This is a genomic window from Texcoconibacillus texcoconensis (assembly GCF_014202575.1).
GTDB classification, from domain to species: Bacteria; Bacillota; Bacilli; order Bacillales; family Salisediminibacteriaceae; genus Texcoconibacillus; species Texcoconibacillus texcoconensis.
On the sequence record NZ_JACHHB010000003.1, the window covers coordinates 193445 to 251115 of the forward strand.

Here is a 57671-nt window from a genome sequence, read left to right on the forward strand (position 1 = left end):
CCTATCCATCGCCACTCGTCCAGATTGCCTTCCTGATGATGTCGTCGAGTATTTAGCCGAACTCAATGAGCGCACGTACCTCTGGATCGAACTCGGTTTACAAACAGCGCATGATGAGACAGGTGATTTGATTAATCGCGCCCATGATTTCCAATGTTACGTTGAAGGTGTTGAAAAACTAAGAAAACACAACATCCGTGTCTGCTCACACATTATTAACGGACTTCCAGGCGAAACACCTGCGATGATGCTCGAGACAGCAAAAGAGGTCGCTAAGTTAGATGTGCAAGGAATCAAAATTCATTTACTCCACCTATTAAAACGCACACCAATGGTCAAACAATATGAAAAAGGATTACTTGAATTTCTTAGCTTCGATAACTACGTTCAACTCGTTTGCGATCAACTTGAAGTCATACCAAACGACATCGTCATCCATCGACTCACGGGGGATGGACCTGCTGACTTGATGATCGGTCCGATGTGGAGTTTAAACAAATGGGAAGTATTAAATGCCATCGATGCGGAAATGAAACGACGAAATAGCTGGCAAGGCAAATACGCAAATGTTGAAAAGGTGAATCAGTCATGAGTTTAGAAGGCATTCTTCCATTTGCAAGAACATTACTTGATCAATCTGTAAACAATGGCGGGGTTGCCGTTGATGCTACCGCTGGAAATGGTCACGACACGGCATATTTAGCTAACCTCGTCGGCGAAACTGGACGCGTGTTTAGTTTTGATGTGCAACAGCAAGCGATTGATGCGACAAAACAAAAGTTGCTTGATCATAGCTTAAATGAACGTGTCCAACTAATAAACGATGGACACGAAAAAGCTGCTGATTATATTCGTGAAGCTGGATTCGACGGTATCGATACAGCTGTATTCAATTTAGGTTACTTACCCGGAAGTGATAAAACCATCGTCACGAAACCTCATTCAACGATCACAGCTGTCGAACAGCTTTTCCAACTTCTTCGCCCAGGTGGAATGATCGTGCTCGTCGTCTACCATGGCCATGAAGAAGGAAAAAACGAAAAACAATCATTAGAAACGTATGTTCAATCATTTGATCAATCACAAGCCAGTGTATTAGAGTATAAGTATGTGAACCAGAAAAATCACCCACCCTTTATTTGGGTGATTGAAAAGAGAAAGTAGATAGGGAGGGAGGGGAGAAAAGGTGACTCAACTACATGACATTTTGAAGCATAATGAAGCATTTGTGAACGATGAAAAATATGCGTCATACAAAACGACAAAATTTCCCGACAAAAAAATCGTCCTATTAACGTGTATGGACACGCGCTTAACAGATTTGTTGCCCCAAGCAATGAACATCCATCACGGTGAAGCTAAGGTGATCAAAAATGCTGGCGCCACGATTGATCACCGATACGGTAGTGTCATGCGTAGCATCCTTGTTGCCATTTATGAACTTGGTGCCGACGAAGTTTTTATCGTTGGCCACCACGGATGCGGCATGTCCGGTTTATCATCTGAATCTGTTTTATCAAAGGCGAAAGATCGCGGCATTCTAAATGAAACAATTTCTGAACTGTCTTCTGATAAGAATATTGATATGCAAACATGGTTGTCTGGCTTTGAATCTGTTGAGGAAAACGTTAAGCAAAGTGTCGAAATGGTGTGTGAACACCCGCTACTACCACAAGGAACAACCGTTCACGGCCTTGTTATTTGTCCTGAAACTGGACGTCTAGACGTCATTGTAAGTGGGGGAGAAAGCCTCCAGCAACCATCTATTTAATTAAGAAACACACTTTTTCATAGCGGGATGCCATCGGATAAGGTCCTTCCTTTTGATCGACATCCCCTCTTTTTTTAAGTTTTACTTTTTCTCCGATACATCCAACCATTAACATAGAAGAATATAGATGGTGCCCCGCCATTACGAAGTAACGCCTTCCCCTGCTTTTCAAGTGTTGGATTACGTTTGACTTTCTCATCAGCTAAGTAAATCGCAAGTAAACCTTTATTAATCAGTCTATGAAAAGATGCATCAGGTAAACGAGCAATACTTTTTTCTGCATTCTCAGCAAATATTTGCATTCGTGCAATCATGTCCTCATCATCTTCATAGTAAAAACAAAAATTCAAGTCCCCGCCTGCCTTGTCTTCTTCTTGATCAATAAAGTAATCCATGAGAATATGCAAACCTTGCACCCACGGAAAGTAGCCGTTTTTTATTACATCGACTGAAGAAGGGGAAAAATCTTCGTTTGCAGCATAAGCTGTCAAACAAAATATCCCTAACGTAGACCCTGTACACGCACCAAACTCGTACCAACGCATCGGTGAAATATGCTCTTTGTTTGACTCAAACCATGCTTTCAATTTCGAGACACGCTTATCAGGGTGAATATGCTTATAAACTTGTAAGTCAGCATAGTAGCTCGCTAATTCAAGGTTCGCTTTGCGAACAGACTCATAGTTCGGCAGTGCACTCACTGTATTTTGACACGTTTGAACAAGAGATTGTAAATATCCACCATCCTCTTGTTCTGCACGAAAGCGATAATAATCTTCAGTAGGAGCCCCTGGTGTTAACGCATGTGTCATTGATTCATGAAGAGCTCGAAAATCATACGGATCCATCGATGTACTCCTGTCACACAAATTGTCCAGATAGTCGCTAATCGTTTGATATGCGACGATAAAACGAATCACATCATCGATTTTTTCTCCTGCCAACAGTCCGTAGACGGCGCCTCCTTCACAATGAAAGGTTTTTGTTTCAATACTTAATAACGCTTGTTTTCTTAATTCCTCATCAGGAATGCGTAACGCAAAAGCCTTCCACTCTTCTAAATATGCATGAACGCGTGGAATAACTTGTTTATAAATTCGATACATGAGCGTCCAAGATTTCGTTGGTACCTTCACAGTGAAACCAGCCTCCAATATGATCTAATCGTTCAAGTTTTCATTCATGGTGTATGTAAATCAACAAATGTTTGCATATACCGAAAGACATCTTCTTTTTCTGGCTCATTCAACACTTCATGATACAGTCCGTCCCACTCCTTGTACCATTTATCTTTCAAGTGTAAAGAATCAAACCATTTATTCACATCATGTTTATTAACAATTCGGTCGTCTCCTGCTTGTAAAACGAGCAGCGGTAGATCTGGAAAGGTCGTAACACGTTCTTTGGCTTGTTTCATCGCTCTCTCTAACTCACGGTACCAACGAACACTCACTTTTTTGACAAGTAACGTATCAGCTTCATCTCGCTTTCGCATATTCTCATCTCTCGTACCACTACCTGCATCCAAGCCCGAACTGAACCGTACACTTGGTGCAATACGATTAAAAACGTTCCCTGCCGCTTTCTTTGCAAGTGATGGTGGATTCAACAAACCTAAACATGGAGAAGACAAAATGATACCATCCACGTCAGGATGATGAGCCTCTAAATAATGAATCGTAATGAGCCCGCCCATGCTATGCCCAAAAAGAAAAGTAGGTAACGCAAACGGTCGAGCTGCGTCTAACCATTTACTTATTTGCGCAGTATACTGGTCAAACGAATCAATGTGTCCACGCTTCCCCTTCGTTGTACCTTGACCAGGTAAATCACCCATAACAACATGAAATCCTTGTTCATTCAGGCGCTCTATGACCCAGTTATAACGACGGTGATATTCACCTGCACCATGGACAAGAACAAAAACACCTTTTGGTTTTTCTGTACTTGTTTTCCAAATCCACATAACGTTCGTCTCCCTTCTTAAACAAAGCATCCATTCTTTTCCTTTTGCAAGTCGCAATCCCTTCCATCCGATGTAAATGATTGTTTACTCAAAGATAACTATTTCCTTTGTTTTCCTATTTTGTTACACTTTAAAAAACACGTAATGAAGGAGGATAACATGGCCAATATTTATCCATACCAAAATCAGTGGCCCGCTATCTCAGAGCAGAGTTTTGTCGCTGACCATGTCGTCATTACAGGAAACGTCTCTATCGCAGAAGATGCGAACATATGGTTCAATACTGTCATTCGCGGCGATGTCTCTCCTACAATCATTGAAAAAAAAGTGAATATTCAAGACCAATGCACTTTACACCAAAGTCCAAACCTCCCCCTTCATCTTGAAGAAGGCGTTTCGGTTGGTCATCAATGCTTATTACATAGTTGCACTGTCAAAAAGAACGCGCTTATTGGCATGGGGTCTATCGTTTTAGACGGTGCCGAAATTGGTGAAGGAGCACTCATTGGTGCTGGTAGCCTTATACCTAAAGGTAAAAAAATCCCTCCAAAAACGTTAGCATTTGGACGCCCAGCCAAAGTGATTCGTGATTTAAATGAAGCAGACTTAGATGAGATGAAAAGAATTCGTGAGCAATATGTCATGCGAGGAAAAGAATATAAAGAAACGATGAAACAACAATCGCATAAATAAAACACATAAAACCTATAAAGAAAAGGGTCACTCCCACACCTACATACACAGTTTACCATCGACCGTGATGTTGTTGCGGGAAGTAGACCCTCTCTTTCTTTAATTGATTATATTCTATTCGCTGCCTCTTCTTTCAATACAGAAGCACGATCTGTTCTCTCCCAAGGTAATTCAATATCAGTACGTCCGAAGTGACCGTAAGCAGCTGTCTGACGATAAATCGGTCGACGAAGATCCAACATTTTAATGATTCCCGCTGGACGCAAGTCAAAATGCGTACGAACGAGGTCAATTAAAATGTCTTCAGAAACTTGGCCTGTACCAAATGTATCGATTGAAATCGAGACTGGTTGTGCAACACCAATCGCATAGGCAAGTTGTACTTCACAACGATCAGCTAGTTCAGCAGCGACAATATTTTTCGCTACGTAACGAGCAGCGTACGCTGCAGAACGGTCCACTTTTGTGGCATCTTTACCGGAAAATGCACCACCACCGTGACGAGCATAACCACCATACGTATCTACGATAATTTTACGCCCTGTTAACCCTGCATCTCCTTGTGGACCACCGATGACAAAACGACCTGTTGGATTAATGAAGAACTTCGTGTCCTCATCAATTAAATTTTCAGGCACGATCGGATAAATCACATGCTCTTGAATGTCCTTTTTAATTTTCTCCAAACCAACATCTGGATGGTGTTGCGTAGAAAGGACAATCGTATCGATTCGTTTCGGTCCACCATGTTCATCATATTCTACAGTTACTTGTGTTTTTCCGTCTGGACGCAAATAACTAAGCGTTTCGTTTTTGCGAACTTCACTAAGTCTACGAGCCATCTGATGAGAAAGAGAAATCGGTAACGGCATTAACTCTGGTGTTTGATTGTCTGCATAACCAAACATCAACCCTTGGTCACCCGCGCCAATCGCTTCAATTTCCTCATCTGTCATTTGGCCTTCTCTAGCTTCTAATGCTTTGTCTACGCCTTGGGCAATGTCTGGCGACTGTTCATCAATCGAAGTAAGAACAGCACACATCTCATAGTCGAAACCGTACTTCGCTCGTGTATAACCAATATCCTTTACCGTATCACGAACAATTTTTTGTATATCAACATACGTAGTCGTGCTAATTTCACCAGCGACAAGAACAAGGCCAGTATTGACGGAGGTTTCGCAAGCAACTCGAGCATTGGGGTCATTTTTCATAATTTCATCGAGAATCGCATCAGAGATTTGATCGCACATCTTATCAGGATGGCCTTCAGTTACTGATTCAGAAGTAAAAAGACGACGTTTTTCTGTCACAACATGTGACCTCCTTTTTCATATAAAGAAACGTGACTTGATTCCCTAGCTACATGGGCAAACGATGTTCAAAACTCATTCAAAAATGGTATCCATATATGGCGGAAATTCTCATTTATGAAAATCACCAAATAAATGATATTTAAAAGAATAAAGAAAACTTGCCAAGTGGCAAGCCTCATTATATTTCATAACTAAGGCTAAGTAGCACATATCATAGGGATGGCCGAAATATAGACATACACGACACGCTTCTCTTTTTTTCGCTCTGTCATTCATGAAAAAACCTTTTCCAAGAGAGGAAAAGGTTCGCATTGTTCGCCTTTAGCCTCTTATCTTCAAGGCATTGAGCCTTGCAGGTTAGCACCGTTCACCTATATCTTTCCTAGTGATGGTTGCTGGGCTTCATTGGGCCTGTCCCTCCACCAGCTCAGGATAAGAGTATCCATTCGATAAAATCATAACTCATGAACTAAAACATGTCAACCTAACCCAAGTAAATGATTGTGTCAACCATTTGTGGGAGCTTTCTAACGAAGAACCCTCTTTTATCTTTTTTACTGTTTTCTAAAAGGTTGTTAATTTTAAATAAGGTACTATGCGAATCCGTTACAGGCGGACGCTTTCCGCGGGCAACGCTTCAGCTTCCTCGGGAAACCCACCCTGCGGGATCTTCAGCTGTTGCTTTTCCCGCTGGAGTCGCCGCCTTTCACTCCTTCGCATGACGAAAAAAACAAGGAATACGAATAAATGAATCCATTTTTAACGCTTGGTGATAGCGTTTTCTTTCATTCATAGTAGGTTTCCTTTCTAGTCAACACATTTTTTAAAATCCTTTTAGTCCTTTTAATGCTCCTATTACTGGTTTTCCAATGGCATGTTGTAAATAACCGATATTGTTACGGATAGCTTCTGGGGCACTGTCTTTAAGCTTTTCGACAAAGTATTTTGGGGGCTTTGCCTCTTTTTCTTTATTCCTTTCTTCTTGGTGATCCTGTGACTGTTTTAATTTCCCTTGAAGCGTTTTAATCTCCAAATGATCTTTTAAAGCCACCATGACATCAATAAATTTATCAAGGCCTCTTGTACTCCAACTGCGGCCATTCTTCAAACGTTTTGCAAAGACACTCATTGTGCCTTCGGCACTTCCCATAGGGCGGAAGCCCTCTGTATTCATCCCTTTTTCTTTTAGCTTCTCACGGTAATCATCAAGTGCTTCGGGGTATTGAGAGAGTTGATTGATTAGCTCTTCTAACCGCTCTTCTTTCTTTTCATTGTCGATGGTTCCTACCGCACTGTTTAACTCCACCATAAAGCCTTCCACGTCATAATTTGCGAGTTTCTTTCTGATCGAACGGTATCTTGAGTGGTTACGAAAAATCCTCTGTACTTCTCGAGCAATATGGAAACGGTCAATGACAAATGTCGCATTATGCTGAAAGTATTCTCGACAAGCCGTGATCCACTTAGCACCATCACCATTAATAACTAAGTGGTGTTTTGTTGGATCATATTCGTAGGTGTCCATAAGAAAGTCCTCAAAGGACTCCCAGAATGGACGGTTATCCTTATGAATATAATGGCGCTTTTTAACTAGATTTGTCCGTTTACCATTCACTTCCCAACCTTGGTGTACGCTTGCGATCTTAATTTCTTTCCCTTTTTTGTTTTTCTCCTGACTTTTCGTGTATAAGCCATCTACCTCAACGAAGAGAACATCTTGTTCAAGTGGCTCTGGATCTTTCGGGACAACCTCTGTATTTAACAATTGTTGTCGAATAGCTTCATGACTAATAACTGGATATCCAAGAAGTTTCTCTAACGCATGGCTCGCTTGACGATATGATACACCGGTGACAGACAATTCTATAGCCATATCTTGAACCACTGGACTCATTCCTTTGTTTCCATCAAACGCCAAATAACGATCAAGAAGGTAAACGTACTCTCCAGTTTCACGATCCTTATAATAATTCCGTTTTAACTCTACACAGCCATACACAGATTCAAACCGTAGGTTTCTTTTATCTTTTAACTGAAAGCGATTCTTGTCCCTTGATTCTGCAATTAATTCATCATACTCAATTAAAATTTGAGCCATTAACTGAGCAAAACTTTCCCTTAAAGTTTGAAAGGTAATTTGTTCTAACTCTTTCATTGTGATGTTAGGTATGATATCTTTCATTTGAGGGCCCTTCCTTTTCTTAGTTAGTGTTTTAGGCGACTTTAACTATACAAAAGAGGGTCCTCTTTTTCATGAAATTTGCTTATAACCTACCGCGCTTCCGCTTGGTGGCCTTGATAATAACTGAGGAAGGAATACCTCAGTTATTATCAAGGTTTACAATTTTCACCTTATTGTCCACTTTTTTCTCCCACAAACATTTTACTCATACCAAGTAAATAGATGGGTTTTATGAATTTCTTCATTAAACTATTTAAATATGTTAATTTGATTACAAAAAGTGCTAATTCATTCACACAAAATACATAATCATGTACGATAAAGTTAATGAAACTTAACAGAATGAGACAAGTGTCCACTGAATATGTTTAGCTTTTGCAATGCAACAACAAACCCACTTAATAAATATTATATCTCCTCTTAAAAATTACTTTAAAAGAACTCACAAAATCACCCTCTACATTGAAGCTATGAACCAATACCTGTATTCAATTTTTGACGATAAGACGACGAAAAAAATTGCGTTATTAAAGTGTAATCAGTGTCTTGAAAAACACTTCCACCGCTGTCTTCTCAGGTTTTTTCGTGTGTTTGTGTGGACCTACAATCGGAGATCGATAAAAAAACAAAAGAATCACAAATTTTAGGTAAATTAATAGTATGATATATTATATAAATGTGTTATACTATTCAACGTAAATCATTATTACGTAATCACATGGTCCTTTATCTTTATTTTATATCGGTCAACTACATTTACAGTAGTCATAAAATCATTTGAAGGGATGAATGTTCATGAGTATGGTCCATTTTGAATCGGAAATCGAACATCTCATTAGTAAAAAGGGTGTTCACGAAGATTTACCCGTTTCATTACTCGTCGAAAAATCACTGGAAAGAAAAGAAGGGATGTTAACAGAAACGGGGGCTTTACAAGTAACCACCGGTGCTTATACAGGTCGATCTCCTAAGGACCGATTTATTGTAGATGAGCCACCAAAGAATCACGAAATCGATTGGGGGCCGATTAACCAGCCCATTGATGCTGACATATTCGAACGCCTCTACTTTAAGGTGATCGAATATTTAAAAACAAAAGACGACCTTTTTGTTCGACATGCATATGCAGGAGCTGATTCAGCTTACCGACTCCCGATTCGCGTTATTAATGAATACGCTTGGCATAACCTTTTTGCAGGTCAATTATTCATTCAACCTAAAGAGGAAGAATTAGAGAACATTCTACCTGAATTTACTGTGATTCAAGCTCCTGGATTTAAAGCTGACCCTGAAATAGACGGTACACGTTCTGAAGCATTTGTGATGATCTCATTTGCCAAACGTACCATTCTTATTGGCGGCACAGAATATGCTGGTGAAATGAAAAAAGGGATTTTTTCTGTCATGAACGGACGGCTCCCTGATGAAAATGTTTTACCTATGCATTGCTCAGCTAATGTTGGTGAAGAAGGAGATGTCGCTTTATTCTTCGGATTATCAGGTACTGGAAAAACAACCCTCTCTGCAGATGAACAGCGACAATTAATCGGAGATGATGAGCACGCTTGGTCTGCTAATGGTGTTTTTAATATTGAAGGCGGGTGCTACGCAAAGTGCATTGGTCTCTCTAAAGAAAAAGAGCCACAAATTTATGATGCGATTAAATTCGGTGCTGTATTAGAAAATGTTGTTCTTGATCAACAGACGAGAATGCCTAACTATAATGATAACACGTTAACTGAAAATACGCGGGCTGCATACCCACTTACATCAATTTCAAATACAATCACGCCAAGTATTGCAGGCCACCCAACAACGATCATCTTTCTTACTGCTGATGCTTTCGGTGTGTTACCTCCGATTAGTGAATTAACAAGAGAACAAGCGATGTATCATTTCTTATCTGGATATACGAGTAAACTTGCAGGAACAGAGCGCGGGGTCACCAAACCCGAAGCGACATTTTCAACGTGTTTCGGTTCACCATTTCTCCCGCTCCATGCGAATCGTTATGCCGAAATGCTTGGAGAAAAAATCGTTCAACATGATGCCAAAGTATTCCTTGTGAACACCGGTTGGTCTGGTGGTCCTTATGGTGAAGGTGAACGGATCAAACTTCGTTACACCCGTGCCATGATTCAAGCAGCATTATTAGGTGAACTAAATGATATGGAAACGAATATTGATCCTACGTTCAATGTGTCCGTTCCTCTTCATTGCCCAGGTGTTCCAGATGAAGTTCTTTGGCCTAGACTTACTTGGACAGATACAAACGCATATGATCAGAAAGCCAAAGAATTAGCCAATAAATTCAATGAAAACTTCAAAAAGTTTACAAGTATCTCTCCAGCAATCCAAGGGGCCGGCCCTAACGTATAACTCACGGTCGAGTCGCTTTAATTAACACCCTTTCTTTGTAAATATGCACACCTTTTTCGAAAGTGCATATAACAAAGGAGGGGTGTTTTTTTATAGCGAGTATGGTAAATGGATGATCTGCAATTCTTTCACACATTTAGGTACTTAATCATAAACTAGGTTAGTAACTAAATCTAAGAAACAGGGGGAAAAACAATGGTCTATAGCATCAAAAGGTCGATGTTTCTTTTGATCGCTCTGTTTATAACAACTGCTACATTTTTAAGCGGTTGTAATTTTGGTGAATCCGAAGATGAGATTGAACTGGCTGAAGTTACACGGTCAGTTTTTTATGCCCCTCAATATGTAGCGATTTCAGAAGGATTTTTTGAAGATGAAGGACTGGACGTCGAACTAACAACAACTTGGGGCGGCGATAATACAATGACCACTTTATTATCAGATGGGGCTGATATTGCTTTAGTTGGCGCTGAAACATCCATTTATGTGTATGGCCAAGAAGCCGTTGATCCGGCTATCAATTTTGCGCAACTTACTGAAACCGATGGCACTTTTCTCGTTGGAAGAGAAGAACATGAAAACTTTGAGTGGGGCGATTTAGAAGGAGCGTCATTTCTCGGTCAACGTGAAGGCGGGATGCCACAAATGGTTGGGGAGTATGTTTTACGAGAACACGGTATTGATCCACACGAAGATTTAGATTTAAATCAAGGCGTCGATTTTGAAAATATCCCTAGTGCATTCGCTTCTGGTGACGAAGATTACGTCCAACTTTTTGAGCCTCAAGCAACACAATTTGAAGAAGAAGAAATCGGCCATGTGCTTGGTTCATTCGGTACTGAGTCAGGTAATGTGCCTTATACTGTCTATATGAGTAAACAATCTTTCCTCGAAGAAAATGATGAGCAAATAGAAAAATTCACTCGTGCCATCCACCGAGCTCAACAATGGGTTCACGAACAATCAGCTGAAGAAGTGGCTGAATCGATTCAAGAATTCTTTGATGAGACGGACAAAGACACGATTGCACAATCTGTTGAAAGGTATCGCGACCAAGGATCTTATGCAGAATCACCTCTGTTAGATGAAGACGGTTGGTATTTGTTACAAGAAATTATGGAGGATGCTGGAGAGCTTCCAGAACATGTGGAGTATGACACGTTAGTTGAAACGGACTTTGCAGAACGTGTCGAGTAAAGCGGAGGTGGTCCGAATGACGTTTTTGAATGTCAGTAACCTTCAAAAAGTCTTTTTTCAAAAATCATCTGTAATCACAGCTTTGGAAGACATAGACCTAACAGTGAATGAAGGAGAATTTATATCCATTATTGGACCGAGCGGATGTGGAAAATCAACCCTTCTATCGATCATCGCTGGACTCCTCCCCCCGACAAGGGGAACTGTACAAATAAATGGTGAAACGGTTGATCAACCTTCCCCTTCGACCGGTTATATGCTGCAACAAGATTATTTATATCCATGGCTTTCAATTAAAGAAAATGTCATGATCGGATTGAAAACAATGGGCATCTACAACGAAAAAAATGAACAGGCTACGTTACATTTACTAGACGAAGTCGGACTTTTCGACCGAGCTGATGATTACCCTGCAGAACTTTCAGGTGGGATGAGACAACGCGTGGCCCTTGTTAGAATGCTGGCAACACAGCCAAAATTACTTCTTCTAGACGAACCATTTTCTGCACTCGACTATCAAACAAAATTGAAAATGGAAGACTTAGTATTTGAAATGATTCGAAGCCGTAATAAATCCGCTCTACTTGTCACACACGATATCGGCGAAGCGATTGCCATGTCTGATCGCATTTATTTATTAACAAAACAACCCGCTCATATTCAACGAACTTTTGTCATAGACCGATCGCTACGTGAGTCTGTTCCATTTGAAGCACGCCAACATGAAACATTCAATGACTATTTCCAAGACATTTGGCAAGAGATGGAGGGAGTCAACCATGGATCAGGATCTCAATAAACAACATCAGCTTTACCTGCAAAAATTAAAAAAAGAAAATCGACTTGTTCGTTTATCACAGGCGCTGATCCTCATTAGTTTTTTTGCCCTCTGGGAAATCGCATCTTATTTCCATTGGATCGATCCTTTAATCTTCAGCTCTCCCTCAAATGTCTTTGACATGTTTATAAGCCAAGTTCAAGATGGAAGTTTATTTTTACATTCATCAGTCACATTGTTTGAAACGATATTAGGGTTTATTATCGGAACTTTTGGTGGTATAGCCATCGCATCTTTATTATGGTGGTCGCCATTTCTTTCACGTGTACTCGACCCTTACCTCGTTGTATTTAACGCAATGCCAAAGGTCGCGTTAGGTCCAATTTTAATCGTAAGCTTCGGACCTGGTTTTTCATCGATTATTGCAATGGGTGTACTCATTTCGATTATTGTAACTACACTTGTCATCTATAACGCTTTCCAACAAGTTGATGAAAATTATCTAAATGTCATTCGTTCATTCGGGGCAACGAAACGACAAACATTCCAAAAAGTCATTATCCCAGCAACATTTCCAACCATGATATCTGCTTTAAAAGTCAATGTTGGCTTGTCTTGGGTTGGTGTAATCGTCGGTGAGTATCTCGTTTCAAACCAAGGGCTCGGTTATATGATTATTTACGGATTCCAAGTATTTAACTTTACGATGGTTATGTTAAGTCTTGTCATCATCGCTATTCTTGCAACACTTATGTATCAAGCCGTTGAGAAATTAGAGAAGAAATTACTTTCTAACAGATATGATTGACACTTCAAGGTCGACGACATGTCGACCTTTTTACAATTCAAATTGAACTTCATCGGTTAATCTTTCAATGCTTTTGTTTAATACGTCATCTTTCATAATAAAACTAAACGCCCGATTGTTTTTCACATCTTTCGGGATTCCCTGTAGTAACCTCGGCCCTTTTGTTTCATAATAATGGTTTTTATCGATCAGCTCGCCAATGTTTGCGAAATAAATATTTTTAACGACGCATTCTGATTTTCCGTACACTTGATATTGTCCGATATAAACAAGTTGTTCAACGATTCCGCCCGTTTCTTCAAACACTTCACGTTCCGCTGCTTCTATCGGCTTTTCTCCCTCTTCTACTTTGCCACCAGGAAACTCCAACCCTCTTGATAAATGCTCAGTTAACAACCAGTTGTTTTTAAAGCGACATATAACCCAAACATGTTTGGGGTGACTGGAAAACGGATGGTCGTCAAAAGAGAGGCGTACGAGATTGCCATAATAATCTTTAAATGTATATAGATCTTTCATTTCTACCTCCCTTTTCTACTTATTACCTCAACGATCCCATTTTATATTTTATTGACCTGAGTTGTCCAATGCCTTGTACTGTTTTTCATTAGGGCGAATCCATATTAAGACAATCAACATCGCAATAAACGATAAACTTGCGACGACACTAAACAAAATGACATGGGACGCTTTCATTAATAGCGCAACAAGCGGTGGCGCGGCAGCAATTCCCACAAAACGCATACTGTTATATATTGATGTTATTGTACCGCGCTCTTCTTTTGCGATCCCTTCGGTTACGAGTGCATCTAAACAAGGTAGCGCAACACCAATGCCCATACCAATAATAAACATGGCCGTAAGTAGTACATATATATCCTTTGTAAAAGCAACCGAAACATTAGCGCCTGTCAAAACGAGTAACCCTGAAAATATCACCCATTTCATCACGTTTTTTTCTTTACCGATTTTTTTCCCCGTCAGATAAGATGAAATACATAATGATGCTAACGGAATCGCTAAGACGACACCTTTGGATACCCCCTCAATTTGATGCTCATCTTCGAGCATCGTTGATAAATAAAACAAGACACCAAACACGACGAACATACATAAAGCACCTGTAATAAATACAGAAATAAGCCAGCGACTTTCGCGTCGGATAATTTTACGTATTTCTTTCCAAAAATCTTTCAACCTTAATGGTTTATCCGATTTTTTTGGTGTTTTTACTAGAAAAATGATTCCGATTAAAGAGATGAAACAAAAAACGGGGAATGCAAAGAAAGGAAGGAACCAAGTAAATGTCGCTAGCCAAGCACCTAATATTGGACTTAATACTTTACCAAACGTATTCGATGTTTCTACGACACCTAAACCATGACTTACATCTTTTTCCTCTTGAAAGATGTCGCCTACTAAAGGCATGACAATTGGCGTTGTTCCAGCTGCTCCAACCCCTTGTAAAAACCGTCCAAATAAAATGATGCTATATGAGTCTTCTAACTGCCACGCTGCCCAACCTGAAATGCTCCCACCTATCGCTGCGATAATTAGACTAGGAATGATCATTCTTTTTCTACCGTAAAAATCTGATAAAAAGCCAGCTACAGGAATGAGAACGATCGCAACAAGTGAATAAATTGTAATAATCATACTAATTTGAAAAGAACTGACTGAAAGCTTTTCTTCCATTGTTGGTAAAACGGGAATTAACATTGAGTTCCCTAAGGTCATAACAAGCGGAATCGAGGCAACTGACGCTAAATCCCACATGTGTTTGTCTTTCATCCATACGCCCCCATTTTTTCATTCCTTAGGTTAGTATGGATATTTGCTCGTTCTTTTTATACGCTCTAATAAAGCAAAGGGTCTGCCCTCACTGGAGAGGACAGACCCTTTATCTACTACACGTTAAGATTTTGAAGTTTCTTGTGCTTTTTCAGAAGTATCTTCAAATTTTGTCGCTTCTTCTACGTCTTGTTTTACTTCTTCAATCGGTTCGGTAACATCTTTTGTTAAGTCTTTCGTTGAATTTTTAAATTCTTTTAAAGTTTGACCTGCAGCCTTCCCAATTTCCGGTAGCTTTTTCGGGCCAAAAATAATCAATGCAATTACTAAAATTAAGATTAACCCTGGAATACCAATGTTACTAATCATGATATTCTCCCCTTTCAATAATTTAATTTATGATCGGTAAAAACGTGGTTCGCGGTCTTCAGATAATCGATAACCATCAAATTGATTAACTTGCTGTCGAAATGATTCGCTTTCAATCGTATTTATCAATTCTTGTCCAGACTCACTCTCATAAAATGCGCGGGTCATTAACAAGTCATAATTTTCTTCTGCAACCGGAATAAAGTCCAGTCCCATAGCATCCGCTGCGGCACGGATTCCTAATCCAACATTATGCTGATCACTTCTTACTTCAGCCGCAACACTTAAATGCGTAAACATTTCTCGTTCATAACCATTGACTTCTTCTACGTCTATTTTCTCATATTTCAACAGATGATCCAAGAGAATTCTCGTTCCTGCACCACGTTGGCGATTAATATATTGAACAGAAGCGTTCGTTAAGTCATGAATTGTTTCTACACCTAAAGGATTGCCGGCATTTACAATCAACCCTTGCTCTCGTTTGAGAAACGGTAAAAGAACGACATCTTGATCTGGAAGCATTTGCTTAACGTACGTTTCATTATAAATACCTGTCGCTGGATCTAATAAATGAACACCGCTAATATGTGCTTCTTCGTTTTTGATGGCTAAAATACCCGACATACTTCCAGTATGCGAAATCGACAAGTCTCGTTGATGCTCTTTTCGTAAGCACGATCGTAAAATATCGATCATTAGATCATGGCTACCAGAAAACATGAAAGTCGATTCAATCTCAGGAAGAGGTCGTAGAAGCTCGACATCAACTTCTTCACCTTGTTCATAGCCAAGTTGTTCTGGCGGTATCACGAGCAACCCATCAGCACGTACGAGAGACATTGTCACCCCCGCTGCACGCGTTAATGGATTAGCAATAAATTGACCATTAACATAACCAATGTTCATACGTACGAAATCTTCCGCACCCATTGTCGAAACAATTCTTCTACCGAGCTTCACACGAACAGTATTTCGTTTCGGCTCTTTTTTTCCATAATATTGACAAAGTAAAGGACGAACAAACCATTCCATCGCTAAATATGCCGATACGGGGTAACCCGGAACACCAATAATCGGTGTTGAATCAATCTCACCAATAACAACCGGCTTCCCTGGTCTTGTCGCAACCCCATGAGTATAGACCGTCCCTAACTCATTGATAACTTGTGCAGTATAGTCTTTGGAACCTGCAGAAGACCCAGCATTAATGATCACGACATCCGATTCTCTCGAGGCTTTCATTAATGACTCACTAATTGCCTCCCAATCATCTACTGCGATATCTTGTAGCTTGGCACAGCCACCCCATTCTTCTACTTGACTGGCAAATACCGTACCATTAAATTCTATAATATCCCCAGGTGAAACATCTAATGTCGGATAAACAAGCTCATTGCCTGTTGGGATAATTGACACCGTCGGGCGTTTTAAAACAGGGATCTCAATAATTCCTGCTGCGAGCAACGCACCTAAGTCTATCGAACGAAGTTCATGATCTTGAGGAAACAACATTTCACCATACGTAACATCTTCACCAACAGGACGAATATGTTGCCATGGTGTTGCAGGTTCAATGATTTGCATTGTATCGGTGTCGACTTCGTTGACATGTTCGATCATGATCACCGCATTAAACCCATCAGGAATTGGGTCACCTGTATCAACAAAGACAAAATCGTCCCCTTTTTTCAATAACAAAGGTTGTTGCTCATGAGCAGACTTCGTTTGATCAGCTCGTACAGCAATACCATCCATAGCCGATGCATGATAATGAGGCATCGATAGGCTTGCGTATATCGGAAAGGCTGTGACGCGTCCCACTGCCTTTTGCGAGGCGATATATTCAACATTTCTTTCGATTGAACATTGCTCAAGCAATTCTTGTTGTGCTTGTTGACGCGGTTTGTCTTCTAAATAAATAGTACGCTTATTTTTCCGACCGTTCACACTTACACAGCCTCCTCTTTCATCGGGGTAAAAAATCGATCGGTAATGAAAAGAAAAAATATAAATAAATGCAATATTATGTTTTACCGTCTCATTTTAAAATAAGGTGACTTGTACTTGGTCGCCTTTTAGGACCCCTTCTTTTTTCGAATCAATTTCCAATAGACCATCACTTTTTACGAGCGTCTTCATGAGCCCTGATTTTCCTAATATCGGTTTGGCGAAAAGTTCACCTTCATCTTCAACAAGCTGAACACGAATATAATCTGTTCGACCAGGTGTAGAAGGAATATTTTCCGATACTTTCGCTACCTTCGATGGGCGAATTGGCTCGACACGTTGTCCTGATAACCGGCGTAACAAAGGTTGTACAAACATTTGGTAAATGACCATTGCTGAAGCAGGGTGTCCTGGTAAACCAACGATTGTTTTTTCATCTGCTCGTCCAAAAATTGTTGGTTTCCCTGGCTTAACAGAGATGCCGTGAATGTCTATCGATGCTTCACCATCTCCTAATGACTCAATTACTCGTGTCGTAAAGTCCTTCTCACCAACGGAACTACCACCTGATAATAAAAGAATATCAACATGATCAAGAAGTTGTTTTGCTTTTTCGTAGTAATGTGAAAAATCATCTGGAGCAACGCCGCCATAGATACAATCAAATCCGGCTTGTTTAGCCAATTGGGGAATCGTCAAACCATTTACATCACGAATTTCTCCCGCATTAAGAGTGACCTGATCGTATGGGACAATTTCATCGCCAGAGGATAAATAACCAATTTTGGGTGTTTCATAAACGGGTACTTCTCTGACCCCTAAAGAAGCGAGCGCCCCCAATTCCTGTGTACGTAATTTATGTCCTTTTTGTAACAGTACTTCCCCATCTTCGACATCTTCACCTCGAAAGATGATATTTTCCCTAGGGGCTGCCGAGCGCATGACTTGAAGCATGTCTCCCGTTTGTTCGCAATATTCAATCATCACGACAGCATCGCTACCTTCTGGAATCATCGCACCTGTTGGAACGTAAATCGCTTCTCCTGCAGACAAAGAAATGGTTGCCTCTTCGCCCATCTTCACTTCTCCAGTAACGGATAAAAAGCCTGGCATCATTTCACTTGCGCCATACGTATCTTTAGCACGAACTGCATAGCCATCGACAGTGGAACGAGAAAATGATGGTACTGCTTCTTTAGCAACGATATCATTTGATAGGGTGCGATGGAGTGCTTCATCAATTGGAAGATTCGTCGTCCGAGAAATTGGTTTGATTTGTTCTGAAATATATGACCACGTTTCTTCAGCCGTTTTCACTCGATAAAACTTCATGAGGAATGCTCCTTCTTTCTACTTTTGATCGGCAAGCCATTGCTTGGCTTTCTCAAAGTCTTCAGGGTGATTCATATTAAAAAAAGATCGTAATACGTCTTCTTCTGTCCAACCGCTTTTAATAAAAGATGATTCATCCACTTCTACGACTGAAACATCTTTTAATACATCGAACATACGACGTTCACCCTGCTCCAGACAATTTCTTACTTTCGGTAGAATCCTTTGATGGTACAAGGCGAATAAAGGGTGATGTTTTCCTGATATGACAGGTAAAACAACATCTACATCCCTTTTACTCGTGAATGAATACATGGTTTCAGCAAGTCGAGTAGAAACAAGCGGCATATCACAAGCAGCAACAAATGCCCATTGTGTCTCAAGCGATGATAACCCTGCTTCTAACCCTGCTAAAGGGCCTTGTTTAACATAATGATCTGATACGACCTTACGCCCTAGAAACTGATACTTCTCTTTTTCATTTGCAACGATGTTTACGCGAGAAGCAACAGGTGATACAGCTCGGTCGATACGCTCTATGATTGATTCTGAGCCAATCTGTAAAAAAGCTTTGTTCGTTCCCATCCGACTCGAAGCGCCTCCAGCAAGAATCAGAGCCGTTAAGTCATAGGCTGGAAAGTCGTTGGTCTTCATGACACGCCCTCATCATCATCACGTGCTTCTTTATACCCTTCTTCTTGGACGATAAAGTCTAAGTGAATCGTTTCTAAATCTAGTAACGCCGTTGATTTTTTAACGAAGGTTTTTCTTTTATCAATCACTTTCAAATATTTGTGACAGTGGCTACAAACCTCAGCATGGGCAATTTCATCTTCTTCTACTGTAATGTAGGATAAAGAATCATGATTATCGTACTGACAATGTATACAGACGAGTCTTTTTTGTTGCCATGTCATTTCGCAGCGCGGACATGCTAACCATTTTTCACCGCTCTTTTCTAATGTTGCAAGACGTGCAGGTTCTCCACAGCATGGGCATTGTTTCTCACCGTTAAGTGGCAATTTTTTAGCAGCTAAATGTTCTGCGACTACTTGTAAAAATGGACGCAAAGCTTGTTCTGCAATATAGTGAGGCATCCACGGGGACACATCGTGCTTCTCAGCTTCAGATAAGAAATATTCCGTATCAAATTCTAGTGCACGTTTCATACATTCTTTTATTGGAGCCTCTTTCACCCACGTTTGTAGCTGATTAAGGGATTCCTCAAGACCTGTTGTTGTTTCTTTTAAATAATCGATCATATCGTTTACGACTTCTTGATACTGATCTGAATTAAACGGAATTGATGATTGTGGAACAACCGGAAGTGTCAACACCTCATCATCCCATTGTTTGATCTCCTCAAGTACCTGCTGTTGAATTCGGGATTTTGCTTCTTGTTGGCGTTCAATCACCCCGCGTTGCAACGCTAAATACTCATCGGTGACGACGTTTTGTTTCATTTATGCCACCCCTTTTCTCAAGATTGTATACAAATGAATGATTTCACTTTCATTTATTATATCTTCCAATGACTTCTAAAAAAAGAGGCCGACCCGTAAAATTGCTGTGTCCAGCTATAGAGGGCCGGCCTCTCCTTTAATGATCAATGTGTAATGATCTCATCGATTAAATAGACATCATTATGCCCCTTTAGAATCTTCCTCCACAACTTCCCCTTTTTCTACGAGCTCATCATACCATTCACCGTGGTGGTGCTTAGCATAGTCAACCGAAATCTCCCCTTTTGTGATCCCTTCCATTGAGGGTTTCGAGTTCGGATGGAAAGCACTCAAGAAAATGTGTCCGATCACAACTGTTGTTGCCATAATAAACGCTACAACATGAATGAGGTTCGACCATTGGACAACTGAAACAGGGAATGCTTCCGGGAACCATAATACGAGTCCAGAAAACACGAGCGCAAAAAACGAAACGATTTGCATACAAGAATTCAACTTTTCCCCAGGATTGTAGAAACCTTGTTTTGGCATATCTGGATTCCCGACTAAAAATTCTTTTGGAAACATAAAGAAAAATTTGATATCTTTCGGCTTCCAAGTGAGCACTTCTTTTAACCAATGAAATAGACTTTTTCTATCAAAGAGAAGAAGCATGATTGGCGGGATCACAAAAATGACAGCAAATATTCGATGGAAAATCTGTGTCATGTCTGGACCACCAAATACAGCGTACACCCAATGGAATGAATTCGCGAATAAAGGAAGCCCTGTAAGCAATAATAAGAAGAAGGCTGCTGCGTAAATCCAGTGAGCATAGATAAACATTTTCGTGAACCGTTTGACTTTACCTTTACTAGCCGTGTTTTGATTCATCGACCTCGCCCCCTTCTTCATGATGCTCTCCTTTGTTAAAGAGCTTGTTCGTTACATACCCAGTTAGAACACCCATCATCGTTACACCTAAAAGTGCTTTTCCTGCAGGTTGAGCGATATCTTTCCATAAAACAGCTGATGTTGGTACTTCTGGGTTCTCTGGTAAACCATAGACGCTCGGCTTATCAGCTAATACATAAAACATTTTCGTACCACCGACACCTGGTGGATTATATATTTGCGCATTCGGGAAGAATTGCTTCGCTTTTTCTAGCCTTTCTTCAGCTAGTTTTAACATCTCTTCTCTTTCACCAAATACAATCGCATCTAGCGGGCAAGTATCTACACAGGATGGTTGTAACCCTTCTTGGAGTCGGTCTTCACATAGTGTACATTTTTGTGCCCTTTGTCTTACATCACCGTCTTCAGTGACATAATCAGCAAGTTCAACAATGTCAAATGGACAATTATATACACAGTAGCTACATCCAACACATGCTTCCTGGTCAATATCTACAGAACCAAATTCACCGTACGTGATCGCACCTTCAGGACAAACCTTCTCACAAGCTGCGTCTGCACAATGATAGCAGGCACTGTGGCGGTATAACCATTCAAATCCACCATTTGCGGTTTCATGTTCTTTCATTTGCAAAACATTCCACGTTTTTCCTGTCGGCTTTTCATGTGATTGATAACCGCCAGAATAAGCTTGGGTTTCAACCGGAAGATCGTTCCAATTTTTACAAGCTACCATGCACGCGCGACAACCTGTACAAACTGTTACGTCTACGAGCTTACTGTATGTCGTCATGAGTTCGCCCTCCTAACGTCACAAAGAAACGCTTTGTATTCTGGAATCATCGTGTTCGCATCACCGATATGCGGTGTTAACACATTCGCAATTTCACCCGTTGCAATCCCTTGATAGCCATAATGCCAAGGCATTCCAATTTGGTGTACTTTTTTGCCTTTTACTTTAAATGGTTTAAAGCGCTTTGTGACCATTGCATATGCTTCAATACTGCCACGAGCTGACTCAACAACGACTTTATCTCGTTCAGAAATTCCTTTTTCCTCTGCTAATTCTTCACTCATTTCAATGAACATGTACGGCATCAATTCAGAAACCCATTCTTGGTTTCGCGTCATTGAACCAGATTGCCAGTGCTCAGTGAGACGATAGTTTGTTGCAACAATTGGGTATTCACTTACACTTCCACGATCATTCATTTTTCCATCCCAAATTTTCACTGCTGGATTAAGATCTACTTTGGAAAATGGATTATCACTAATTGGGCTTTCATAAGGCTCATAGTGTTCTGGGAATGGGCCATCTGTCATTCCATCCGCAGAATACAAGCTCGCCTTGCCATATCCGCGCATGATAAAGGCATCTGTTCCACCTTCACTATTCGGGTCCACATCAGCACCAAAGTCGGGAACATCGTGCCCTACCCATGATGACTGTGAAGCATCCCACCAAATGGCTTCTTTGTCACTCGCCCAAGGATTTCCTTGCGGATCCGCTGAAGCTCGGTTGTAAAGCACGCGGCGGTTTAACGGCCATGCATACGACCAATTTAAATAGTTATCCATTCCTGTATCTTCATCGTCTCGTCGCTTCGATAAGTTTTTCTCTTCACCTGGTCCTGCATCAGGATAAAAACCAGAATAAATCCAGTTTCCACACGACGTCGATCCATCATCTTTCAAAACAGCAAAGCTCTCAACAGTCCGACCTGTCTTTAAGTCATACCCATTAATTTCTCGAGCGATCAGATCAATTTCTGGATAGTCACCTTGACCGAAGTCCCAACTAAGGGCTTGAATTGGTTCGGCAACAGGATTGTTTTCACCTTCATATAGTTTTTTAATGCGATTCGCTAAATTGTGAACAATCCATGCGTCTGAACGAGCATCGTTTTTCGGCTCAATTGCTTGATAACGATATTGCATCCAACGACCACTGTTGGAAACCGTTCCTTCTTTTTCGTATGGACCACATGCTGGCAGCATAAATACTTCTGTATCAATATTTGTCGGATCAGCACCAGATTGTTCTGTCCAGAATGCTGCTGTCTCTGTTTCCCATAAATCAATAGATACGAACCAATCCAGATTTTCCATCGCTTTTTTCTCTTTTCGAGAGTTTGGACCGCCGACAACCGGGTTTTGTCCCCAAGTAAACATTCCTTTAATTTCACCATCGAACATGGCTTCAAACAATGAAATGTGCGAATAGTTACGGCGACCTTTCGGGAAGTAGTCGTAACCGAAATCGTTTTCACTTGTTGCTTTATCTCCGTAATATGCTTTCAATAAGCTAACAAGGAAATTCGGTGTGTTTTCCCAATACCCACCAGACGGTGTTTCAGCCGCTTTATATGCTTCAAGATTACGGTGGTTTTCACTCGCATTCGGTGCACTTAAGTATCCTGGCATAAGGTGGAATAGTAATGCAAAGTCCGTTGAACCTTGTACGTTACACTCACCACGCATCGCGTTAACCCCACCGCCTGGGCGACCAACATTTCCTAGTAAAAGCTGAATGATCGCATAACTTCGAACATTTTGTGACCCCTTCGTATGCTGTGTTGTTCCCATTGCATACATAATTGTTCCTGTTTTATTCGGGTCAGCTGTACCACAGAATGTTTCTGCAACTTCTATAAAATCTTCTTTACTTGTTCCTGTAATAGATATAACAGTATCGATATCATAACGTGAAAAATGTTTTTTCAGCAGTTGAAAAACACATCGTGGGTCGCTAAGGGATTCATCTTTTAAAATATTCCCTTCGTCATCTGTTTGAAAGACCCATTGGGAATTATCATAACTACGATCTCCCTCGTCATACCCTGAGAATATGCCTTCATCGAATGCGTAATCATCTGTCACGAGAAAAGATGCATTTGTATAATGTTTGACATACTCTTCATGATAAAGACCATTTTCAATTGCATAATTTATGAGTCCACCCATAAACGCAATATCTGTTCCCGAACGCAACTGTGCATATAAGTCTGATTTTGAAGATGTATGCGTGTAGCGTGGGTCAACTGAAAGCAGCTTTGCTCCCCGTTCATCACGCGCCTTTTGTAAATGGCGCATAGATATTGGGTGATTGGCTGCTGGATTTCCACCAATAATTAATGCACAATCCGTATGTTTCAAATCATTCCAATGGTTTGTCATTGCGCCACGACCAAAACTAGGTGCCAGACCGGCAACCGTAGAGGAGTGTCATATCCTGGCCTGATGTTCAATATATGTGAGGCCAAGTCCACGCATGAGCTTTTGAATCATGTAAACTTCTTCATTTTCAAGAGCAGCTCCCCCGAGGTTCGCAATTGCCTCAGTATGGTTTACTGTCATCCCATCTTCCTCAACGACAAAACTCTCATCACGCGTCTTCTTCACATTTTCTGCGATGCGACCGAGAGCCCAGTCCCAATCTACTTCTTCCCACTCTGTGCTTCCAGGAGCCCTATACTTCGGACGTTCCACACGTTTTTCTGATGTATATAGTTGTCTGATCCCATTTCCTTTAGGACAAAGAGTCCCGCGGTTAATTGGATGATCAGGATCCCCCTCTGTATATACGACATCGCCATCTTTCACATGAACTAAAATGCCGCACCCAACAGAACAATATGGGCAAATCGTCGGTGTCACTTCAGAATGAGCAATTTTAAACTCATTAGACTCGGCTTGCGCTTTTTTTGGATCAAAGCCAAGTTCAACAACTGCTAATGTCGCAGCAGTAGCCCCGGACAACTTTAGAAATTGTCTTCGCGAAAGTTCCATCATCACTTTCCCCCTCATTCATTTTTTTAATTTATGTTGTTAAAGAAACAAAAAATTGTTCCTTAACTCCCCTTATTAAAAATAACCCTTATTTTTCGACGGTATTTTTCGACACAATCGGTGTCACTGTCTTTTGTAAGTCATCAATAACCAAATTTTGCTTTGTATAAACAGTTGCCATTTTTCCTCTCATGTAACCAACAACTTCAATTCCTAGAAAGTTCGCTAATTGAACAGCTTGTTTCGTCGCTGCTGTACGAGAGCCGATAATTGAAAAACCAAACCTCGCAGCTTTAGCTAGCATTTCATAGGAGATTCTCCCTGTTGTCATTAATACTAGGTCTTGTGCTAATAAACCATTACGTATTGCATAGCCAATTACTTTATCAACAGCATTGTGACGACCAATATCTTCACGAACGATGAGTTCTTCATCGTCAAATAAAAGACACGCCCCATGCATTCCTCCCGTTTCAATATACATCGGTGATTGTTTTGAAAAACGGTTCCTCATTTTTAATAAATAAGAAAGGTTAACGGACGAACGACTCGCTACCTTTGGAAACTGTTTGACATCCGTCATGGAAAAAAACGTAACCCCCCGACCACAACCAGCCGTAAAATGTTTTCGCTTTTGTTCCCATTCGATTGGATCCCAGTCTAGATATAACGTCACATCTACCCGTCCTTCTTGAACGAAGATGTCTTTGACGTCATCCAAACCTTCAATAATCCCTTCTGCATATAAGTAGCCGACCGCCCAATCTTCTAAGTCAGCCTTTGTTAATTGAAACGTTGCAATCGCATTCCCATTAAGAACCAATTCTATCGGGTGTTCTTCAGGACACATCTTTGGCATATGCACCACCCCCCAATACATATTGCAAGCGATATCATCATATTTCGAAATGTTTTCGCTCTGTAACGAAATCGTATCGTTTCTGATCTTTTTTTTCTGTGACTTTCATCACTTGTTCATAATTTCACATTTGCATATTTTTGGAATCTTAATCGCAGATGTACGGTACAATGAGACTTTCCGCTTTTCATGTTACAATATGTAATGATTTCCACGAAGGGGGATGACCCTACATGCTACGATACTTAATGGCCAGCTTTCTTTTTCTTCTATTATTACAAAGCTGTTCTTCAAATGAAAAACGTCTTGCCTCTTCTATATATGAGATTCGTGACAATGATCGAAGCTTTCTCAAAGAGATTCATGAAACAGATCGTTTACAAACAGCGCCAGCAGATTATGAACCCGTTAAAGACGAGTTGATTAAAAAATGGACGTACGCATCTCCTAATGAATCAGGTGAAGAAGTAACAGGTGTGGCGCACGCTTTGGATACAGATGATAAAGTAATCGCATTAACCTTTGATGCATGTGGTAATGAATCAGGGGATGGTTACGATGAAGAATTGATCGAGTTTTTGATCGAGGAAGAAATCCCTGCCACATTATTTATTAATGCGCGTTGGATTGATGAACACCATGATACATTTCATGACTTAGCCAATCATGAGTTGTTTGCAATCGAAAACCACGGTACCGAACACCTTCCGTTATTTGTACAACAAGCGACTGTATGGGGAATAGAAGGAACAAACCATGTAAGTGATGTCATAGATGAAGTCATGATCAATCAGCAAAAAATCGAACGCTTAACTGGAGAACCCCCGCAATATTTTCGTTCTGGAACGGCTCATTATGATGATATAGCTGTACAAGTTGTTAACGATTTAGGTCTCAATGTCGTCAATTTCGATATCCTTGGTGATGCTGGTGCAACTTATTCCAAAACAGAAGTTGAACATTCATTACTCCAAGCAGAACCTGGATCCATTGCTCTTCTTCATATGAATAAGCCCGAAAGTGAAACAGCAGAGGGTGTGAAAAGAGCAATTCCTCAACTTCAAGAAAATGGATACAATTTCGTTCACCTTGACGATTATCCGTTGCTTACTTACTAAACTGGAGGTTTTACATTGTCAAAAACAACAGGAAGATTGATCTATATTACTCTTTCTATCATTTCCCTAGGCTTATTCCTATACGCAATTTGGTTAAATCAAAACGCATTTGCGAATGTCATAGACGAGACGATTTTTTACGTCGCCTTTCTATGCATCATTGGATTAGTAGGTTTCGAGCTCTATAAAAAGACGTTTTTAACAAGAGATTTGTTTGCTAGTCTTACCGTAACAACGCTATCTATTATGTTCATTGCGCTTTTGGTGTTTCCTAGTTTTTCTTACCATGATGGTAAAAGTGTTTTGGAAGAAGACATTGATGAGGAGATCACTTTTCAAGACATCGGATTATCTAGTTTTCCGATCGGAGAACGTCCTTCACTTTTTATTGATGATTATTATTTATATTCTGTAAAGCTCAATAATGACCTGGCATTTTTCTATGTAAATCCAACAAACGGTCATACTCAAAAATTCGACGCTAGTGAATCAGACGTATCATTTTAACGCGTTTCCAGAAGAAACCTCCACTTCAAGTGATCCGTAAGGGGGAGTAAGTGGAGGGCGTTCACTATTTCATCGAATGGTCGTGTACACGTATTTGCTACAATGCAAATACGTGTACCGAACAACAATTCATAGACGTAAAAATAGCATCACATAAGAAAAGTATCATCACTAACCTTTAGGCATTACCCAAACGATCTCTTGAATACGAACGAAAAAAGTAGCTCCTTCTTTTTGCATAACGATATGATCTGGTTTAACTGATTCTAAGCGCCCACGAATACTCCCTTTAGTTGTTTCTACAACAAGCTCACTGCCCACTTGCGATTGTAACGTTTGAACGACGTACGGATCATAATGGGTGACAAATTGCACTTGCGTATGACGTTTATCCTGTTCACTCATACTATCCTCTCCCTTACATAACACTAAAGACGATGTCATTGTATGCCTATTGTTCATTCCGTGTGCCCCCCATAAATTTAACACCAAAGGCACAATTCGCCTAAATAATAAAAATGACAGAGGTGCTCCGAGTGGAACCTCTGCCATTTACTTATACACGAAATTTACGAACACTTATGCTGACCTTCAATATCAAACACCCTAAAAGTCGGCTAATTCGTTTGATGAAACGATCTGTTCAGCTATTTTACGTACCTCAACAGCGAAACGAAAAAACCTTTACCGTAAATTGTGTCGTTAGATGTCAAGATTAAGATGGTTTCCGTTTGGACAAATATCCCTTATAATAGTTAGTAATAAAATCAAACTCTTTGATCATGATTAGATTACACCACTTCTCTATTGAAGAGACCACCGAAGAGGTGACAAAATGAAGAATACAACCTACTGGTTTATTGGCGGTTCGATTTTCATTCTTCTCGTTGGCTTGTTAATTTACCTGTATGCTCAAGACCCTGAGCATACATCACCTGTTCCTTCAGATTCAAAAACAACAGAAGAAACGAATGACGAAACTGCTGATCCAAACTTGAACTTTTCAGAAAGAGATGATTTGGATACAGAATCACCTCTCGAAAACGATGTAAGTATTTCATCTAGTACAGAAAAAGAAGCACGAGAAGAAAATGCAAAAGAAGCCTTTGACGACACAAAATCTTGGGTAGAAGCCTCTGAATCTCTAAGCAGTGAAAATGATGAAACACACTTCTATTTGTTGAATTTGTATTACTCCAATTTGTATGATTACGGAATGAATGAAGAAGACATCGAAAACGATTCAATTTATTTTGCCGAAGAATTAACAAACTGGGAATCGCTCGCTATAGAACAATACAATTTCCAGTATGACGAAGACGATTTCCATGATTATATCGATCAAAAACGTGATAACACAAATGATGAAGAGTTGGATGTCCTGCTAGATACCGTAAAAGATGAACAATCATGGCACGATGGATTGCTACGTGTGAGTTATTTACAAGGCTATATTTGGGAAAACATAAAAGAGGACCTTAAAGAAGAACATACACAAGCCGAAGATGAAAGTGATGATGCCTTTGAACAACGCCTCTATGACCAATTTGAAAGTCAAGTCATTCAATAAAAGAAAGTCTCTCTTTACCTTTTTTAAAGAGAGACTTTCTTTTTTAATATTTTTGGTATTCTTCTCGGTTTTTACCGCGTTCCTTTGCATCATAAAGGGCGGAATCCGCTTGGTACAGAAACGTACGAATAGATTTTTCCTCGCTTGGGATAACAGAAGACACACCGCTTGATATCGTCACAAATGGGGAGGTTTCTGACGTATCATGGACAATCTTCATCCCTTCAATCGCTAAACGGGAACGTTCTGCAAATTGCATTGCACTTTCTTTATCATACTTAGGTAAAACTGCAATGAACTCTTCGCCACCATATCGGGCTAAAATTCCTTCCTGCGATCCTTGCATTTGCAGCGTAAGTTTTTTCGCTACATGCTTCAAACAATCATCGCCCTTTTGATGACCGAATGTATCATTAAATTCTTTATAATTATCAATATCAAACAAAACGATCGATAATGGTTCTTTACCTGATAATTCATCCCATTTTTCATGAATATACCAGTCAAAGTACCTTCGGTTATAAACGCCTGTTAAACGATCAGTGTTCGTCATTTTCCTTAGCTTCTGATTTTGACGCCCGATTCTATAAAAATAAACAAAGACACCGACAATTCCTAATGCAACAACTGCGTTTGTAAGAATAATGCTTCGTGCAATCGAACTTGCATCTTGCAAATCATCCCATGATGCATCCATAACCACTTCAACCATTTGAACCATCTCGTCGTTTAAACTTCTAATATCATCTAATACCCTTTTCGTCTGCTCAATCATGCCTTGAGCTTCATCAACAAAACCAATTTTCATGTAAGCTGTTTGAGTTTCATAATACCTTTGAAGTTGAGATATTTTAGGTTTTGCACGTTCCTCTATCATATAATATAGGTTCGGATATTCTTCTTCATATGTCTCTAGATCTTCTAAAATGCTGAAGATATTCTGTTTTTCTTCATCATAATCCTTAAGGTGTTCAGTATCCCCTGTTGCTAAGTACCCATGTACTGCCGCCTCTTGTTGAACAACAGATGTAAATAACCGTTCCACACTGGTCGTCATCGGCACTGTATCGACCATCGTATCTTCAGCACGTTGCTCCATATTTTGAAATGTAATATAACTAAACGCACTTGTAATTAAAAGTAAAAACAAAGTAACAATTAACGCAACATTTTTTAACTTTTCGATTTTTACCACCTACAATTTGTAATCTCCACTATTCGACTCTTTACGACAATTTTATCTGGTATGTTATTATACAATAGTTTTCACAAAACGTCTTTATTTTTTAACGAATAATTCTAAAGAACTATTTTCCCCATAAATAGACGAATTTTATACAAAAAAACTCTTAGTCGTTATGCTACTAAGAGTTGAAACAGATATTTATCCTAATACTTTTTCTTTACCTTCGACTTTAAATGGGGTTCCTCCACTAATCGGGTATGCTTGTTCAATGTACTTATTCTGATGCCACTGTTTTATTACGTTACGTTTTCCTTCAATAATCATTGCTATACGTTTTGTTGAAGGGTGTTGGACTTGTTCCCATATCATAACCCCTTGTTTACGCACGCTATCTACAAAACCTGAACTTGAAATCACACACCAAAACAGTCTATTCTCTTCATTCTGGCACGGCTCTTCGCCCTTTGTTCGTAGCGTTTTCCATGTTTTTCGCTCCCTCTTATACCTTGATGTCAATATGTAAAACATATCCTCCACAATCGCACTTGCTGTCGGATACTTTCCTGCTCCTGGTCCCTGAAGCGTTAATGTCCCAGCTAAATCCGTTTCTAAAACAATCGCATGATCCACACCTTCAACTTCAAACAATGGATGATTAGTCCATAAGACAGTTGGTTCAACTGTACCATTTACGCCTGATGTTGTTTTCTCCAAACGTATAAGCGGTTTTAATTTTCCACCTAAGCGTTCAACCAGGTTTAGGTCCGTCGTTTCTATTTCACGAATGCCTAGCGGTGAATCAATGGGCCAATTGGGTGAACAATGATAAATGGTTTCACATAACAATTTCGCTTTATAATAAGCATCCCAACCATCAACATCTTTACTAGGGTCAGCTTCTGCATACCCTAAGTCTTGAGCATCATTTAATGCTTCTGCAAATGAAATATCACGACTTTTCATTTCCGATAGTATGTAATTCGAGGTTCCATTGACAATGGCTTCAATGGAATGAATGCCGTTAATATTTAAAGCATTTTGTACGGTATTTAATAATGGCACGCCCGCTGCGATTGAAGCTTCATATAAAAATGCAACCCCTTCTTCTTTGGCAACCGAGCGTAATTGTTCTCCGTACTGCGCAATCAATTCCTTATTTGCACTGACAACGTGGACCCCTCTCTTCAACAAAGAATATACGTAAGGATAAGCGTTTTTTGCATCAGGCATAGCTTCGACAACAATAGATAGGGTCGGGTGTGTTTCAATATGCGAAAATTCATTTGTTACTACTGTTTCTTCATTAATATTTCGTTTCTTATGAAGGCTTTTTACGAGTACGACCGGCACACGGATATTTGCCTTAATGACCGATGCGAACCTTTCTTTGCGGTCATAAATTGTTTGATAGACTCCTTCTCCTACTGTACCAAAACCTAAAATACCTACATCGACCGTTGACATGTTTAGACTCCTTCCAAACGTACAGCGAATGGTTGCTCATTTTCAATTCCTAAACAGAGGAAAAACTACGCCAGCTAGAAAGTTTGCTCGGTTCAACCAAGTTTTCACTTCACGACCGCTGGCGCGTTTGTTCCTCACTTTCCTTCCCCTATGATTGCGTCGAAAGTGATTCGGTTTCATCAGTGGATTTTGCCAATGCTTGATTCAAATCATTCAGCATATCTTCGATGGATTCAATACCAACGGAAAGACGCACAAGGTCTTCTGTCGTTCCCGTTGCGATTAATTCTTCAGCTGTCAACTGTTGATGGGTTGTACTTGCTGGATGAATAATCAAACTTTTGGCATCACCGACATTCGCGACATGTGACCAAAGCGTGACGTTTTCAATGAGTTTTCGTCCCGCTTCACGTCCTCCTTTGATGCCGAAGTTCACAACTGATCCAAAACCGTGTTTTAAAACACTTTTTGCGTGTTCATGGGATGGATGTGATGTAAGCCCTGGATAAGACACCCACTCAACAGCTGGGTGTTCAGCTAGTTGCTCTGCTAAATACTGTGCATTTTGATTATGTTTATCAACACGTAAATGCAATGTTTCTAAACCTTGTAGCAGTTGAAACGCACTGAATGGGCTAAGGCTTGCCCCTAAATCACGTAAAAGCTGTACTCTTAGCTTTATACTATACGCAAGTTCTCCACAATCACGGGCATAAACAAGACCGTTATAAGTTGTGTCCGGCTCTGTAAAACCTGGAAACTTGTCTGAATCGAAGGAGAAGCGTCCACCGTCAACGACGACCCCGCCAATTGTTGTTCCATGTCCACCAATCCATTTTGTTGCCGAGTGAACAACGATATCCGCACCATGTAATATCGGCTTACAACCATAAGGTGTCGGGAATGTATTATCGACAATCAGTGGAATTCCTGCTTCATGGGCAATATCGGCAACCCCCTCGATATCGAGAACGTGTAAGCTCGGGTTTCCGATCGTTTCAGCAAACACGGCTTTCGTGTTTTCGTTGATGGCTTCTTTGATGTTTCCTGGTTCCGACACATCAACAAAACGAACTTGTATGCCATATTTAGGAAGCGTTGTTGCAAACAGATTGTACGTTCCACCGTAAAGGTTTGTCGCTGCAACAATTTCATCCCCTGCACTTGCGAGGTTTAAAATCGAAAATGCAATCGCCGACATTCCTGATGCCGTTGCAACAGATGCAACGCCTTCCTCCAATAAAGCCATCCGTTTTTCAAATACCTCAACAGTTGGGTTGCCGATACGAGTATAAATATTGCCTGGCTCTTCTAAGCTAAAAAGTTGTTCGGCATGCTTCGGGTCTTCAAATACGTAAGATGTCGTTTGATAAATAGGCACAGCACGTGAACCTGTCGTTGGATCTGGCTCCTGCCCTCCGTGTAATAAAATCGTCTCTTGGTTGTATGTTCCTTGATCTTTACTCATGAATAAGTCCTCCCTTTAATAAATAAATAGATTTGTTGTTCACCATTACTTTTTCGTTGTAATATAATAAACTCCCTTCTTTGGTTAAAGAAGAGAGTCGCTCGACACGAAATCTCCTCTCATCTTCCAAAGCATTGCTTTGCAGGATTTGGCACCTGACAAACGCCTTACGTTTGCTGGTTGCCGGGCTTCTTCGGGCCAGTCCCTCCACCTCTCTTGATAAGAGTGTTATCATTTTTATACAATTTTTTCCCTTGACTCTTCCAGTTGCTTTTGAAGAATAGGTCCGAAGTCGTCAAATTGAACTAAGAAACCATCGTGACCAAATTTTGAGCTTACTCCGTGGTACGTTGCCCGAACCCCTTTTTCCGTTAAGTGTTCTGTCATCTGTCGGATTTCTTCAGGTGGATATAGGAGGTCGCCTTCAAAACCAAAGGCGTGGATTTCTCCTTGAAATTGGTATAAACCAGGACGTGCTCGTTCACGGGAAATATCATGTAAATCCATCGCCTTTAATAAGTAAAGATAACTATTGGCGTCAAATCGATCAACGAACTTTTCACCTTGGTACTTTAAATATGATTCAACTTGGTAAGTTGTATCGTTATGTGAGAGACCCCACCCTTCTTTTTCTTCTCGATGAAACCGTTCATTGAAAAGATTCGAGGAACGATAGGTGATCATCCCTATCATTCGTGCAATCTCCATTCCTTTTCGTGGGTTTGCTGACAAATCATAATTCCCTTCGTTAAAATTAGGATCGGATTGTATCGCTTGTCGGGCGACCAAATTATAGGCAATAGCATAGTCACTGAGGGCAGGCGTTACAGCAATTGGACACAAGACATTTACAAAATCGGGATATAAACATCCCCACTCAAGAACTTGCATCCCCCCAAGCGATCCACCAATAACTGCATGTAGTTTTATCACGTTCCATTTCTGTAACGCCAGATATTGTGCATGAACTATATCTCTAACCGTAATAAAAGGAAATTGACTTCCGTAACGTTTCTCTGAGTTTGGCATTGTCGTCGTTGGACCTGTAGACCCGTCACATCCTCCTAACACGTTAAAGCAAATATATTGATAACGCGTTGTATCTACATATTTTCCAGGTCCAATAACGCCACGCCACCATCCTGGCTCTTCCTCTGTACCCATGGCATGCTGATTACCAGTTAAAGCATGACAACATAAAATGATCGGTGCATCAATCGGACCACTTCGTTCATACGCCAATTGAACATTTTTTAAGATACTTCCATTTTCCAACTTCAATGAGCCTATGGTGACGGTCCCGACTTCCACTCCATCAACCGTCTCGGTCCCCATGGGCTTCACCTCCCACAAAAGTTACAATCCGAATACCAGAAAGCAAAAAACCTCTCTGTGAAAGACAGAGAGGTAAGTAATCACTTTTCCCTCTCTTATCTTCCAAAGCCTATGCTTTGCAGGATTTGGCACCTTGCAAACGACGTCCGTTTGCTGGTTGCCGGGCTTCTTCGGGCCAGTCCCTCCACCTCTCGCGATAAGAGCATTTATAATATATTCACTATTCAAATCTTCTTAATTTTTCGATTATTTTAAACTTTATCATGAGTTGATTCAAATGTCAACTGTACGTCGGAAACGTTTAAACACATTAAAGAAATAACAAAAAAAGCCTATCGATGGTGAAGTCGAGAGGCTTTGATATAAATTCCACGTTTTAACGCCCCTCTCATCTCTCAGAGTAAACTCTGCTGGATTTAGCACCTGACGAATGTCTTCCACTTGTTGGTTGCCGGGCATCTTCGGGCCAGTCCCTCCGCCTCTCTTGATAAGAGAATTCGTTTAATTTTCTACACTTTATCATGAGGCTTAGTTCTCGTCAATCACTTATACATGATCATGTATAAGTGAGACTTTTCCGCTAGAAACTGTAATAGATACAGTCAAACCGTTTTAGCTCATCGCAAACAGTTGGGTTCGGTAAGTAACTATGTTATACTTTCAAAGGTTTTTGCATTTTTAAAGGAGGTGTTTGCGTGCACTGGCTACGCGGCATTCGTATAAAAAACATCATGATCATTATCCTTGGTACACTTATTTTTGGATTTGGTATCATCCACTTCAATTTACAAAACGGATTAGCTCATGGTGGGTTTACTGGTATCACTTTATTATTATATTACTTATTTACAATTGAACCTTCGATTACAAACTTAGTATTAAATATACCGCTGTTTTTAATCGGCTACCGTTTATTGGGGAGAAAAGTTTTCATTTATAGCTTAATCGGAACCATTTCACTGTCTGTTTCCCTTAGCATTTTCGAAACGTACCCAGTTGCTAATATCCCTTTGCAAGATGACATGATCCTCGTCTCTTTATTTGCTGGGGTATTCTCTGGTGTAGGACTTGGTCTTGTTTTTCGAACGGGGGGCACAACAGGTGGTGCTGATATCCTTGCCCGTTTATCCAATAAATATTTTGGAACAACGCTTGGACAGTTTATGTTTACCTTCGATGCGATTGTGATCACAACTTCCCTTATTCGCCTATCATTAACTCAAGCGATGTACACTCTCATAACTGTATTTGTCGCCTCAAGAGTGATTGATTTTATGATTGAAGGGGCTAGTGCAGCAAAGTCCGCAATGATCGTAACCAATCATTCCGATGAACTTTCTTCTGAAATCAGACGTAGAATGTCACGCGGTTCTACCGTACTCACAGGAAAAGGGAGTTATACACACGATGAACGCGAAATATTATATTGTGTTGTCAACCGTAATGAGTTGATCCATTTAAAAACAGTGATTCAAGATGTTGATCCATACGCTTTCTTTTCAGTTAATGACGTGAAAGAAGTTTCAGGTGAAGGGTTCACTTTTGACAGAAATCGAGATCCATTTCATACGTAACATCATATTTTCTAAGGGTGAACAACTTTCATTTAGGTTCTCTAAATGGACGGTTGCTCATCTTTTTTTTGCTCATATTAGCGATCAATCACAACCATTTGATCACCTTTGATTAATTTCGTCGAAGGTAATGGATGAAACAAGAACTCTTGATTTCGGATCAAACCTACGACAAAATCATCATTCTTTGCCATAAAATAGCTGATTTCAGCAAATGTTTTTTGAAAAAATTCGTCCGGTACATATTTATAAACGAGACGGTCTCGTGTTTCAACCTCTAACAGACGTCCAATCACCTCAGTCATTCCATGATACTTTGTACAATTTAACATCGCTAAACTGGATAAGTTTGAGGTTTCAATGACTTCATCAGCCCCTGCACGCCGTGCATTTTTCACTTGTTCAGGTGTCAACATTTCCACAATACTGTATACGCTAGGGTTCAAAGCTTTTGCAGCGATCAGCGTCAAAATGGAATGCGAGTCAGCTTGATTTTCTCCTAGGTCATGATCCGCTGAAATGATCACAGTTCTCGCATGGGCAATGTTCGCCTTTTTTAACGTATCATCATTCAGTGACGAACCTTTTATAAAATGGACTTTTTTTTCTGAAATTGGATTACCTTCAAGACTTTTGTCGATAAGAACAATATGGACATTTTGTTTTTTGATTAGTTGCGATATCACCTTTTTTGTGCGCTCATTCCAACCAATGACAATGTAATGTCCTTCTTTTTTATACTCCAACTCTCCTTTATGAAACATGTTTCTCGTTGTTACAGCTGTTTGGGCAAGATTCGTTACAAAGATCGTAAAAAATGCAATACCAAATAAGATCAAACCAGCAGCTAATGCGCGACCTAGTAATGTTTGAGGAACAAAATCACCGTAGCCTACAGTTGATGTTGTCACAATCGCCCACCAAATACCATCAATGACATTCGGGAACGTTTCCGTTTCTAATTGGTGAATGGCGACCCCGAAACTTGTTACAATCACAAAAACGATTAATAAAAGACGAACAAAGGTCGGAAACTTCGCATATGTATGAGCCCATTGTTGAAAACGAGACATTCGCTCCCACCTTTCTATGCTGTACAACATTCCTTATGACTGATATGATATATTAGGTTTTCTACTGGAGGTGTTAGGTAGTGTTACAAGCAACCATCTTTGCTATAACGATGTTTATCGGGTGGACAATATTTGACCTTATTAAATACCGAAAATGGACAAAGGAAAATATCATAACCGGTTTTGTCACATCCGTGATCTCAGGGATCGCATGGTATATTTTATTCATCGTATTTTAAACAAAATGATTCTCCCCTTGATTTCATAGGTGAAATTTCGTAAAATCAAACTTGTGATGTCATAATATGGGGCATTAGCTCAGTTGGGAGAGCGTTTGGCTGGCAGCCAAAAGGTCAGCGGTTCGAGCCCGCTATGCTCCACCAAAAATACCATCACACCTACGTCGAATTCACTTCTGCGTAAGATGGGATTGTGTGCCATCGGTGCACCATATACGAAATTCACCGTTATGATTGTATTCATAACGTTTTTTAATTTTTTCTGATAAAACTTAATAATGTCCATAGTAAAAGACCAAATTTGCGACGATAAACCTCCCCCTTATCCGATTATAGTGCGTTGATTTAGACGTAACTATTCGCGGATAGGAGGGGTTTTTTTACTAAAAAATGCGAAAGTAGTACTTTGTTAATTTTATAAATGTCTTGACACACTAGAAAAACTTGGATAAGATTCATATAATTTCATATCGTGGAAGATAGGTTGGATGAATATTTATTGATTTTCATTCATTAAAAGGGAATCTGGTGCAAATCCAGAACGGACCCGCCACTGTAAGATAGGAGCCATTACCACTATGCCACTGGATACTTTTCATGTATTTGGGAAGGCGGTAAGGCGATGATGATCAAGTCAGGAGACCTGCCTATACTTCTAACACTGTCGACCTACGGGTGAATAGGGAGGTGTGAATCATCAGATGGCGTTATATGTCCAAATAACGATGGACACAACGTGATATTTCGTATGATTTCTAGGATATTTTCACCCAATAAAAATGGGAGAGAATATCCTTTTTTATTTGGACAAAAAACAGGAGGGATAAACATGCCTATCAAAACAAGCATCCAAGGATTTCCAAGAATCGGAGAAAATCGAGAGTGGAAACGACTCCTCGAATTTTACTGGAAAAATGAGATTGATGGATGTACTTTTGAAAAAGAAATGAAAGACATTAGACTCAACCTGCTGCAAAAGCAACAAAATGCAGGCGTTGGCCTCATTCCAACAGGGGATTTCACTTATTATGATCATGTACTAGATACAGCTTATATGTTTAATTTGATTCCTAGCCGGTTTCAAAACGAACCTTTTGCTAGCGGCCGCGACCTTTACTTTGCTCTTGCTAGAGGAACAAAACATGCTGAAGCATGCGAAATGACGAAATGGTTTAATACAAATTACCATTACATTGTTCCTGAAATTGAAGACACATGGATACCTAAAGTCCTCTACAATAAACCACTCGCCGATTACCTCGAAGCAAAACAAGAGTTAGGTATCCAGGGAAAACCTGTTCTTATCGGCCCTTATTCCTTTCTCTCACTTGCAAAGGGGTATGATGATGAACAATTCGAGAGGTACTTAGATATCCTTATATCGCTTTACGCTAAAGTAATCGCAGAGTTAACTGAAGCTGGTGCATCATACATCCAAATAGACGAACCTTGGCTTGTTCATTCTATATCAGATAAGGATTTTCAACTTGTTCAAGCGGCGTATAATAAACTCACAAATCTAGTACCTGATGCAAAATTATTGTTGCAAACTTACTTTGAATCCGTTTCACACTATGAAAAGATTATTCAATTACCAGTAGCAGGAATTGGCCTCGATTTCGTTTATGACAAAGGAAAACATTTATCATACATTGAACAATTCGGTTTCCCAAAAGATAAAGTACTTGCTCTTGGTATCATTGATGGGCGCAATATTTGGAAGACAGACTTAGATAAAACGTGGGAACTCATCCGATCCATCCAAACAAAACTTTCTGATCACACCATCTGGTTTCAAACAAGTTGCAGCTTATTACACGTCCCTATGTCTTTATCTTATGAAACGACTTTACCGAAGTCATTAAAAGAAGGACTTGCTTTTGCAGAAGAAAAAATTGAAGAATTAAACTTGCTGAAAGATCATTTAACTAGTAACACACATACATCGCAGCAATGGGAGAGTCATCAATCTTCACTACATTCTTTTAAAAAAGCCTACCAATCAACCGATGAATCCGTGTTCCCAAATTACAAGGCAATGCGTTCACAGTCATTCTCTGAGAGAAACGCTCTACAAAAAGAGAAGTTTCAACTTCCTTTATTACCAACGACAACCATCGGTAGTTTCCCACAAACCTTGGATATGCGCCGAGCACGGACGGCCTTTCGTAAAGGTGAACAAACACAAGAAAAATATGACCAACTTGTCAAAGATAAGATTAAGCACTGGATTGATGTGCAAGAGGAGCTAGACTTAGATGTCTTCGTCCATGGAGAATTTGAACGTAATGACATGGTAGAATTTTTCGGGGAAAAATTAAACGGGTTTGCCGTCACAATAAATGGTTGGGTACAATCTTATGGCTCTCGCTGTGTTAAACCGCCGATCATTTATAGTGATGTGGCATTTGATGAGCCGATGACAGTAAAGGAAACCGCTTATGCCCAATCGTTGACGCAAAAGCCCGTAAAAGGGATGTTGACAGGACCTGTGACAATTTTAAACTGGTCATTCGAAAGAACCGACTTACCAAAACATGTTGTAGCCAATCAAATTGCACATTCCTTAACGAAAGAAATAGAGGAACTAGAACAGTCAGAAGTCGAAATGATTCAAGTCGATGAGCCAGCTCTCCGAGAAGGGTTACCGTTAAAGAAAGAAGATCACACGGCTTACCTCGACTGGGCGGTGAATGCCTTCAGGTTAACAACTGAAAAAGTAAAACCTACAACGCAAGTTCACACCCATATGTGCTATAGTGAATTCCATGACATCATCGATTCGATCAACGCTATGGATGCTGATGTCATTTCCATTGAAACATCCAGCAGTCATGGGGAACTTATAAAAATATTTGAGAAGCATGTATACGATAAAGGAATTGGGTTAGGGGTTTATGATATACATAGTCCCCGCATTCCAACCGTCGAAGAGATGGTTGATATTATTCACGAGTCACTAGACACGCTTCCTTCTTCTTTATTTTGGGTCAACCCTGACTGTGGCCTAAAAACAAGGACCGAAGAAGAGACGGTTTCCGCTCTAACAAATATGGTAAAAGCTGCCCGTATCGCTCGAAACAACCTAACATCTCCTCTGATAAAATGAGCTTGATGCAGATCATTCAACACTTTGTGGTTGCACATATGAAACAGGCGTTGGTACATTTCCGCGCCTGTTTCGTCCTGAGTTATATAACATAACTGCCTTTACTTCAACGGAGTAACACTTCCTCTAGTTCATGAACATGTGCCCGGCCTGTATCGATCCACTCTTTCGGAAATGGTGCATCTTTATCAACTGGCTCAGAAAACTGATTCACAAGCGCACTTTCATCGTCAACCCAATCATCTAACCCTGACTGATATTTGTGTGAAAGCAAAAAAGGTCGTCCTAATTTAACTTCAACACCTTGTTGGTCTAACTCTCCTTCCACCGCTTGAAAAGGGACACGCACAAAAAGGTAACTGCCATTATCCTCCATTTTGTAATCAAAGTAACCATGTTCATAATCCCAATTTCCACCAATCACATATCCGAGTGGTTTTATTTGCTTTTCAATATCATTTAATAGAAACGTTTGATTTTCAACTTTTGATGGTAGCGTGATCATCCTACTTTTCCCTCCTGGTTTAGCTTCTCCTTTTAGAATACCCATCAAAACTTGATTTATCATCTCACCACCACCAAAAAAAGAGGCAATTCGCTTGAACAGCGATGCCTCTTCATGATCAAAATTACTTCAAACGTTTTTCTAATTCTGCTTTTTCTTCTTCAAAACCTGGCTTTCCAAGAAGCGCAAACATGTTTTTCTTATATGCTTCAACACCTGGCTGATCAAATGGGTTAACCCCTAATAAATAACCACTAATCGCACATGCTTTTTCAAAGAAGTACACGAGATAACCAAAAGAATATTCATTGAGCTCTGGAATATTTAAGACAAGGTTCGGTACACCACCGTCAGTATGCGCTAAACGTGTCCCTTCCGTCGCCTTTTTATTAACAAAATCCATCGTTTGACCCGCTAAGTAATTGAGCTTATCTAAGTCGTTATCCGCTTCTTTGATCGTTACTTCATGACGTGGTTTTTCAACATTTAAGATCGTTTCAAACAAGTCACGACGACCATCTTGAACATATTGCCCTAACGAGTGTAAGTCTGTAGAGAAGTCTGCCGCAGCTGGGAAAATTCCTTTTTGGTCTTTTCCTTCACTTTCTCCGTAAAGCTGCTTCCACCATTCAGCAACGTAGTGAAGCGCTGGCTCGTAGTTCACCATCAGTTCAACCGTCTTCCCTTTGTTGTAAAGCGCGTTACGAACAGCTGCGTATTGATACGCTTCGTTTTGATCAATCTCAGGGCTTGCGTATGCTTCACGGGCATCAGCTGCCCCTTTCATCATCGACTCAATATCTAAGCCACTCGCTGCAATAGGAAGAAGACCGACTGCTGTTAATACAGAAAAACGACCGCCCACATCATCAGGGATGACAAACGATTCGTAGCCTTCTTCATTTGCTAATTGCTTGAGCGCACCTTTTTCTTTATCGGTCGTTGCGTAAATACGTTTACGAGCTTCTTCTACACCATATTTGTTTTCTAAAAATTCACGGAAAATACGGAAAGCGATCGCTGGTTCTGTCGTTGTACCGGACTTTGAAATCACATTGACTGATACATCTTTACCGTCAAGTAAATCAAAAAGTTCATGAACGTATGTTGAACTAATGTTATTCCCGACAAAAATGACCTGTGGTGCGCCTCTTTTTTCGCTGCTTAACGTATTGAAAAACGTATGGTTGAGCGCTTCGATTGCAGCACGGGCACCTAAGTAAGAACCACCAATTCCAATAACAAGTAGTACATCTGAATCGGATTTAATTTTCTCTGCACTTTTTTGGATGCGAGAAAACTCCTCACGGTCATAATTGACAGGTAAATCTACCCAACCAAGAAAGTCACTTCCCGCACCTGTTCCATTATGTAAAGCGTCATGAGCTGCGCGCACCGCTTCTTGCATGTAGCTCATTTCATGTTCTGCAACAAAATCACTGGCTGTTTGATAATCAAAACGAATCGTTTCTGTCATGTTCGTCTCATCCTCCTCAGTAATGTGAAAGCTCTCTTACCCACTTTATAAAATTGTAACGTAAGAATCAAGTAGCCTTGTCATTGTAAACGAATACATTCATGAACGTTTTTTAAACGTTTTTAGTTTTACATGAATTGATAGCAAAATGATTATACAATAGGACCATCAAATTCATGAAATGAGGCGATTTTGTGATTGTCAAACCTCGAAAAATTCCCCTTGTTATCCTCCAACTTGAAGCTTTACTTCGCCGACTACCACTTGAGAATACACAAAAAAGTGTGATCGAAAAAGACCTCGCCTTATACAAAAAAGGGTATCGGGGTGAACGGAACTTTGATTACTATTTATCTTGGCTTCCTGAAGATTCTTTTCGCCTTTTACACGGTTTAAGAATACCTGAAGAAAACAACGGATTCTTTCAAATCGACACATTATTGTTAACCGAAAAATATGCGTGTATTTTTGAAGTGAAAAACTTAAGTGGCACGGCAGAGTTTAACCCTCAGTTAAAGCAGCTAACACGGAAGTATGCTGACATTGAAGAAGGGCACCGCGACCCTATTAGTCAAGTCTATTTACAAACTTATCACTTCAGTCGTTGGTTAAAAATGCAACAATATTCTACACTCCCCATTTACTCCTTTGTCATTATGAGCCACCCTACAACGAAAATTCAAATCATTAACAACCTTGAGGAAACCTCACAAATTGTTCTTCACGCCCATGCTGTTGTTGAAAAACTTCATCAACTAGAAAAGTCTTCGAATCATCGAACACCGATTTTGGATGATTCGATCCTAGACAATATGACTTCCAACCTCATGCAACAGCATACCCCTTTAAAGTTAAATGTATTAAAGAAATATCATATCGATGTGGCTCAGTTGATAACAGGAGTCCGGTGCCCTAATTGTGGGACGTTGCCTATGAAGCGAACTCATGGAAGATGGTTTTGTCTACATTGTAGACATGAGTCAAAGGAAGCCCATTGGGAGGCGCTCCAAGACTATGCATTATTAATTAGTGAAGTGATTACTAATCGAGATTTGCGGTGGTTTTTGAGGGTGAGTTCGAGGAATACAGCTTTACACATCCTGAGGTCTACTGCATGCACTTTAATAGGTGAAAAAAAGCAAGCAACATATCGGATACCAAATGATGAATAAACCTCACCGAAATTTGCCTTTTCGGTGAGGTTTTAATTGAGGTTTTAATTGAGGTTTTAATTGGTATTTTATTCCGTATTACGCATAGAATCTTGATTTTTACGCAAAGAATGCCAATTTTCACGCAAACAACCTCAATTTTTACGCAAAGCCAAAATCAAAGCCCCAAAAAACTTCATCTAACCCTACAACGCCGCTTTCAAAATCGCTAAAGTATCGTCTCTTCCTAGCTTGCGGAAATTTCCATACTCACCTCGAGCCATTGCTTTATCAGTCATGACATCGATTTTACTGTCGTCAATGTCATAATCCGCTAACCGACTCGGCGCACCTAAATCACCCCAGAAAGTTTCCAACGCACGTATCCCTTCTTCAGCCACTTCACGGTCGGTCTTCCCTTCTGGGTCCACACCCCAAACACGAACAGCTAATTGCTTCAGCTTACGCTCCCCTTCTTCGATGTTGTGGCGCATCCAATGAGGGAAGATAATTGCTAGTCCTCCGGCATGTGGAATATCGTAAACAGCTGACACCGCATGCTCAATATTGTGCGAAGCCCAGTCACCACGTACGCCCATTTGTAGCATACCATTTAAGGCAATTGTACCTGAATAAAGAATCGTTTCCCTATGCTCTAAGTTTTCTAAATCACTAACGAGTTTAGGTGCAGTTTCAATCACTGTATGAAGCACAGCTTCACACATCCGCTCCTGCAATGGTGAGTTCGTTTGCGCATGAAAATACTGCTCAAACACATGAGACATCATATCTACAATCCCGTATACCGTTTGATCTTCAGGCACTGTCAATGTATTACGCGGATCCAAAATTGAAAACGTTGGGAATGTATGTGGTGATCCCCACCCATACTTTTCTTGTGTTTCCCAATTTGTAATAACAGAACCTGAATTCATTTCAGAACCTGTAGCAGCAAGCGTCAAAATCGTACCAAATGGCAATGCCGTTTCTGGAAGATGTTTTTTCGTGACAATATCCCATGCATCACCCTCATATTCCGCACCGGCAGCAATTGCCTTCGTACAGTCAATAACACTGCCACCACCTACTGCTAAAAGGGCATCAATGTCTTCATTTTTACATATGTCCACACCTTTATGTACCGTGCTCAAACGCGGATTCGGTTCCACACCTGAAAGTTCATGAATAGTAAAGCCTGCGCCATTTAACAATGAAGTAACCTCATCGTACAGACCATTACGTTTAACACTTCCGCCACCATAAACGAGCAAAATCTTACTGCCTAATGGTTTTAGCTGTTCAACGAGTTGTTCCTGTACCTGTCCTTCTCCAAAAATCAATTCCGTCGGATTATGAAAAGTAAAACGATCCAACGTCATCCCTCCTTTTCTTTATCATTATCGCTTATTCATGATTCATTCGCAAAGCAACAGCTTATGTATAATTATTTTGTTCAAATCGAATGATAAGTAAGGAAGCGACTAGCTTCAATGAACGCTTCCATGTAAGGAGGTGAAAGTTGATGAGCGGTATCCAACGTACAGCTCTTTTGTTAGCCATTATCGGTGCTGTGAACTGGGGGTTGATCGGTTTCTTTCGGTTTGACCTTGTCGCTGCCATTTTCGGCGGACAAGCAGCTGGTATTTCACGTCTTATTTACGCTGTTGTCGGTTTGGCTGGCATTTATTGTATTTCCATTTTGTTTAAGCCTAGTGAAGAAATGGAACGAAGCCCAGAGCCACAACGTTAAAACATAAGGGCTTGTAAACATACATTTTTCCTGAAAGGGAGAAAAAGTTACCGTCCTTTTAAGTAAAACAAATCACTTATAAAAAAAGACGAACTCCGCAAAAGGGAGTTCGTTTCTTTTTACATATGAACGATTATATAACTATTTTTTCAAACGCTTATTAAGATCAGCTTGAATTTCGTTGGATTGCTTCAACCAATCCTTCAACTTATCTTCCAATGTATTGAATCCTTGGCTTTTCTCTTTAGATGGCTGTTGTTTATTTTGCGCTGGACGCTTACGTTCCTTACGCTCTGTTTCTTGTGGCGCTTCTTGCGTTTCACGGATTGAAAGAGAAATCTTTCCTGAATCCTCATCAACGGATAGAACTTTAACTTTCACTTCATCTCCAACGGAAAGGTATTCATTGATATCCTTTACATAACCATGAGCAATATGAGAAATGTGAACAAGACCTTGTTTTTGTTCATCTAGCGCAACAAATGCACCGAAAGGTTTAATCCCTGTTACCTTTCCTTCTACGATGCTTCCAACTTCATACTGACCTGACATAAAAACAACTCCTAACTATTTTTTAACTAAGTTATTTTAACATAAAAACCTAAATTATTCAATCTACGACCATTTCATCGCAGAATTCCTTAATCAATCATTCGGATGATCGCCCATTGGCCATCTTTTTCTCCTAAAATAAGCAGACCTGATTCGATCCATTTCACAAAGTTTGTTAAGTCAGCATCCCATTCACCATTCCCTGATTTATATCGGAAATACTGATTAACTAGTCGACATTGAGATTCAGACCATTCATCCCATTGTGACACCGTTTTTTGTTGCAACCAACATTCAAAACTTTCGCGTTCATCGCTTTCCATTTCACTTAACACATTTGCATCAAAACCTTCAGTTAGGATCAAATCGATTAATTCAGGTTTGCGAAGTCTTGAATATCCTTTTACACCTAAACGCTTCAAAGCACGTATAAGTTGATCCTTTGTCCACAGATTAAGCACTTCATTTTCAGAAGTGATCTCAATAAAATTAGGTCGTTTCTCGTTCCAATTTTGAGGACTAACAAACGGCTCTTCTGTTACGACCGTAGTTGTAGTTGTAGCTGCACTCTCCTGTTGACTACGTACTTCAAGAAGTGAACCCCACTCTGGTACGTCTCCCCAATATTGCTGTTCATATGCAAATAAACGATTGGAAGCCTCAGGACCATCAACCTTCTCTAGAACACGAAGATATTGATGAATGAAAGGAAGCGCTTCTTTTTTACGTAGTTGTGTCGAATCAACACCTGCAAACCAAGCTTTCGCTGCTTCATCATCCCCAGATTCGACTCGTAATTGTCCTAATGGAAAACGAAGGAGTGATGACGGCATTTTTTCATAAACAGAAAGCAAAGATCCCTCTGTCTCTTCAGCATACCCTTCAGAGCGGTATGCACCTGCTAACCACCATTCAATAAAAATATTGTTTGGTGTTTCATGTAACATTTCTTGATATTCATTCACTGCTTCTTGAAACTTTCCTTGTTTTAATTTACTTTTCGCGACTCGGTGCCTTTTACGAAACTCTTTTTTATGTTCAAAAGTTGGGATGAACTTCTTTGAACCATCCATGTATATAGGCACTTGTTCTGAATGAACATTTCGAGTTGTATATTCTTCAAGAAGCGACCATTTTATCCACTCAGGTAATTCCGCTGACAAAAGGAATTTTTCAATCGCTGTATTTGCCCAATCTGAAGAATCACGAAGTAAGAAACGCACTGCTTGCTTTTGCATTCGCTCATTTTTACTAAGCAATGAATGTAATGCATACAGACGATTCAGTCCCCATTTATTTGCTGGACTAATTGAAAAAGAGGATAATGCCGGATCGTTCCTGACAATTTCCATCCCCTCAATAAGAGGAATAGCTTGTTGACGAACCGCTTCTTCTTGAATGGTTTCTAAGACCTCAATCGCACGAGTTATCTCCCCTCCATTAAACTGACTGAGAGAAATACGATATAAAGATTTAGATGACAAATAATCAAAGTGTGTTTTATAAATCGACAATAATTCATCATTCAAACCGAGGAGAAAGTAAAGGTGGACAATTCGTTGTAGTAAGTCATAATTGACGAACGCATTTTTATTTGTTTTTTTGGTATATAAATTATATGCTTTCTCTGCAGTTTTCTTCGCTTTCTGTTCATAACGACAACGGTGTAGAATTCGAGCCTTTTGAATATAAGTAAACACATTTTCGCTATCTAGTTTGAGCGCCTTTTCTGCATCTTGTAATCCTTGCTTTTCGTTCTCTGTGCGTTCACTAATTATCATTCTCGTCTGGATAGCTGGAAGATAATCAGGAAACAAAGCCAGAGCTTGATCAATCGTAGCTACAGCGCTCTTATATTTCTGGTTTTGCAAGAGCGTTCTCGCTTTTTTATTTAACAGAAAGACTTGGCGAGCATCCTTAGGGTGTGCTTTTTGGAATGCCTTTAATTTCTCTTGATAAGGCGATATGGATGTTGAACGCTTCGTCGCTCGTTTTTGATGGGCTCTAGATTGTTGTTTCATTACCTGAATCTCCTTTATTCCTATATCATCGTTCCTTATACTACTCAAATAATAATCATAACTCATAATTGCCACATGATCTAGGTTATTTATTATTTTCTCTATAATTGGAAACATTGACACACACACAGCAACGCTTTATAGTGTGAAAATATGTATGACTTTTCAGATGATTTGATGATTTCATATATAATCATCGCTTTTAATATAAGGAGGTATAAATCAAATGTCAAAACAGCCCGAACAATGGGCCTCAAAATTAGGATTTATTTTAGCAGCTGCTGGATCGGCGATTGGTTTAGGTGCCATTTGGAAATTGCCTTTCACAGCAGGTGAAAATGGTGGAGGAGCCTTTTTTCTTGTCTTTGTACTTATGTTACTATTTCTAGGCTTACCTCTTCTTTTAGCCGAATTTACAATTGGTAGAAAAACACAACGTGAAGCGATCTCAGCTTACCGTACACTGGCCCCTGACTCAAATTGGCACTGGATTGGTAAACTCGGTGTTGGTGCTGCATTTTTACTTCTTTCCTTTTACAGCGTCGTCGGTGGGTGGATTGTTATTTACCTCGTACAAGCGATTTCTGGGCAATTCGTAGGCTTAGATAGTGAAGGCTTTGAAAACATGTTCGCCCAAGTTACACAAAATGGTTGGCTTGTGCTCACTGCGCACTTTGTATTTATGATTATGACGATCCTCGTCGTCCAAGGCGGCATTCAAAAAGGAATCGAACGCTCAACTCGTTGGATGATGCCGACACTGTTCGTATTGTTTATCATCATTGTCATTCGCTCCGTTACCTTAGATGGAGCTATGGAAGGGATCGCTTTTTTCTTTTACCCTGACTTTAGCAATCTCGATGGGCAAACGATTCTATATGCATTAGGACAAGCATTCTTTTCCTTAAGTTTAGGGATTTCAGTCATGGTGACATACAGTTCTTATTTAAAAAAAGAAGAAGATTTACCCCGCTCTGCGATATCAATCGTTTCATTAACATTATTTATTTCGATTTTAGCAGGTCTTGCCATCTTCCCTGCCGTATTTTCGTTAGGATTTGAACCGACAGAAGGACCACCGTTAATTTTTATTGTCCTTCCAGCCGTTTTTAGTGAAATGGTTTTCGGGCAACTATTTTTCACATTATTTATCATCTTGTTATTGTTTGCTACTTTAACTTCAGCTTTCTCATTATTAGAGATTGTTGTAGCTTCAGTAACAAAAAATAATCCTGAGAAACGAAAGAAAGTAGCTTGGATCTGTGGTCTCCTTATTTTCACCCTCGGTATACCTTCAGCATTATCTGAAGGAATTCTGCCGACTTTACCAGTGATTGGTATGACTTTTTTTGGTGCCTCTGACTTTCTTGTCAGCAATATTTTATTACCAGTAGGTGCATTATTAATCGCGATTTTCACACCGTTGAAAATAAAAAAGGATGATTTGTTTACTGAAATTCAACATGGTTCATCATTTAAAAGACGGACGTTTGAAATCTGGTATTTCCTATTAAAGTATATTGTTCCAGTCGCGATCCTACTCGCCTTCTTAAATGCGATCGGCATCATCTAGATAGTAACAACCGTCGACGAAACAAAATCATATATAAGACAGGTTCCTACTTTGAGGAGCCTGTCTTTTTTTAGTTTAAGCTTGTAGTTTTCCGTGTCGTAATTGGCGCTTTTCGATGGAAACGCCGCATCCTTTGCTTCTTTTTTTAATTAAGTCCACTTGTGTTTCATCACTTAAAGTGATGACAAGTCCTCGACGACCTACTCGGCCTGTCCTGCCGGCACGGTGAATATATGAGGTATTGCTTGTCGGTGGATCTAGGTTAATCACATAATCAACATCCGCAATATCCAATCCTCTAGCTGCTAATTCCGTTGCTACTAAAACATCCGCTTCCCCACCTCGGAAACGATCTATCGCCTGCTTGCGATCTTGTTTATCACTTACACCGATCAAAGATACCGCTTTTACTTTTTTATAAGTAAGCTTGTCCACAGTCTCTTCGGCTTTTTCAATCGTCGAAGTAAATACGATCCCTTTTTGTTTATCCATCGTTGCAATCAGCTGGCGAACCGTATCGATTTTCTTTCTTTTTTCACTTTCTACCCAAACATGATCAATCGATAACGGAATCTGTGTTTTTGCTTGAATGTGTAATGGATCAGGAATATTTTTTTCTAATGAACGAGCCAGTTCTGTAGGAAAAGTTGCTGAACAAAGGGCGTACTGCGCTTCTTTTCCTACACGCTGGGAAATTTTTGTCACAGTATGTTGCGACTTTTCGTCTTGTAACAATTGATCAGCTTCATCAATAACAACATACTGTGTTTGTTGTAATTTTAATTTTTTCTCTTCTGCAAGTGACAAGACGCGGTCCGGTGTTCCGAATACCACATGGGGCTTTTGCTTTTTCAAACGTTCTAATTGACGCTTTTTATTTCCGCTCCCTATGTATGAATGAACAACAAGTTCTGTTTTTTGACAAAGCGACTCTGCTACTGAATATAACTGCATGGCTAATTCGTTTGTCGGGGCAATGATGACCGCTGAAAAAGGTTTTGGATCTTGAATCACTTTCGTCAAAATCGGTAATAAAAATGCGAGTGACTTCCCTGATCCCGTTTCCGCTTCTATGATCAAGTCACTTCCTTCTAAATGCTTTGGAACCACTTTTTCTTGAATTGTTGTAGGTACAGTTATGCCTTCCGCTAGTACTTGTTGGATGAGCAAATCATCAACGTTTAAATCCTTAAAAGATGCTTCTTCCATCGTGATGTCCTCCCTTTTTAAAAAAACAATAAAAAAATTTGTAAATCATGTATATATTTACGCTCATGGGGCGATAATACTGAATGTATACAATCTAGTATTCCCCCTGTATGGAGGGGCTGGCTGTTAAAAGTGTACTCCCTAACTGTACGTATTATACAGGTTACGTGCAGATAGGTACATAACAAGCCAGCCTCTTCTTATTATGACTTGCTATTTCGATTTACAAATCGGTCTATACGTTCAACCGCTGTTTGTAATTGTTTCATTGATGAAGCATATGAACAACGGATATGGCCTTCTCCACCTTCGCCAAATACATGACCAGGAACAACAGCTACTTGCTCACCCTCTAATAATTTCTGTGCAAATTCTTCAGAGCCATATCCTGTTTTTTTAATCGACGGAAAAGCATAGAAAGCACCACCAGGCTGATGACAATCTAAACCAATCTCGCGCATTGACGTAACAAAGAAATTTCGACGCTGTTTGTACGTTTCGACCATTTCTTCAACCTCAACCAACCCTTCATTAAAACCAGCTAAAGCTGCATATTGCGCTGTAGAGGGCGCGCACATAATTGCATATTGATGAATTTTCAACATTGCTTGAGTAATGACAGAAGGCGCGCAAACATAGCCCATTCGCCATCCCGTCATCGCAAACGCTTTGGATAAACCAGAAATTAAGATCGTTCGCTCACGCATTCCATCAACACTAGCCATGGACGTATGCGCAGCATCATAGCTCAATTCAGCATAGATCTCATCACTAATGAGTAGGAGGTCATTTCGTTTGATAACATCACAAATCTCTTTCGATTCCTTTGCTGTTAATACAGTACCAGTAGGATTGTTAGGAAATGAGGTGAGCACCGCTTTTGTCTTTGGTGTTATCGCTTGTTCAATCGCTTCGGTCAACGGGACAAACCGGTTTTCTAGCGTCGTTTTAACTGGAATAGGTTTTCCACCAGCGAGCGTAACAAGCGGAGCATAAGAAACAAAATTAGGTTCCACAATAATCACTTCGTCGCCTGGGTCAACGATCGAACGGATCGCTAAATCTAGTCCTTCACTTGCACCTACAGTTACGATCATTTCTGTTTCAGGGTCATATTGAACATGGTATTTACGTTCAAAATAGGTAGCAATTTTCTCTCGTAGTTCATAAAGGCCTGCATTCGCTGTATAAGACGTTCTCCCCCGTTCTAACGAAGATACACCAGCCTCGCGAATAGCCCACGGAGTAGAGAAGTCTGGTTCTCCTACCCCAAGTGAGATGACCCCTTCCATATTCGCTGCAAGGTCAAAAAACTTTCGGATCCCTGAGGGAGGAACACTTTTTACAGTTGTCGATAAACGTGATGTTAATGAAGATACGCTATCAGTCATGGTGACACCACCATACGATCGTCATCATCATTTTTTGAAAAAATTGCACCATCATGTTTATAGCGTTTTAGTTGAAAATGTGTTGTCGTTGACTCCACAGAATCTAATGTTGAGAGTTTGTCTGAAACAAATCGAGCAACATCGGTTAATTTTGAGGCTTCAATGACTACCGACAAGTCATACGTACCTGACATAAGGTATAGCGCTTGCACTTCAGGAAAACGGACGATTCTATCAGCGATTTCATCAAATCCGACTCCTCGTTTCGGCGTTACTTTTACATCGATCATCGCCGTTACTTTTTCCTCTTCATCAATTTTCGTCCAATCAACAAGTGCTGCATAACGAACAATCACGTTTTCTTCTTCAAGACGTTCAATCATATTTGAAACTTCATATTCTGGCATATCCAACATTTTTGCTAAAATGTCTACTGATTGTCGCCCATCTTTTTCGAGCAATTTCAATAATTCTTTCTCTTTTGTTTCCACTGTTACTCCCTCCTCTTTTCATCATCAGTATTCGTTTAAAATTAATTTCGATGTGAAACAATAGAAATATCATTTTGACATCTACTTCCCAATAAAAGGACGGGGTGTTATCGTGTCGTTAAACAAAGACGAACCAAATTTACCTAATGATATCGACAAAAGCGCACTTATCTTCATTGATGTGATCAATGACTTCAATTTTGCTGATGGGTATGAATTATTACAGCACGCAATACCTATGGCAGAGCGTTTAGCAAAATTTAAGAAGATTGCGAAAGAACAAAACATACCTGTCATTTATGTCAATGACCATTATGGTAATTGGCGATACGATTTTCGCACCCTTGTAAACCATTGTATGCGTAATGAAAGCCTAGGTAAAGAAGTCGTACAACAATTATTACCTGAACATGGCGATTATCACATTTTAAAGCCACAATATTCCGGCTTTTTTTACACACCACTTGATTTATTACTCGATAATTTAAATGTTAATAAGCTCATTTTAACAGGGGTATCTGGAAATATGTGTGTGCAGTTTACTGCTAATGATGCTTACATGCGCGGTTATCATTTACATACCCCAAGCGATGCGATTGCCTCACGTCATGTAGAGGAAAATAATAAAGCCCTCCACCTCATGGAGAAAGTGTTAAAAGCAGATATATCTCCTCTATTCTATAATACGGAATAACTCCTTTTTGCGTGTCCTATTCATACTAGACCACAAGAATGATTGCCGTTAATGTTACTTCTCCTCCTACCTCCCTTACATTCCCCTTTGATGAAAATGTATATATTATCATTTGTCATCATCAGACAGAAGAATTCCTCTTCAATCGCAAGAAGGGCTTTAACCCCACGAAAAGGTAGGGTGAATGACGGTTTCGCGATAGCCAAAAAGAAACTCACACGGTATAATTGGAACATTCGTTCTCTTCGGGATCACCAAGTTTTTTGAGATTTACTCCGACATACATTACTGATGGACTTTACAGTAGGGGTACTTCTTTCAGTATAACGTTAAAAAAATGGGACGGTCTCTTTTAGGCCGTCCCATTTTAATATTCCATTACATATTCATAACAATTACTTTATCACGTAACATGGAAGAAATGCTTCGTCCAATTCCTTGAACACCTTGTCCTGAGTTTTTAACACCTAGAAATGGATAATGGTCTGGTCCGCGAGATGTTTTACCATTAATTTGGACCGTCCCGACTTCTAATTTGTTTGCCAGCATCATCGCATCATCGATATTTTTCGTAAAGATACTTCCTTGGAGGCCATATTCATTCTCATTCTCAAGTTCAATGGCTTCTAATGGATTACTGATGCGAATAATAGGTAATACAGGGCCAAATTGCTCTTCCCAAGCAATTCTCATATCCGTTGTTACATTGTCAAGTAAAGTTGGATGTAAGAGGTTTCCTTGTCTTTCTCCTGTTGTAACTACTTTTGCCCCTTTATCCTTTGCATCAGCGATTAATTCTTCAACATAATCAGCGGCGCCGTCATTAATCATTGGTGTAATTTGTGCATTCTCACTAGCTTTCCCAACTTTTAATGCTTCAACTTTCTCCTGTACTTTTTCAACAAGCTGATCTGCAACATCTTCCATAACGAGTACTCGTTTAATGGCAGTACAACGTTGCCCTGAGTAACTAAAAGCACCACCAACGATTTCTTTCGCTGCTTTATCTAAATCCCCATCTGATAAAACGATAGCTGGATCTTTACCACCAAGCTCAAGAATCACACCGGCCATAGTTGCCTTTTCACTAATACGTTGTCCTGTTTCCGTTCCTCCTGTAAAGGATATTAAATCAATTGTAGGATGTTGGACAACAAAGTCACCAATTTCAGATCCACGACCCGTGACGACATTTAATACGCCTTCAGGTAAACCTGCATTTACAAGAGCTTCCACCATTTGCATTCCACTTACTGCGCCTTGCGTAGCAGGTTTAAATACAACACCGTTCCCTGCAATCAACGCTGGTGCAATTTTAGCCGCTGCAAGGTTTACAGGGTAATTAAATGGGGAAATCGCTAAAACCACACCATGAGGTACTTTCTTGATCATAGCTAGCTGCTCTTTATCTCCCCCCGGAAAACCATCACCTTGCATAAGTTCTCCATTTACTCTTAAACCATCTTCTGCTGTGTGACGAATTAGCTCAGCAGTTCTAATTACTTCTCCTCTTGCAGATGAAAAAGCTTTTCCAACTTCATGTTGTATCGTTTCACCGATTTCATCAGCGCGTTTTTCTAATTCATCCGCCCAACGATGAAGTAAATTCACACGTTCATGTACGTTTTTATTTTCCCAATGCGCCTGCGCTTCTTTTACAGATGCGATGGCTTCGTTTACTTCATTTTGGGTCATTGCTTGAACTTGTCCAACCATTTGCTCATCGTCAGGCGAGTAGATTTCGATTGTTCTTCCTGATTCACTCTGTTTCCATTCATTATTGAATAAAAATCCAAATCGTTTGTCTTCATGTTGAATCGTCATTACTGATACACTCCTATCAGGTGTTTTTTCCATGCAGTCGTACTCATTCATCTAGGTGAGTAACGACGATTTCCATGGTGATAATTTATTTAAACATTTGAAAACCCTTACGTACAAGAATAATGCTCGACTTTTTCACTTATATTGTTCACTTGTTAAAACCGTCTATTCAAGCGATCATATGAATTAATTGTTCAACAATCTTCATTTACGAACCCTTAAAAGTATCGGATGGATATTAAGACCCTCATTACCGTTATAAGTCTTATTTTGGTTATGAAAAGCCGCTGAACTATTCTTTTTCATGATTGAAGAGGACTTAGTCGAGTCATTGTAAAATTACGCCCTGATTAAAGGTAAGGTTGTTTTCTAAAAGATTATTGCATGTTAAGAATTAGTTCACATTAAAAACAATGTTTACGAAAATAGCCAGAGATAATAAAAAAAAACTGACATTTTAGTCAGTTTTTTTATTAATAATCATCTTATATACAAATTAAATACACAATATTGGTTATACTTTTCAAGTACACAGCCCCATCTTACTATGAAGCTTATTCGAGTAATTTCGGTGGTATTTTGGTTGCGGGGGATGGATTTGAACCACCGACCTTCGGGTTATGAGCCCGACGAGCTACCAGACTGCTCCACCCCGCGGCGTTATGAAAGTTTATGGATGATGTTCTTGCTTCGAGGTCCTATGACTGTCTCTTCCTCTGAAAGCTTCTCATTGAAGTTTATGCGTCGAGACAACTCGATGTGTTTCAGCGTGGTTTTGCTCGTTGCTCCACCCCGCGGCGTTATGAAAGTGTTCGCATGTTTCGTTTACTTTGATGTTAAACTTCAAATGCTCTTTAGTATATATTTTTACCTAAATATAAAAATGTATACATGCAATTAAATAAAAATGGTGAGCCATGAAGGATTCGAACCTTCGACCCTCTGATTAAAAGTCAGATGCTCTGCCAGCTGAGCTAATGGCTCGTTGTATTTTCAGTGTAGATGAATCATGTTGATTACGGACGATGCTTTGCTTCGAGGTCTGCCTGTCTCTTCCTCTATTTGCTTTTTCTTTGTAGTAAATGCGTCGAGACAACTCGATGACTCTTCTTGGTCGCATCGCTCGTAGCTGAGCTAATGGCTCGTTGTGTTTTCATTTCTGATCTAAAGGATGTCATGGTGACCCGTAGGGGATTCGAACCCCTGTTACCGCCGTGAAAGGGCGGTGTCTTAACCACTTGACCAACGGGCCATTTATATTTGAATAAATTATAATGGCGGAGAAGGAGGGATTTGAACCCTCGCGCCGCTCTCGCGACCTACACCCTTAGCAGGGGCGCCCCTTCAGCCACTTGGGTACTTCTCCATTATGGCTCCACAGGCAGGATTCGAACCTGCGACCCATCGGTTAACAGCCGATTGCTCTACCACTGAGCTACTGTGGAATATGGTGGGCCTGAGTGGACTTGAACCACCGACCTCACGCTTATCAGGCGTGCGCTCTGACCAACTGAGCTACAGGCCCATAATGGAGCGGGTGATGGGAATCGAACCCACGACATCAGCTTGGAAGGCTGAGGTTTTACCACTAAACTACACCCGCAAATGATTTTTCGATTTAACTTCGTTCTTCTATTCATATTGGCCTTCTTCATGTCTCTTCCTCTGCTTGATAGTGCTTAGAGGTTCAATGCGTCGAGACAACTCGTAGCTTCCTCAGTGAAGTTTCGCTCGTGGCTGAGGTTTTACCACTAAACTACACCCGCATAAAATGAAGTTTTTAATGGAGCGGAAGACGGGATTCGAACCCGCGACCCCCACCTTGGCAAGGTGGTGTTCTACCGCTGAACTACTTCCGCGATTAAAATGGCTGGGCTAGCAGGATTCGAACCTGCGAATCACGGAATCAAAATCCGTTGCCTTACCGCTTGGCTATAGCCCAATAAAATGGGGCGACTGATGGGATTCGAACCCACGAGTGCCGGAGCCACAATCCGGTGCGTTAACCGACTTCGCCACAGCCGCCATGATATGGCAGGGGTAGTAGGAATCGAACCCACATCAGAGGTTTTGGAGACCCCTGTTTTGCCATTAAACTATACCCCTATGAAATAAATGAATGGTGGAGGGGGAGGGACTCGAACCCCCGAACCCGATGGGAGCGGATTTACAGTCCGCCGCGTTTGGCCAACTTCGCTACCCCTCCATTATATGGCGGTCCCGACGGGATTCGAACCCGCGATCTCCTGCGTGACAGGCAGGCATGTTGACCGCTACACTACGGGACCATTTTTTTGTCAGATCTTTTAGATAAATATGGCGGAGGAGGAGGGATTCGAACCCCCGCGGGCCGTTAAGCCCCTGGCGGTTTTCAAGACCGCTCCCTTCAGCCGAACTTGGGTACTCCTCCGTATTTTTTTGGTAGCGGCGGAGGGGATCGAACCCCCGACCTCACGGGTATGAACCGTACGCTCTAGCCAGCTGAGCTACACCGCCAAATGTTGTTTCTCTTTATAAACATACTTTTTATAAGTGGTGGAGCCTAGCGGGATCGAACCGCTGACCTCCTGCGTGCAAGGCAGGCGCTCTCCCAGCTGAGCTAAGGCCCCGTTGTTTATGCCTGGCGACGTCCTACTCTCACAGGGGGAGAGCCCCCAACTACCATCGGCGCTGAAGAGCTTAACTTCCGTGTTCGGCATGGGAACGGGTGTGACCTCTTCGCTATCGCCACCAGACTACTTTGTTAACGACCTTTTATATTATATAACATACTCGAATGAAATGCAATAATATTTTTGGTCTTTTTTAAGGAAATTTCATTCCTTCAAAACTAGATACCAGTTGAAAAACCTT

At 40.3% G+C, this 57671-nt stretch carries 47 protein-coding genes, 17 tRNA genes, 1 rRNA gene, 1 pseudogene and 5 riboswitches (1 of these 71 cut by a window edge); of the genes and pseudogenes, 19 read left to right on the top strand and 47 right to left on the bottom strand.

Annotated elements, in window-relative coordinates; all coding sequences use genetic code 11:
* The 3 genes in view from mnmL to HNQ41_RS04710 are tightly spaced (at most 22 nt apart) and all read left to right on the top strand, a layout consistent with a single transcriptional unit that may run on beyond the window.
* Nucleotides 1–592, top strand: the 3' portion of a protein-coding gene (gene mnmL, locus HNQ41_RS04700; protein WP_184663268.1) for a tRNA modification radical SAM protein MnmL/YtqA. The gene continues 377 nt to the left of window position 1, outside the view; the window shows 592 of its 969 coding nt (coding positions 378–969); the start codon falls outside the window, past its left edge; it ends in the stop codon at nucleotides 590–592.
* Nucleotides 589–1164, top strand: coding sequence for a tRNA 5-(aminomethyl)-2-thiouridylate-methyltransferase MnmM (gene mnmM / locus HNQ41_RS04705; RefSeq protein ID WP_184663269.1), 576 nt, complete (start codon nucleotides 589–591; stop codon nucleotides 1162–1164). The genes mnmL and mnmM overlap by 4 nt, the downstream gene beginning before the upstream one ends.
* Nucleotides 1165–1186: 22 nt before the next feature.
* The gene (locus tag HNQ41_RS04710) at nucleotides 1187–1771 is read left to right on the top strand and encodes a carbonic anhydrase (protein WP_184663270.1); all 585 of its coding nucleotides are present in this window, start codon (nucleotides 1187–1189) and stop codon (nucleotides 1769–1771) included.
* A gap of 74 nt (nucleotides 1772–1845) precedes the next feature.
* Here the strand turns inward: HNQ41_RS04710 and HNQ41_RS04715 are convergent, their stop codons facing one another.
* Complete coding sequence (locus HNQ41_RS04715; RefSeq protein WP_343043328.1) at nucleotides 1846–2907, bottom strand: tetraprenyl-beta-curcumene synthase family protein; 1062 nt, start codon at nucleotides 2905–2907, stop codon at nucleotides 1846–1848.
* 44 nt (nucleotides 2908–2951) lie between these two features.
* Complete coding sequence (locus HNQ41_RS04720) at nucleotides 2952–3737, bottom strand: alpha/beta hydrolase (protein ID WP_184663271.1); 786 nt, start codon at nucleotides 3735–3737, stop codon at nucleotides 2952–2954.
* Nucleotides 3738–3896: 159 nt separating this feature from the next.
* On the opposite strand from HNQ41_RS04720, the gene HNQ41_RS04725 reads away from it, so the two are divergent.
* Nucleotides 3897–4430, top strand: a complete 534-nt coding sequence (locus tag HNQ41_RS04725; RefSeq protein WP_184663272.1) for a gamma carbonic anhydrase — start codon at nucleotides 3897–3899, stop codon at nucleotides 4428–4430.
* Between the two features lie 107 nt (nucleotides 4431–4537).
* Here the strand turns inward: HNQ41_RS04725 and metK are convergent, their stop codons facing one another.
* Both metK and HNQ41_RS04735 read right to left on the bottom strand, forming a co-directional pair.
* The gene (gene metK, locus HNQ41_RS04730; RefSeq protein WP_184663273.1) at nucleotides 4538–5743 is read right to left on the bottom strand and encodes a methionine adenosyltransferase; all 1206 of its coding nucleotides are present in this window, start codon (nucleotides 5741–5743) and stop codon (nucleotides 4538–4540) included.
* 329 nt (nucleotides 5744–6072) lie between these two features.
* A riboswitch (SAM riboswitch) is annotated at nucleotides 6073–6185 on the bottom strand.
* 384 nt (nucleotides 6186–6569) lie between these two features.
* A complete protein-coding gene (locus HNQ41_RS04735; protein WP_184663274.1) occupies nucleotides 6570–7928 on the bottom strand; it encodes an ISLre2 family transposase in 1359 nt (452 codons plus the stop codon).
* Nucleotides 7929–8723: 795 nt separating this feature from the next.
* Between HNQ41_RS04735 and pckA the strand changes: the two genes are divergently transcribed.
* The 4 genes from pckA to HNQ41_RS04755 all read left to right on the top strand — a co-directional run bounded on the left by pckA (nucleotide 8724) and on the right by HNQ41_RS04755 (nucleotide 13090).
* Nucleotides 8724–10307, top strand: a complete 1584-nt coding sequence (gene pckA / locus HNQ41_RS04740; protein WP_184663275.1) for a phosphoenolpyruvate carboxykinase (ATP) — start codon at nucleotides 8724–8726, stop codon at nucleotides 10305–10307.
* 195 nt (nucleotides 10308–10502) lie between these two features.
* Nucleotides 10503–11504 carry an ABC transporter substrate-binding protein gene (locus tag HNQ41_RS04745; protein WP_246421484.1) on the top strand — a complete coding sequence of 334 codons (1002 nt, stop codon included), beginning with the start codon at nucleotides 10503–10505 and terminating at the stop codon, nucleotides 11502–11504.
* Nucleotides 11505–11520: 16 nt separating this feature from the next.
* The gene (locus HNQ41_RS04750) at nucleotides 11521–12303 is read left to right on the top strand and encodes an ABC transporter ATP-binding protein (RefSeq protein WP_184663276.1); all 783 of its coding nucleotides are present in this window, start codon (nucleotides 11521–11523) and stop codon (nucleotides 12301–12303) included.
* Nucleotides 12284–13090 carry an ABC transporter permease gene (locus HNQ41_RS04755; RefSeq protein ID WP_184663277.1) on the top strand — a complete coding sequence of 269 codons (807 nt, stop codon included), beginning with the start codon at nucleotides 12284–12286 and terminating at the stop codon, nucleotides 13088–13090. The genes HNQ41_RS04750 and HNQ41_RS04755 overlap by 20 nt, the downstream gene beginning before the upstream one ends.
* Before the next feature lie 30 nt (nucleotides 13091–13120).
* Here HNQ41_RS04755 and ytkD read toward each other — a convergent pair whose 3' ends face one another.
* The 11 genes from ytkD to fdhD form a co-directional block, all read right to left on the bottom strand.
* Complete coding sequence (gene ytkD / locus HNQ41_RS04760) at nucleotides 13121–13609, bottom strand: RNA deprotection pyrophosphohydrolase (RefSeq protein WP_184663278.1); 489 nt, start codon at nucleotides 13607–13609, stop codon at nucleotides 13121–13123.
* A gap of 48 nt (nucleotides 13610–13657) precedes the next feature.
* Nucleotides 13658–14881, bottom strand: coding sequence for an MFS transporter (locus tag HNQ41_RS04765; protein WP_281393967.1), 1224 nt, complete (start codon nucleotides 14879–14881; stop codon nucleotides 13658–13660).
* Nucleotides 14882–15004: 123 nt separating this feature from the next.
* The gene (gene tatA, locus HNQ41_RS04770; protein ID WP_184663279.1) at nucleotides 15005–15250 is read right to left on the bottom strand and encodes a twin-arginine translocase TatA/TatE family subunit; all 246 of its coding nucleotides are present in this window, start codon (nucleotides 15248–15250) and stop codon (nucleotides 15005–15007) included.
* A 27-nt stretch (nucleotides 15251–15277) separates the two neighbouring features.
* A complete protein-coding gene (locus HNQ41_RS04775) occupies nucleotides 15278–17200 on the bottom strand; it encodes a molybdopterin biosynthesis protein (protein ID WP_184663280.1) in 1923 nt (640 codons plus the stop codon).
* Between the two features lie 96 nt (nucleotides 17201–17296).
* Nucleotides 17297–18532 (bottom strand): molybdopterin molybdotransferase MoeA, encoded by a 1236-nt coding sequence (locus HNQ41_RS04780; RefSeq protein ID WP_184663281.1) that lies wholly within the window; start codon nucleotides 18530–18532, stop codon nucleotides 17297–17299.
* Nucleotides 18533–18550: 18 nt separating this feature from the next.
* Nucleotides 18551–19186: a molybdenum cofactor guanylyltransferase gene (mobA, locus tag HNQ41_RS04785; RefSeq protein WP_184663282.1), complete on the bottom strand. Its 636-nt coding sequence runs from the start codon at nucleotides 19184–19186 to the stop codon at nucleotides 18551–18553.
* Nucleotides 19183–19995 (bottom strand): formate dehydrogenase accessory protein FdhE, encoded by an 813-nt coding sequence (locus HNQ41_RS04790; protein WP_184663283.1) that lies wholly within the window; start codon nucleotides 19993–19995, stop codon nucleotides 19183–19185. Before HNQ41_RS04790 ends, mobA begins: the two co-directional genes overlap by 4 nt.
* Nucleotides 19996–20175: 180 nt before the next feature.
* On the bottom strand, nucleotides 20176–20868 hold the full coding sequence (locus HNQ41_RS04795; RefSeq protein ID WP_184663284.1) for a formate dehydrogenase subunit gamma: 693 nt from the start codon (nucleotides 20866–20868) through the stop codon (nucleotides 20176–20178).
* The gene (locus HNQ41_RS04800) at nucleotides 20849–21682 is read right to left on the bottom strand and encodes a 4Fe-4S dicluster domain-containing protein (protein WP_184663285.1); all 834 of its coding nucleotides are present in this window, start codon (nucleotides 21680–21682) and stop codon (nucleotides 20849–20851) included. The genes HNQ41_RS04795 and HNQ41_RS04800 overlap by 20 nt, the downstream gene beginning before the upstream one ends.
* The gene (gene fdnG, locus HNQ41_RS04805; RefSeq protein WP_221301849.1) at nucleotides 21679–24681 is read right to left on the bottom strand and encodes a formate dehydrogenase-N subunit alpha; all 3003 of its coding nucleotides are present in this window, start codon (nucleotides 24679–24681) and stop codon (nucleotides 21679–21681) included. The genes HNQ41_RS04800 and fdnG overlap by 4 nt, the downstream gene beginning before the upstream one ends.
* A gap of 85 nt (nucleotides 24682–24766) precedes the next feature.
* Nucleotides 24767–25537 carry a formate dehydrogenase accessory sulfurtransferase FdhD gene (gene fdhD, locus HNQ41_RS04810; RefSeq protein ID WP_184663287.1) on the bottom strand — a complete coding sequence of 257 codons (771 nt, stop codon included), beginning with the start codon at nucleotides 25535–25537 and terminating at the stop codon, nucleotides 24767–24769.
* A gap of 233 nt (nucleotides 25538–25770) precedes the next feature.
* Between fdhD and HNQ41_RS04815 the strand changes: the two genes are divergently transcribed.
* Nucleotides 25771–26655 (top strand): polysaccharide deacetylase family protein, encoded by an 885-nt coding sequence (locus tag HNQ41_RS04815; protein WP_184663288.1) that lies wholly within the window; start codon nucleotides 25771–25773, stop codon nucleotides 26653–26655.
* Nucleotides 26656–26670: 15 nt separating this feature from the next.
* Nucleotides 26671–27162 (top strand): hypothetical protein, encoded by a 492-nt coding sequence (locus HNQ41_RS04820; protein ID WP_184663289.1) that lies wholly within the window; start codon nucleotides 26671–26673, stop codon nucleotides 27160–27162.
* Nucleotides 27163–27333: 171 nt separating this feature from the next.
* Here HNQ41_RS04820 and HNQ41_RS04825 read toward each other — a convergent pair whose 3' ends face one another.
* A complete protein-coding gene (locus tag HNQ41_RS04825; protein ID WP_184663290.1) occupies nucleotides 27334–27567 on the bottom strand; it encodes a YuzF family protein in 234 nt (77 codons plus the stop codon).
* Nucleotides 27568–27997: 430 nt separating this feature from the next.
* On the opposite strand from HNQ41_RS04825, the gene HNQ41_RS04830 reads away from it, so the two are divergent.
* Entirely contained in the window at nucleotides 27998–28732 is a 735-nt protein-coding gene (locus tag HNQ41_RS04830) for a hypothetical protein (protein WP_184663291.1), read from the top strand.
* A 43-nt stretch (nucleotides 28733–28775) separates the two neighbouring features.
* Here the strand turns inward: HNQ41_RS04830 and HNQ41_RS04835 are convergent, their stop codons facing one another.
* The 4 genes and pseudogenes from HNQ41_RS04835 to metX form a co-directional block, all read right to left on the bottom strand.
* On the bottom strand, nucleotides 28776–29927 hold the full coding sequence (locus tag HNQ41_RS04835; RefSeq protein ID WP_184663292.1) for a diguanylate cyclase domain-containing protein: 1152 nt from the start codon (nucleotides 29925–29927) through the stop codon (nucleotides 28776–28778).
* 189 nt (nucleotides 29928–30116) lie between these two features.
* Nucleotides 30117–31382: a homoserine dehydrogenase gene (locus HNQ41_RS04840; RefSeq protein WP_184663293.1), complete on the bottom strand. Its 1266-nt coding sequence runs from the start codon at nucleotides 31380–31382 to the stop codon at nucleotides 30117–30119.
* Between the two features lie 181 nt (nucleotides 31383–31563).
* Nucleotides 31564–32850, bottom strand: a pseudogene (locus HNQ41_RS04845) (O-acetylhomoserine aminocarboxypropyltransferase/cysteine synthase family protein); the annotation flags it as partial.
* Between the two features lie 116 nt (nucleotides 32851–32966).
* Nucleotides 32967–33076, bottom strand: a riboswitch (SAM riboswitch).
* An 11-nt stretch (nucleotides 33077–33087) separates the two neighbouring features.
* Entirely contained in the window at nucleotides 33088–34185 is a 1098-nt protein-coding gene (gene metX / locus HNQ41_RS04850) for a homoserine O-acetyltransferase MetX (protein WP_184663295.1), read from the bottom strand.
* 92 nt (nucleotides 34186–34277) lie between these two features.
* A riboswitch (SAM riboswitch) is annotated at nucleotides 34278–34388 on the bottom strand.
* A gap of 182 nt (nucleotides 34389–34570) precedes the next feature.
* Nucleotides 34571–34679, bottom strand: a riboswitch (SAM riboswitch).
* 237 nt (nucleotides 34680–34916) lie between these two features.
* Between metX and HNQ41_RS04855 the strand changes: the two genes are divergently transcribed.
* Complete coding sequence (locus tag HNQ41_RS04855) at nucleotides 34917–35759, top strand: YitT family protein (RefSeq protein WP_184663329.1); 843 nt, start codon at nucleotides 34917–34919, stop codon at nucleotides 35757–35759.
* A 77-nt stretch (nucleotides 35760–35836) separates the two neighbouring features.
* Here the strand turns inward: HNQ41_RS04855 and HNQ41_RS04860 are convergent, their stop codons facing one another.
* The gene (locus tag HNQ41_RS04860) at nucleotides 35837–36862 is read right to left on the bottom strand and encodes a potassium channel family protein (protein ID WP_281393969.1); all 1026 of its coding nucleotides are present in this window, start codon (nucleotides 36860–36862) and stop codon (nucleotides 35837–35839) included.
* A gap of 50 nt (nucleotides 36863–36912) precedes the next feature.
* On the opposite strand from HNQ41_RS04860, the gene HNQ41_RS04865 reads away from it, so the two are divergent.
* The 3 genes from HNQ41_RS04865 to metE all read left to right on the top strand — a co-directional run bounded on the left by HNQ41_RS04865 (nucleotide 36913) and on the right by metE (nucleotide 40180).
* Nucleotides 36913–37071, top strand: a complete 159-nt coding sequence (locus HNQ41_RS04865; RefSeq protein ID WP_184663297.1) for a hypothetical protein — start codon at nucleotides 36913–36915, stop codon at nucleotides 37069–37071.
* A gap of 68 nt (nucleotides 37072–37139) precedes the next feature.
* Nucleotides 37140–37215: transfer RNA gene (locus tag HNQ41_RS04870), tRNA-Ala, on the top strand.
* A 321-nt stretch (nucleotides 37216–37536) separates the two neighbouring features.
* A riboswitch (cobalamin riboswitch) is annotated at nucleotides 37537–37736 on the top strand.
* Nucleotides 37737–37900: 164 nt separating this feature from the next.
* A complete protein-coding gene (metE, locus tag HNQ41_RS04875) occupies nucleotides 37901–40180 on the top strand; it encodes a 5-methyltetrahydropteroyltriglutamate--homocysteine S-methyltransferase (protein ID WP_184663298.1) in 2280 nt (759 codons plus the stop codon).
* Between the two features lie 106 nt (nucleotides 40181–40286).
* Here metE and HNQ41_RS04880 read toward each other — a convergent pair whose 3' ends face one another.
* Entirely contained in the window at nucleotides 40287–40685 is a 399-nt protein-coding gene (locus tag HNQ41_RS04880) for a YugN-like family protein (RefSeq protein ID WP_184663330.1), read from the bottom strand.
* A gap of 124 nt (nucleotides 40686–40809) precedes the next feature.
* Nucleotides 40810–42162: a glucose-6-phosphate isomerase gene (locus tag HNQ41_RS04885; RefSeq protein WP_184663299.1), complete on the bottom strand. Its 1353-nt coding sequence runs from the start codon at nucleotides 42160–42162 to the stop codon at nucleotides 40810–40812.
* Between the two features lie 194 nt (nucleotides 42163–42356).
* Here HNQ41_RS04885 and HNQ41_RS04890 point away from each other — a divergent pair, with 194 nt between their 5' ends.
* Nucleotides 42357–43334, top strand: a complete 978-nt coding sequence (locus tag HNQ41_RS04890) for an NERD domain-containing protein (RefSeq protein WP_184663300.1) — start codon at nucleotides 42357–42359, stop codon at nucleotides 43332–43334.
* Nucleotides 43335–43519: 185 nt separating this feature from the next.
* Here the strand turns inward: HNQ41_RS04890 and HNQ41_RS04895 are convergent, their stop codons facing one another.
* The gene (locus tag HNQ41_RS04895) at nucleotides 43520–44692 is read right to left on the bottom strand and encodes an iron-containing alcohol dehydrogenase (RefSeq protein WP_425506958.1); all 1173 of its coding nucleotides are present in this window, start codon (nucleotides 44690–44692) and stop codon (nucleotides 43520–43522) included.
* 143 nt (nucleotides 44693–44835) lie between these two features.
* Here HNQ41_RS04895 and HNQ41_RS04900 point away from each other — a divergent pair, with 143 nt between their 5' ends.
* The gene (locus tag HNQ41_RS04900; RefSeq protein WP_184663302.1) at nucleotides 44836–45063 is read left to right on the top strand and encodes a DUF378 domain-containing protein; all 228 of its coding nucleotides are present in this window, start codon (nucleotides 44836–44838) and stop codon (nucleotides 45061–45063) included.
* Nucleotides 45064–45204: 141 nt separating this feature from the next.
* Here the strand turns inward: HNQ41_RS04900 and yugI are convergent, their stop codons facing one another.
* Entirely contained in the window at nucleotides 45205–45615 is a 411-nt protein-coding gene (yugI, locus tag HNQ41_RS04905; protein ID WP_184663303.1) for a S1 domain-containing post-transcriptional regulator GSP13, read from the bottom strand.
* Nucleotides 45616–45704: 89 nt separating this feature from the next.
* The gene (locus HNQ41_RS04910) at nucleotides 45705–47636 is read right to left on the bottom strand and encodes a tetratricopeptide repeat protein (RefSeq protein ID WP_184663304.1); all 1932 of its coding nucleotides are present in this window, start codon (nucleotides 47634–47636) and stop codon (nucleotides 45705–45707) included.
* Nucleotides 47637–47862: 226 nt separating this feature from the next.
* Here HNQ41_RS04910 and HNQ41_RS04915 point away from each other — a divergent pair, with 226 nt between their 5' ends.
* Complete coding sequence (locus tag HNQ41_RS04915) at nucleotides 47863–49209, top strand: sodium-dependent transporter (protein WP_184663305.1); 1347 nt, start codon at nucleotides 47863–47865, stop codon at nucleotides 49207–49209.
* 75 nt (nucleotides 49210–49284) lie between these two features.
* Here HNQ41_RS04915 and HNQ41_RS04920 read toward each other — a convergent pair whose 3' ends face one another.
* The 3 genes from HNQ41_RS04920 to HNQ41_RS04930 form a co-directional block, all read right to left on the bottom strand.
* Nucleotides 49285–50418, bottom strand: coding sequence for a DEAD/DEAH box helicase (locus HNQ41_RS04920; RefSeq protein ID WP_184663306.1), 1134 nt, complete (start codon nucleotides 50416–50418; stop codon nucleotides 49285–49287).
* Nucleotides 50419–50621: 203 nt separating this feature from the next.
* A complete protein-coding gene (locus HNQ41_RS04925) occupies nucleotides 50622–51809 on the bottom strand; it encodes an aminotransferase (RefSeq protein WP_184663307.1) in 1188 nt (395 codons plus the stop codon).
* Nucleotides 51806–52300 carry an Lrp/AsnC ligand binding domain-containing protein gene (locus HNQ41_RS04930; protein WP_184663308.1) on the bottom strand — a complete coding sequence of 165 codons (495 nt, stop codon included), beginning with the start codon at nucleotides 52298–52300 and terminating at the stop codon, nucleotides 51806–51808. The genes HNQ41_RS04925 and HNQ41_RS04930 overlap by 4 nt, the downstream gene beginning before the upstream one ends.
* Before the next feature lie 112 nt (nucleotides 52301–52412).
* Here HNQ41_RS04930 and HNQ41_RS04935 point away from each other — a divergent pair, with 112 nt between their 5' ends.
* Nucleotides 52413–52994, top strand: coding sequence for a cysteine hydrolase family protein (locus HNQ41_RS04935; RefSeq protein WP_343043329.1), 582 nt, complete (start codon nucleotides 52413–52415; stop codon nucleotides 52992–52994).
* A 378-nt stretch (nucleotides 52995–53372) separates the two neighbouring features.
* Here the strand turns inward: HNQ41_RS04935 and HNQ41_RS04940 are convergent, their stop codons facing one another.
* The 18 genes from HNQ41_RS04940 to rrf all read right to left on the bottom strand — a co-directional run bounded on the left by HNQ41_RS04940 (nucleotide 53373) and on the right by rrf (nucleotide 57553).
* On the bottom strand, nucleotides 53373–54818 hold the full coding sequence (locus HNQ41_RS04940; protein ID WP_184663309.1) for an NADP-dependent glyceraldehyde-3-phosphate dehydrogenase: 1446 nt from the start codon (nucleotides 54816–54818) through the stop codon (nucleotides 53373–53375).
* Between the two features lie 580 nt (nucleotides 54819–55398).
* Nucleotides 55399–55475 (bottom strand) — tRNA-Met (locus HNQ41_RS04945).
* Between the two features lie 251 nt (nucleotides 55476–55726).
* Nucleotides 55727–55802: transfer RNA gene (locus HNQ41_RS04950), tRNA-Lys, on the bottom strand.
* Nucleotides 55803–55995: 193 nt separating this feature from the next.
* Nucleotides 55996–56070, bottom strand: a tRNA-Glu gene (locus tag HNQ41_RS04955).
* A gap of 23 nt (nucleotides 56071–56093) precedes the next feature.
* Nucleotides 56094–56184, bottom strand: a tRNA-Ser gene (locus tag HNQ41_RS04960).
* Between the two features lie 4 nt (nucleotides 56185–56188).
* A tRNA-Asn gene (locus HNQ41_RS04965) sits at nucleotides 56189–56263 on the bottom strand.
* 3 nt (nucleotides 56264–56266) lie between these two features.
* Nucleotides 56267–56343, bottom strand: a tRNA-Ile gene (locus tag HNQ41_RS04970).
* 4 nt (nucleotides 56344–56347) lie between these two features.
* A tRNA-Gly gene (locus HNQ41_RS04975) sits at nucleotides 56348–56421 on the bottom strand.
* Between the two features lie 181 nt (nucleotides 56422–56602).
* Nucleotides 56603–56677, bottom strand: a tRNA-Gly gene (locus HNQ41_RS04980).
* 8 nt (nucleotides 56678–56685) lie between these two features.
* Nucleotides 56686–56760 (bottom strand) — tRNA-Gln (locus tag HNQ41_RS04985).
* Nucleotides 56761–56766: 6 nt separating this feature from the next.
* Nucleotides 56767–56843 (bottom strand) — tRNA-His (locus tag HNQ41_RS04990).
* A 7-nt stretch (nucleotides 56844–56850) separates the two neighbouring features.
* Nucleotides 56851–56924 (bottom strand) — tRNA-Trp (locus tag HNQ41_RS04995).
* A 14-nt stretch (nucleotides 56925–56938) separates the two neighbouring features.
* Nucleotides 56939–57024, bottom strand: a tRNA-Tyr gene (locus HNQ41_RS05000).
* 6 nt (nucleotides 57025–57030) lie between these two features.
* Nucleotides 57031–57106 (bottom strand) — tRNA-Asp (locus tag HNQ41_RS05005).
* A gap of 29 nt (nucleotides 57107–57135) precedes the next feature.
* Nucleotides 57136–57228 (bottom strand) — tRNA-Ser (locus HNQ41_RS05010).
* 9 nt (nucleotides 57229–57237) lie between these two features.
* Nucleotides 57238–57314 (bottom strand) — tRNA-Met (locus tag HNQ41_RS05015).
* 37 nt (nucleotides 57315–57351) lie between these two features.
* Nucleotides 57352–57427, bottom strand: a tRNA-Ala gene (locus HNQ41_RS05020).
* 9 nt (nucleotides 57428–57436) lie between these two features.
* Nucleotides 57437–57553, bottom strand: a 5S ribosomal RNA gene (gene rrf / locus HNQ41_RS05025).
* Between the last annotated feature and the right edge of the window lie 118 nt (nucleotides 57554–57671).

Coding starts and splice junctions, on each gene's coding strand:
- mnmM (WP_184663269.1), top strand. CDS start 589: ATGAGTTTAGAAGGCATTCTTCCATTTGCAAGAACATTACTTGATCAA.
- HNQ41_RS04720 (WP_184663271.1), bottom strand. CDS start 3,737: ATGTGGATTTGGAAAACAAGTACAGAAAAACCAAAAGGTGTTTTTGTT.
- HNQ41_RS04725 (WP_184663272.1), top strand. CDS start 3,897: ATGGCCAATATTTATCCATACCAAAATCAGTGGCCCGCTATCTCAGAG.
- HNQ41_RS04735 (WP_184663274.1), bottom strand. CDS start 7,928: ATGAAAGATATCATACCTAACATCACAATGAAAGAGTTAGAACAAATT.
- pckA (WP_184663275.1), top strand. CDS start 8,724: ATGAGTATGGTCCATTTTGAATCGGAAATCGAACATCTCATTAGTAAA.
- HNQ41_RS04745 (WP_246421484.1), top strand. CDS start 10,503: ATGGTCTATAGCATCAAAAGGTCGATGTTTCTTTTGATCGCTCTGTTT.
- HNQ41_RS04750 (WP_184663276.1), top strand. CDS start 11,521: ATGACGTTTTTGAATGTCAGTAACCTTCAAAAAGTCTTTTTTCAAAAA.
- HNQ41_RS04755 (WP_184663277.1), top strand. CDS start 12,284: ATGGATCAGGATCTCAATAAACAACATCAGCTTTACCTGCAAAAATTA.
- ytkD (WP_184663278.1), bottom strand. CDS start 13,609: ATGAAAGATCTATATACATTTAAAGATTATTATGGCAATCTCGTACGC.
- HNQ41_RS04765 (WP_281393967.1), bottom strand. CDS start 14,881: ATGAAAGACAAACACATGTGGGATTTAGCGTCAGTTGCCTCGATTCCG.
- tatA (WP_184663279.1), bottom strand. CDS start 15,250: ATGATTAGTAACATTGGTATTCCAGGGTTAATCTTAATTTTAGTAATT.
- HNQ41_RS04780 (WP_184663281.1), bottom strand. CDS start 18,532: ATGAAGTTTTATCGAGTGAAAACGGCTGAAGAAACGTGGTCATATATT.
- mobA (WP_184663282.1), bottom strand. CDS start 19,186: ATGAAGACCAACGACTTTCCAGCCTATGACTTAACGGCTCTGATTCTT.
- HNQ41_RS04790 (WP_184663283.1), bottom strand. CDS start 19,995: ATGAAACAAAACGTCGTCACCGATGAGTATTTAGCGTTGCAACGCGGG.
- HNQ41_RS04795 (WP_184663284.1), bottom strand. CDS start 20,868: ATGAATCAAAACACGGCTAGTAAAGGTAAAGTCAAACGGTTCACGAAA.
- HNQ41_RS04800 (WP_184663285.1), bottom strand. CDS start 21,682: ATGACGACATACAGTAAGCTCGTAGACGTAACAGTTTGTACAGGTTGT.
- fdhD (WP_184663287.1), bottom strand. CDS start 25,537: ATGCCAAAGATGTGTCCTGAAGAACACCCGATAGAATTGGTTCTTAAT.
- HNQ41_RS04815 (WP_184663288.1), top strand. CDS start 25,771: ATGCTACGATACTTAATGGCCAGCTTTCTTTTTCTTCTATTATTACAA.
- HNQ41_RS04825 (WP_184663290.1), bottom strand. CDS start 27,567: ATGAGTGAACAGGATAAACGTCATACGCAAGTGCAATTTGTCACCCAT.
- HNQ41_RS04830 (WP_184663291.1), top strand. CDS start 27,998: ATGAAGAATACAACCTACTGGTTTATTGGCGGTTCGATTTTCATTCTT.
- HNQ41_RS04840 (WP_184663293.1), bottom strand. CDS start 31,382: ATGTCAACGGTCGATGTAGGTATTTTAGGTTTTGGTACAGTAGGAGAA.
- metX (WP_184663295.1), bottom strand. CDS start 34,185: ATGGGGACCGAGACGGTTGATGGAGTGGAAGTCGGGACCGTCACCATA.
- HNQ41_RS04855 (WP_184663329.1), top strand. CDS start 34,917: ATGATCATTATCCTTGGTACACTTATTTTTGGATTTGGTATCATCCAC.
- HNQ41_RS04860 (WP_281393969.1), bottom strand. CDS start 36,862: ATGTTGTACAGCATAGAAAGGTGGGAGCGAATGTCTCGTTTTCAACAA.
- metE (WP_184663298.1), top strand. CDS start 37,901: ATGCCTATCAAAACAAGCATCCAAGGATTTCCAAGAATCGGAGAAAAT.
- HNQ41_RS04880 (WP_184663330.1), bottom strand. CDS start 40,685: ATGATCACGCTACCATCAAAAGTTGAAAATCAAACGTTTCTATTAAAT.
- HNQ41_RS04885 (WP_184663299.1), bottom strand. CDS start 42,162: ATGACAGAAACGATTCGTTTTGATTATCAAACAGCCAGTGATTTTGTT.
- HNQ41_RS04895 (WP_425506958.1), bottom strand. CDS start 44,692: ATGACGTTGGATCGTTTTACTTTTCATAATCCGACGGAATTGATTTTT.
- HNQ41_RS04900 (WP_184663302.1), top strand. CDS start 44,836: ATGAGCGGTATCCAACGTACAGCTCTTTTGTTAGCCATTATCGGTGCT.
- yugI (WP_184663303.1), bottom strand. CDS start 45,615: ATGTCAGGTCAGTATGAAGTTGGAAGCATCGTAGAAGGAAAGGTAACA.
- HNQ41_RS04910 (WP_184663304.1), bottom strand. CDS start 47,636: ATGAAACAACAATCTAGAGCCCATCAAAAACGAGCGACGAAGCGTTCA.
- HNQ41_RS04915 (WP_184663305.1), top strand. CDS start 47,863: ATGTCAAAACAGCCCGAACAATGGGCCTCAAAATTAGGATTTATTTTA.
- HNQ41_RS04920 (WP_184663306.1), bottom strand. CDS start 50,418: ATGGAAGAAGCATCTTTTAAGGATTTAAACGTTGATGATTTGCTCATC.
- HNQ41_RS04925 (WP_184663307.1), bottom strand. CDS start 51,809: ATGACTGATAGCGTATCTTCATTAACATCACGTTTATCGACAACTGTA.
- HNQ41_RS04940 (WP_184663309.1), bottom strand. CDS start 54,818: ATGACGATTCAACATGAAGACAAACGATTTGGATTTTTATTCAATAAT.